General features: G+C 35.6%; 68 protein-coding genes, 1 tRNA gene, 3 pseudogenes and 1 riboswitch (2 of these 73 running past the window's edge). Of the genes and pseudogenes, 22 read left to right on the top strand and 50 right to left on the bottom strand.

The genetic code is table 11. The annotated features are described in order from the left end of the window. The 15 genes from PYW34_RS06045 to amaP (PYW34_RS05980) form a co-directional block, all read right to left on the bottom strand. Positions 1-250, bottom strand: partial view of an FtsW/RodA/SpoVE family cell cycle protein gene (locus PYW34_RS06045; protein WP_002295934.1) — the start only. The gene continues 914 nt to the left of window position 1, outside the view; only the first 250 of its 1164 coding nucleotides appear in the window; it begins with the start codon at positions 248-250; the stop codon falls past the left edge of the window. A gap of 124 nt (positions 251-374) precedes the next feature. Then, a riboswitch (M-box (ykoK) riboswitch) is annotated at positions 375-541 on the bottom strand. A 224-nt stretch (positions 542-765) separates the two neighbouring features. After that, the gene (locus PYW34_RS06040) at positions 766-972 is read right to left on the bottom strand and encodes a hypothetical protein (RefSeq protein WP_002287763.1); all 207 of its coding nucleotides are present in this window, start codon (positions 970-972) and stop codon (positions 766-768) included. A gap of 15 nt (positions 973-987) precedes the next feature. Continuing rightward, complete coding sequence (locus tag PYW34_RS06035) at positions 988-1602, bottom strand: flavin reductase family protein (protein ID WP_002287766.1); 615 nt, start codon at positions 1600-1602, stop codon at positions 988-990. A gap of 146 nt (positions 1603-1748) precedes the next feature. Further along, positions 1749-2432, bottom strand: coding sequence for an N-acetylmannosamine-6-phosphate 2-epimerase (locus PYW34_RS06030; RefSeq protein WP_002287767.1), 684 nt, complete (start codon positions 2430-2432; stop codon positions 1749-1751). A 108-nt stretch (positions 2433-2540) separates the two neighbouring features. After that, on the bottom strand, positions 2541-2999 hold the full coding sequence (locus tag PYW34_RS06025; RefSeq protein ID WP_002295936.1) for an ASCH domain-containing protein: 459 nt from the start codon (positions 2997-2999) through the stop codon (positions 2541-2543). Positions 3000-3082: 83 nt separating this feature from the next. Next, positions 3083-4846 (bottom strand): 1-deoxy-D-xylulose-5-phosphate synthase, encoded by a 1764-nt coding sequence (locus PYW34_RS06020; protein WP_002287770.1) that lies wholly within the window; start codon positions 4844-4846, stop codon positions 3083-3085. Between the two features lie 220 nt (positions 4847-5066). Then, positions 5067-6527 carry a hypothetical protein gene (locus PYW34_RS06015; protein ID WP_002295937.1) on the bottom strand — a complete coding sequence of 487 codons (1461 nt, stop codon included), beginning with the start codon at positions 6525-6527 and terminating at the stop codon, positions 5067-5069. A gap of 207 nt (positions 6528-6734) precedes the next feature. Continuing rightward, positions 6735-7661 (bottom strand): glutaminase A, encoded by a 927-nt coding sequence (glsA, locus tag PYW34_RS06010; RefSeq protein WP_002295938.1) that lies wholly within the window; start codon positions 7659-7661, stop codon positions 6735-6737. A gap of 22 nt (positions 7662-7683) precedes the next feature. Then, positions 7684-9111: an amino acid permease gene (locus PYW34_RS06005; RefSeq protein ID WP_002295940.1), complete on the bottom strand. Its 1428-nt coding sequence runs from the start codon at positions 9109-9111 to the stop codon at positions 7684-7686. 30 nt (positions 9112-9141) lie between these two features. Further along, positions 9142-10356, bottom strand: a complete 1215-nt coding sequence (locus tag PYW34_RS06000; protein WP_002296683.1) for an ammonium transporter — start codon at positions 10354-10356, stop codon at positions 9142-9144. 85 nt (positions 10357-10441) lie between these two features. After that, positions 10442-10669, bottom strand: coding sequence for a hypothetical protein (locus tag PYW34_RS13060; protein ID WP_002295943.1), 228 nt, complete (start codon positions 10667-10669; stop codon positions 10442-10444). 27 nt (positions 10670-10696) lie between these two features. Further along, the gene (locus PYW34_RS05995; RefSeq protein ID WP_002290686.1) at positions 10697-10939 is read right to left on the bottom strand and encodes a GlsB/YeaQ/YmgE family stress response membrane protein; all 243 of its coding nucleotides are present in this window, start codon (positions 10937-10939) and stop codon (positions 10697-10699) included. A gap of 31 nt (positions 10940-10970) precedes the next feature. Continuing rightward, complete coding sequence (locus PYW34_RS05990; RefSeq protein WP_002295944.1) at positions 10971-11528, bottom strand: Asp23/Gls24 family envelope stress response protein; 558 nt, start codon at positions 11526-11528, stop codon at positions 10971-10973. Between the two features lie 12 nt (positions 11529-11540). Next, entirely contained in the window at positions 11541-11729 is a 189-nt protein-coding gene (locus tag PYW34_RS05985; RefSeq protein WP_002295945.1) for a DUF2273 domain-containing protein, read from the bottom strand. Between the two features lie 12 nt (positions 11730-11741). Further along, on the bottom strand, positions 11742-12308 hold the full coding sequence (gene amaP, locus PYW34_RS05980; protein WP_002295947.1) for an alkaline shock response membrane anchor protein AmaP: 567 nt from the start codon (positions 12306-12308) through the stop codon (positions 11742-11744). Between the two features lie 416 nt (positions 12309-12724). Between amaP (PYW34_RS05980) and PYW34_RS05975 the strand changes: the two genes are divergently transcribed. The 4 genes from PYW34_RS05975 (at position 12725) to PYW34_RS05960 (ending at position 15254) form a co-directional block, all read left to right on the top strand. Continuing rightward, positions 12725-12898 carry a hypothetical protein gene (locus PYW34_RS05975; protein ID WP_002291299.1) on the top strand — a complete coding sequence of 58 codons (174 nt, stop codon included), beginning with the start codon at positions 12725-12727 and terminating at the stop codon, positions 12896-12898. Positions 12899-13537: 639 nt separating this feature from the next. Then, on the top strand, positions 13538-14011 hold the full coding sequence (locus tag PYW34_RS05970) for a DUF2975 domain-containing protein (protein WP_002295138.1): 474 nt from the start codon (positions 13538-13540) through the stop codon (positions 14009-14011). Between the two features lie 8 nt (positions 14012-14019). Continuing rightward, the gene (locus PYW34_RS05965) at positions 14020-14247 is read left to right on the top strand and encodes a helix-turn-helix domain-containing protein (protein WP_002295139.1); all 228 of its coding nucleotides are present in this window, start codon (positions 14020-14022) and stop codon (positions 14245-14247) included. Between the two features lie 635 nt (positions 14248-14882). Continuing rightward, a complete protein-coding gene (locus tag PYW34_RS05960) occupies positions 14883-15254 on the top strand; it encodes a hypothetical protein (protein ID WP_002295142.1) in 372 nt (123 codons plus the stop codon). A gap of 255 nt (positions 15255-15509) precedes the next feature. Here the strand turns inward: PYW34_RS05960 and PYW34_RS05955 are convergent, their stop codons facing one another. From PYW34_RS05955 to PYW34_RS05915, 9 genes are all read right to left on the bottom strand, one after another. Next, a complete protein-coding gene (locus PYW34_RS05955) occupies positions 15510-15752 on the bottom strand; it encodes a GlsB/YeaQ/YmgE family stress response membrane protein (RefSeq protein ID WP_002291278.1) in 243 nt (80 codons plus the stop codon). Between the two features lie 31 nt (positions 15753-15783). Then, positions 15784-16686 carry an Asp23/Gls24 family envelope stress response protein gene (locus PYW34_RS05950; protein WP_002296679.1) on the bottom strand — a complete coding sequence of 301 codons (903 nt, stop codon included), beginning with the start codon at positions 16684-16686 and terminating at the stop codon, positions 15784-15786. A 12-nt stretch (positions 16687-16698) separates the two neighbouring features. Continuing rightward, positions 16699-16887: a DUF2273 domain-containing protein gene (locus PYW34_RS05945; protein ID WP_002291274.1), complete on the bottom strand. Its 189-nt coding sequence runs from the start codon at positions 16885-16887 to the stop codon at positions 16699-16701. A gap of 13 nt (positions 16888-16900) precedes the next feature. Then, entirely contained in the window at positions 16901-17464 is a 564-nt protein-coding gene (gene amaP, locus PYW34_RS05940; RefSeq protein ID WP_002296677.1) for an alkaline shock response membrane anchor protein AmaP, read from the bottom strand. A gap of 37 nt (positions 17465-17501) precedes the next feature. Beyond that, the gene (locus PYW34_RS05935; RefSeq protein ID WP_002300977.1) at positions 17502-18395 is read right to left on the bottom strand and encodes an SDR family oxidoreductase; all 894 of its coding nucleotides are present in this window, start codon (positions 18393-18395) and stop codon (positions 17502-17504) included. A 77-nt stretch (positions 18396-18472) separates the two neighbouring features. Next, positions 18473-19396, bottom strand: a complete 924-nt coding sequence (locus PYW34_RS05930) for a magnesium transporter CorA family protein (RefSeq protein WP_002303839.1) — start codon at positions 19394-19396, stop codon at positions 18473-18475. A 48-nt stretch (positions 19397-19444) separates the two neighbouring features. Beyond that, positions 19445-19795, bottom strand: a complete 351-nt coding sequence (locus tag PYW34_RS05925) for an iron-sulfur cluster biosynthesis family protein (protein ID WP_002296672.1) — start codon at positions 19793-19795, stop codon at positions 19445-19447. A 32-nt stretch (positions 19796-19827) separates the two neighbouring features. Beyond that, positions 19828-20730 carry a glycosyltransferase family 8 protein gene (locus tag PYW34_RS05920; RefSeq protein ID WP_002296671.1) on the bottom strand — a complete coding sequence of 301 codons (903 nt, stop codon included), beginning with the start codon at positions 20728-20730 and terminating at the stop codon, positions 19828-19830. Next, entirely contained in the window at positions 20723-21580 is an 858-nt protein-coding gene (locus PYW34_RS05915; protein WP_002296670.1) for a glycosyltransferase family 8 protein, read from the bottom strand. Before PYW34_RS05915 ends, PYW34_RS05920 begins: the two co-directional genes overlap by 8 nt. Positions 21581-21913: 333 nt before the next feature. On the opposite strand from PYW34_RS05915, the gene PYW34_RS05910 reads away from it, so the two are divergent. Together PYW34_RS05910 and PYW34_RS05905 are read left to right on the top strand one after the other, a co-directional pair. Next, entirely contained in the window at positions 21914-22723 is an 810-nt protein-coding gene (locus tag PYW34_RS05910) for a Cof-type HAD-IIB family hydrolase (protein WP_002296669.1), read from the top strand. 39 nt (positions 22724-22762) lie between these two features. Continuing rightward, positions 22763-23260 (top strand): isochorismatase family cysteine hydrolase, encoded by a 498-nt coding sequence (locus PYW34_RS05905; protein ID WP_002296667.1) that lies wholly within the window; start codon positions 22763-22765, stop codon positions 23258-23260. A 384-nt stretch (positions 23261-23644) separates the two neighbouring features. Here the strand turns inward: PYW34_RS05905 and PYW34_RS05900 are convergent. Continuing rightward, positions 23645-23718: transfer RNA gene (locus PYW34_RS05900), tRNA-Ile, on the bottom strand. A gap of 186 nt (positions 23719-23904) precedes the next feature. Between PYW34_RS05900 and PYW34_RS05895 the strand changes: the two genes are divergently transcribed. The 4 genes from PYW34_RS05895 to PYW34_RS05880 all read left to right on the top strand — a co-directional run bounded on the left by PYW34_RS05895 (position 23905) and on the right by PYW34_RS05880 (position 25402). Continuing rightward, positions 23905-24228, top strand: coding sequence for a hypothetical protein (locus PYW34_RS05895; RefSeq protein ID WP_002321681.1), 324 nt, complete (start codon positions 23905-23907; stop codon positions 24226-24228). A gap of 163 nt (positions 24229-24391) precedes the next feature. After that, positions 24392-24646: a hypothetical protein gene (locus PYW34_RS05890; protein WP_002296665.1), complete on the top strand. Its 255-nt coding sequence runs from the start codon at positions 24392-24394 to the stop codon at positions 24644-24646. Between the two features lie 69 nt (positions 24647-24715). Beyond that, on the top strand, positions 24716-24961 hold the full coding sequence (locus tag PYW34_RS05885; RefSeq protein WP_002296663.1) for a helix-turn-helix domain-containing protein: 246 nt from the start codon (positions 24716-24718) through the stop codon (positions 24959-24961). Between the two features lie 75 nt (positions 24962-25036). Further along, a complete protein-coding gene (locus tag PYW34_RS05880; RefSeq protein ID WP_002296662.1) occupies positions 25037-25402 on the top strand; it encodes a TIGR02328 family protein in 366 nt (121 codons plus the stop codon). A 60-nt stretch (positions 25403-25462) separates the two neighbouring features. Here the strand turns inward: PYW34_RS05880 and PYW34_RS13055 are convergent, their stop codons facing one another. Both PYW34_RS13055 and PYW34_RS05875 read right to left on the bottom strand, forming a co-directional pair. Continuing rightward, a complete protein-coding gene (locus tag PYW34_RS13055; RefSeq protein ID WP_025477586.1) occupies positions 25463-26026 on the bottom strand; it encodes a hypothetical protein in 564 nt (187 codons plus the stop codon). Between the two features lie 567 nt (positions 26027-26593). Next, entirely contained in the window at positions 26594-26794 is a 201-nt protein-coding gene (locus PYW34_RS05875; RefSeq protein ID WP_002293303.1) for a cold-shock protein, read from the bottom strand. Between the two features lie 395 nt (positions 26795-27189). On the opposite strand from PYW34_RS05875, the gene PYW34_RS05870 reads away from it, so the two are divergent. Next, positions 27190-27339, top strand: coding sequence for a hypothetical protein (locus tag PYW34_RS05870; protein WP_002296658.1), 150 nt, complete (start codon positions 27190-27192; stop codon positions 27337-27339). Positions 27340-27545: 206 nt separating this feature from the next. On the opposite strand, the gene PYW34_RS05865 is transcribed toward PYW34_RS05870, so the two are convergent. The 10 genes from PYW34_RS05865 to gnd all read right to left on the bottom strand — a co-directional run bounded on the left by PYW34_RS05865 (position 27546) and on the right by gnd (position 36004). Then, the gene (locus tag PYW34_RS05865; RefSeq protein ID WP_002296656.1) at positions 27546-28259 is read right to left on the bottom strand and encodes an HAD family hydrolase; all 714 of its coding nucleotides are present in this window, start codon (positions 28257-28259) and stop codon (positions 27546-27548) included. Beyond that, the gene (gene uxuA, locus PYW34_RS05860) at positions 28252-29337 is read right to left on the bottom strand and encodes a mannonate dehydratase (protein WP_002296654.1); all 1086 of its coding nucleotides are present in this window, start codon (positions 29335-29337) and stop codon (positions 28252-28254) included. The genes PYW34_RS05865 and uxuA overlap by 8 nt, the downstream gene beginning before the upstream one ends. A 16-nt stretch (positions 29338-29353) precedes the next feature. Further along, complete coding sequence (locus tag PYW34_RS05855; RefSeq protein ID WP_002296653.1) at positions 29354-29797, bottom strand: PTS sugar transporter subunit IIA; 444 nt, start codon at positions 29795-29797, stop codon at positions 29354-29356. 33 nt (positions 29798-29830) lie between these two features. Next, complete coding sequence (locus tag PYW34_RS05850; protein ID WP_002321678.1) at positions 29831-30184, bottom strand: hypothetical protein; 354 nt, start codon at positions 30182-30184, stop codon at positions 29831-29833. Positions 30185-30733: 549 nt separating this feature from the next. Beyond that, a complete protein-coding gene (locus PYW34_RS05845) occupies positions 30734-31243 on the bottom strand; it encodes a PTS system mannose/fructose/N-acetylgalactosamine-transporter subunit IIB (RefSeq protein WP_002296648.1) in 510 nt (169 codons plus the stop codon). 21 nt (positions 31244-31264) lie between these two features. Next, positions 31265-32122 (bottom strand): PTS system mannose/fructose/sorbose family transporter subunit IID, encoded by an 858-nt coding sequence (locus PYW34_RS05840; RefSeq protein WP_002296647.1) that lies wholly within the window; start codon positions 32120-32122, stop codon positions 31265-31267. Positions 32123-32139: 17 nt separating this feature from the next. Continuing rightward, a complete protein-coding gene (locus PYW34_RS05835) occupies positions 32140-32973 on the bottom strand; it encodes a PTS mannose/fructose/sorbose/N-acetylgalactosamine transporter subunit IIC (protein WP_002296646.1) in 834 nt (277 codons plus the stop codon). 13 nt (positions 32974-32986) lie between these two features. Beyond that, the gene (locus PYW34_RS05830) at positions 32987-34090 is read right to left on the bottom strand and encodes an iron-containing alcohol dehydrogenase family protein (protein ID WP_002333019.1); all 1104 of its coding nucleotides are present in this window, start codon (positions 34088-34090) and stop codon (positions 32987-32989) included. Positions 34091-34098: 8 nt separating this feature from the next. Further along, positions 34099-35100, bottom strand: coding sequence for a D-isomer specific 2-hydroxyacid dehydrogenase family protein (locus tag PYW34_RS05825; protein WP_002296641.1), 1002 nt, complete (start codon positions 35098-35100; stop codon positions 34099-34101). A gap of 1 nt (position 35101) precedes the next feature. After that, the gene (gnd, locus tag PYW34_RS05820) at positions 35102-36004 is read right to left on the bottom strand and encodes a phosphogluconate dehydrogenase (NAD(+)-dependent, decarboxylating) (RefSeq protein ID WP_002296640.1); all 903 of its coding nucleotides are present in this window, start codon (positions 36002-36004) and stop codon (positions 35102-35104) included. Positions 36005-36169: 165 nt separating this feature from the next. Here gnd and PYW34_RS05815 point away from each other — a divergent pair, with 165 nt between their 5' ends. Both PYW34_RS05815 and PYW34_RS05810 read left to right on the top strand, forming a co-directional pair. Next, a complete protein-coding gene (locus PYW34_RS05815) occupies positions 36170-37018 on the top strand; it encodes a MurR/RpiR family transcriptional regulator (RefSeq protein ID WP_002296639.1) in 849 nt (282 codons plus the stop codon). Between the two features lie 645 nt (positions 37019-37663). Next, the gene (locus PYW34_RS05810) at positions 37664-37870 is read left to right on the top strand and encodes a DUF3955 domain-containing protein (RefSeq protein WP_002296638.1); all 207 of its coding nucleotides are present in this window, start codon (positions 37664-37666) and stop codon (positions 37868-37870) included. 201 nt (positions 37871-38071) lie between these two features. Here the strand turns inward: PYW34_RS05810 and PYW34_RS05805 are convergent, their stop codons facing one another. The 3 genes and pseudogenes from PYW34_RS05805 to PYW34_RS05795 all read right to left on the bottom strand — a co-directional run bounded on the left by PYW34_RS05805 (position 38072) and on the right by PYW34_RS05795 (position 41664). After that, positions 38072-39073 carry an alpha/beta hydrolase gene (locus PYW34_RS05805; protein WP_002322798.1) on the bottom strand — a complete coding sequence of 334 codons (1002 nt, stop codon included), beginning with the start codon at positions 39071-39073 and terminating at the stop codon, positions 38072-38074. 4 nt (positions 39074-39077) lie between these two features. Then, a pseudogene (locus PYW34_RS05800) lies at positions 39078-40990 on the bottom strand (alpha/beta fold hydrolase). Positions 40991-41157: 167 nt separating this feature from the next. Beyond that, positions 41158-41664, bottom strand: a complete 507-nt coding sequence (locus tag PYW34_RS05795) for a cysteine hydrolase family protein (protein WP_002298694.1) — start codon at positions 41662-41664, stop codon at positions 41158-41160. A gap of 1315 nt (positions 41665-42979) precedes the next feature. Between PYW34_RS05795 and PYW34_RS05790 the strand changes: the two genes are divergently transcribed. After that, the gene (locus tag PYW34_RS05790) at positions 42980-43180 is read left to right on the top strand and encodes a hypothetical protein (protein ID WP_002299261.1); all 201 of its coding nucleotides are present in this window, start codon (positions 42980-42982) and stop codon (positions 43178-43180) included. Between the two features lie 117 nt (positions 43181-43297). Here the strand turns inward: PYW34_RS05790 and PYW34_RS05785 are convergent, their stop codons facing one another. Beyond that, positions 43298-44137: a CPBP family intramembrane glutamic endopeptidase gene (locus PYW34_RS05785; RefSeq protein ID WP_002334207.1), complete on the bottom strand. Its 840-nt coding sequence runs from the start codon at positions 44135-44137 to the stop codon at positions 43298-43300. 184 nt (positions 44138-44321) lie between these two features. On the opposite strand from PYW34_RS05785, the pseudogene PYW34_RS05780 reads away from it, so the two are divergent. Then, a pseudogene (locus PYW34_RS05780) lies at positions 44322-45210 on the top strand (peptidyl-prolyl cis-trans isomerase). A 570-nt stretch (positions 45211-45780) separates the two neighbouring features. Here PYW34_RS05780 and PYW34_RS05775 read toward each other — a convergent pair. From PYW34_RS05775 to PYW34_RS05735, 9 genes and pseudogenes are all read right to left on the bottom strand, one after another. After that, positions 45781-46476, bottom strand: coding sequence for a fructose-6-phosphate aldolase (locus tag PYW34_RS05775; RefSeq protein WP_002323639.1), 696 nt, complete (start codon positions 46474-46476; stop codon positions 45781-45783). Next, complete coding sequence (locus tag PYW34_RS05770; protein WP_002319298.1) at positions 46460-46858, bottom strand: PTS glucitol/sorbitol transporter subunit IIA; 399 nt, start codon at positions 46856-46858, stop codon at positions 46460-46462. The genes PYW34_RS05775 and PYW34_RS05770 overlap by 17 nt, the downstream gene beginning before the upstream one ends. 17 nt (positions 46859-46875) lie before the next feature. Beyond that, positions 46876-47872 (bottom strand): annotated as a pseudogene (gene srlE, locus PYW34_RS05765) (PTS glucitol/sorbitol transporter subunit IIB). A 17-nt stretch (positions 47873-47889) separates the two neighbouring features. Further along, positions 47890-48444, bottom strand: a complete 555-nt coding sequence (srlA, locus tag PYW34_RS05760) for a PTS glucitol/sorbitol transporter subunit IIC (RefSeq protein ID WP_002319296.1) — start codon at positions 48442-48444, stop codon at positions 47890-47892. Then, complete coding sequence (locus PYW34_RS05755) at positions 48432-48923, bottom strand: transcriptional regulator GutM (RefSeq protein ID WP_002299268.1); 492 nt, start codon at positions 48921-48923, stop codon at positions 48432-48434. Before PYW34_RS05755 ends, srlA begins: the two co-directional genes overlap by 13 nt. Then, on the bottom strand, positions 48916-49266 hold the full coding sequence (locus tag PYW34_RS05750; RefSeq protein ID WP_229205521.1) for a PTS sugar transporter subunit IIA: 351 nt from the start codon (positions 49264-49266) through the stop codon (positions 48916-48918). The genes PYW34_RS05755 and PYW34_RS05750 overlap by 8 nt, the downstream gene beginning before the upstream one ends. Before the next feature lie 104 nt (positions 49267-49370). Further along, positions 49371-49592: a hypothetical protein gene (locus PYW34_RS05745; RefSeq protein WP_002319294.1), complete on the bottom strand. Its 222-nt coding sequence runs from the start codon at positions 49590-49592 to the stop codon at positions 49371-49373. 35 nt (positions 49593-49627) lie between these two features. Further along, positions 49628-50782 (bottom strand): BglG family transcription antiterminator, encoded by a 1155-nt coding sequence (locus tag PYW34_RS05740; protein ID WP_002322732.1) that lies wholly within the window; start codon positions 50780-50782, stop codon positions 49628-49630. Between the two features lie 18 nt (positions 50783-50800). Next, positions 50801-51601, bottom strand: a complete 801-nt coding sequence (locus tag PYW34_RS05735) for an SDR family oxidoreductase (protein WP_002299273.1) — start codon at positions 51599-51601, stop codon at positions 50801-50803. Positions 51602-51824: 223 nt separating this feature from the next. On the opposite strand from PYW34_RS05735, the gene PYW34_RS05730 reads away from it, so the two are divergent. From PYW34_RS05730 to PYW34_RS05700, 7 genes are all read left to right on the top strand, one after another. Continuing rightward, complete coding sequence (locus tag PYW34_RS05730) at positions 51825-52040, top strand: DUF378 domain-containing protein (RefSeq protein WP_002289418.1); 216 nt, start codon at positions 51825-51827, stop codon at positions 52038-52040. Positions 52041-52178: 138 nt separating this feature from the next. Continuing rightward, positions 52179-52664, top strand: a complete 486-nt coding sequence (locus PYW34_RS05725) for a hypothetical protein (RefSeq protein ID WP_002330164.1) — start codon at positions 52179-52181, stop codon at positions 52662-52664. 455 nt (positions 52665-53119) lie between these two features. Next, complete coding sequence (locus tag PYW34_RS05720) at positions 53120-53533, top strand: Hsp20/alpha crystallin family protein (protein ID WP_002299276.1); 414 nt, start codon at positions 53120-53122, stop codon at positions 53531-53533. Positions 53534-53669: 136 nt separating this feature from the next. Further along, positions 53670-53930: a hypothetical protein gene (locus PYW34_RS05715; RefSeq protein WP_025481096.1), complete on the top strand. Its 261-nt coding sequence runs from the start codon at positions 53670-53672 to the stop codon at positions 53928-53930. A 117-nt stretch (positions 53931-54047) separates the two neighbouring features. Then, positions 54048-54338, top strand: coding sequence for a hypothetical protein (locus PYW34_RS05710; protein ID WP_025478622.1), 291 nt, complete (start codon positions 54048-54050; stop codon positions 54336-54338). Between the two features lie 490 nt (positions 54339-54828). After that, positions 54829-55620 (top strand): TraX family protein, encoded by a 792-nt coding sequence (locus PYW34_RS05705; protein ID WP_002334528.1) that lies wholly within the window; start codon positions 54829-54831, stop codon positions 55618-55620. Positions 55621-55791: 171 nt separating this feature from the next. After that, positions 55792-55853 carry the start of a VOC family protein gene (locus tag PYW34_RS05700; protein WP_002323082.1) on the top strand. The gene runs 331 nt beyond the window's last position, so the window shows 62 of its 393 coding nt (coding positions 1-62); it begins with the start codon at positions 55792-55794; the stop codon falls past the right edge of the window.

The following is a 55853-nucleotide window of genomic DNA, read 5'->3' as shown; positions in this document are numbered from 1 at the left end:
TCGATAAGGCTAAACCGTATCCTGCTATTTTAGGGTGAAGTAAATAGTGTAGTTTGACTGAACGAGCTAAGAAGATCACGCTCCAACTCAAAAATATGAAAATTAGTTGACGCAATAATAGACTTTTTGTATTTTCATCGGCTTGCAATAAACGATAAGAACTGGCACTGTATACTTCTAAAAGACCGATCATGGACAAAGTCAAATAAGGACCCAAAATCCACCAATCGATCTTTTTTCTTTTTTTCACCGCATCTCCTCCTCACACAGCAATCCACTTGTCAGGTGAGGAGCGAGTTTGTCTCATCAAATAAGTCAGTCACAAAAATATAAAGAAAAGGTCAGAAACCTTTTCGAACAAGAATTCTGACCTAGCATCATCTCATCGTCCGAGTTTTAGCACTATACAACGTAAAGAAAACATTCTTAGCTATTGGAAAAAGCCTTAATCCGACAGTTTCTGTTTTACCCATTGGCGACTTTCGACGTTTCTGGGCAACAGCCTATGTTTGTATAGGAGCCTCACCTAACAAGGTTATTACTATATTCTATTTACGAGTTCATGATAGACTTTTCCTAATGATTAGGCAATGGAATTTGAAATGAAATAGTGAAATTTAACAATCTTTAATATTTTTTAGAAAAAAATAACAAATAAGTTGAAAGAATCCCGTTGCAAATTCTTTCAGTTGCACCAGGATTCTTTGATAATTTTTTAGTTTTATGTGTTTTTTTATATGTTTTTTCACTTTTCGGAATAAATATTTATTTGTTAAAGTAATTAAACAATCCGCTAATCGTTTGATCTGGCATTTCTATTTCCTTACCATCTAAAGTAACAGTAGTAACGACAAAATGGTCTTGCAATGGCGGAACTTCTAAGTACTGCCCTTGCAGAAAATCATTCACTGTTTCATATTCTTTTTTCATTTCTTTTGAATCTGTCGATGGTTTATAGCTTATTTTTAACATAACTAGTGCTCCTTTTTATTCGGGACGTGCAATCGTGAAAATTTCTCCTATTGCTGCATAATCATTTCCTGCCAAACGGCTTACAGCATTCAATTTTCTTGGATCGATCCTTCCTGTCTTATCATCATAGACTGTTTCATTTAAATGATATTTCTGTACTTCTAGCAAAAATAAATCAGCTGTTACTTTATTTTTATTCCGTATCTCGACATGTTCATATAAGGATGTTTCAAAACGAACTTTTGCTTCTGTCAATGCTGGTACTGAAATGATTACTGAATCAGTTAAAGTCAAGTCAGTCAGGTACAGTTCGCTTTCCTCATTAGGCAGATTGGCTGCTGTTTTATTTACTTCTTCTACGTTGTCCTCATCAAGGATATGGATAACAGCTTCTCTTGTCTCAAGAATATTCTTTGCTGTGTCTTTTACTGCATCTTGTTTTCTCTGGATCGCCAAGGATAAGATGGGTCGATTCGAACTGACGATATTGAAGTAACTGAAGGGTGCGATATTCACTATATCTTTTGCTGATTTAGTCGTTACTACTGCTACTGGTCTAGGGATGACTGAACCAATCAGCAACTTGTAATTTTCACGTTCTGTCAATTCTGAAGGACTCCGTTCAAACATGGTTTCGCCTTCTTTCTATAAAATTCGTTAAAAAGCAGATCTTGAAGACAAAATGAAAAGTAATGCTTTTTTCATCTTCTTAGAATCTGCTTTAAACTATCTATCAATTTTTCTTTTTTGTCAAGAATCTGTGCCGTGCGTGTTTTTTAGTTATTTGCTTTACTTGCGGCTTCGACATATCTTTTAGTGATCAATTGCGGACGGGTGATAATAGATCCAACTACGACTGAAAAAGCACCTAATTCATATGCTTTCTCTACTTGTTCAGGAGAGTCAGTATGTCCTTCCATAATTACTGGGATATCGACTTGTTCTATGATTTGATTCAATAAATCAAAATCAGGTGTCTGCGTCTTTCGTGAATATTCTGTATAGCCTGCTAAAGTCGTAGACAAAAGATCAAAACCATCTTCTTGCGCTTGAAGCGCTTCCTCAAAAGTCGAAATATCTGCCATAGCTAACCGACCGTGTTCGTGAATCATTTGGACAAGTTCAGCAGTTGTTTTTTCTGTCGGACGTTTACGAGAAGTTGCATCCAGTGCAATGATTTCTGCTTGCGTCTCCAAAAGTTCTTCCACTTCTTTTTCTGTCGCAGTAATAAACACTTCTGACCCATCGTAATCTCTTTTGATAATCCCTATTACCGGTAAATCAACGATTCGCTTGATTTCATTGATATCTTCTGTCGTATTTGCTCGAATACCAACTGCTCCGCCTTCTTTTGCAGCCAAAGCCATTCTCCCCATAATAAAAGAACTGTGTAGCGGCTCGTTTTCCAAAGCTTGACAAGAAACGACGACTCCGCCTTTGATTTGTTCCAGTGTATCCACAATATCTCCTCCAGTAATGTTATATAAAAATACAGCTTCATATAAAAATGTAACCCTTTTCTATTCAGGAGTCAATAATGAGCTATTTCTTTCAGCAGACCTTTCTTACTAAAAGAAAATTACTTCAAATTCTTCGTATACGACCAGCTTCTCTTCTGTAAATTCTATGTTCAACGCTTCTTTATAAGCATGTTTAAAAAACTCAGCATGGACTTTCCGCCAATAAGCTAATGTCCGATCCCCTTCTCCTTCTTTCCAAGCATGCTCTTTCGTGACTTCACTAAAAGGCAAGATGGTCACATTTATATTTTTGATGATACAAACTGGTTCATTTTTTCCATTCAGGACCACGTCTAATTGACCAACTTTTGGTAAAGGCTCATTCTCTTGTTTATACAGATCGTAACCACTTGATGTACCAGTCTTTATCTTTTTTACAACTAGTTCGCTCAACTCGTCTGCCATTTTTTCTGTATCCCCAAATGAAAAGAAACCTAATTTTTCTGATTGATAACTAGGATATTTTTCTTGGAACTTTTTGACATATTCTTCTACTTGCTGATACATAACATCCACCCCTTTGCTTTTTATAATGAAAAAACCATCCAGATACTAGTATAAACAATTATCTGGATGGTGAGCATAATGAATTATTGAATATTCAAGACACGCAGACTATCTTCAACGATTTGTTTTGGTGTTAAATGATAACGTTCATAAAGCTGCCCTACAGGAACGCTATCCGTGAATTCTTTCTCTGCACCAAAATTTAATACGTTCATTGAAGAATCACCATAATAACGACTGATATTTTCGCCAAATCCTCCTGACAAACTACCATCTTCTAATGTGATGACTAATTCGTGTGTTTCTTTTAATTTATCTAATGTTTCTACGTCATTTTCTGTGATCGTTCCTGGATTGATCAACGTTGCTTCGATTCCTTTTTTTCTAAAAGCTTTTACTGTTTCTTTTCCTAATTCAAGAAAACCGCCTAAAGCTAAAATTGCTACTTTTCCTCCATTATTTACTGTTTGATAGGCTGGAATACTATAATCATTTGCGATAGCTGTACCATGTTCTACACCATGTGTAGGAATTCGGATTGCTACAGGCTGCGCTGTTTGTTCGAACGCCCAATCTAGCATAGAGATCATATCCTCTTTTGTTGCTGGAGCAAGATATTTGATGTTCGGGATACTTGATAAGTAAGGAATGTCAAATGTTCCTTGGTGTGTTCGGTCACTAGCTGAGATCGTTCCGCCACCGACTAAAATAATCACTGGATTCTCGTTGATCGCTAAATCATGTGATAATTGATCATATGCCCGTTGCAAGAAAGTACTTGATTGGAAGACGACTGGACGTACTCCCTGAGAAGCCAAAGCAGAAGCGAAAGTGATAGAGTGCTGTTCAGCGATCCCCACGTCAAAATAATGATCTGGATGTTTTTCTTGGAATGTTTTCAGTCCAAAGGCGCCTGGTATCGCTGCATTGACTGCGGCAATAGGAGCTGTACTTGTTTGCATTTTCTTATCCAAATAATCCATGATGATCATATTAAATGTTTCTCCAGAAGTTACTTGCTTTGCCTCCCCGGTGGACAGATCAAATGGTACATGCCAATGATATTTCATTTTATTATCGATTGCCGGCTGATAACCGCGACCTTTTTCCGTATGGACGTGAAGTACAATCGGATGATCAATATCTTTTACTTCTTCAAATAAACGGATCACCGTTTCCAGATCGTTTCCATTATCCACGTAACGATAATCAAATCCCATTGCTTTAAATAGGTTATTGCTGCTTTTACCGTTGGTTTGACGAAGCTCAGCTAAGTTTTTATATAAACTGCCATGATTCTCATCAATAGACATCTCATTATCGTTTACTAATACGATTAGATTGGATTGTAAAACACCACCATTGTTCAATCCTTCAAAAGCTAAGCCACCACTTAGGGAGCCGTCACCGATAAATGCTACCACATTTCCTGATTCTTTCTTCAGATCTCTCGCTTTAGCTAAACCTGTTGCTAAGCTGATAGATGTAGATGTGTGCCCCACTGTAAAATAGTCATGTTTACTTTCATGTTGGTTGGAATATCCGCTCACTTCACGGTAATGTCCTTTTTCAAAACCATTTTTTCGACCAGTTAAAAGCTTATGACCATAAGACTGATGGGAAACATCCCAAACGATTTTATCCTTTGGTGAATCAAATACATAATGAAACGCAATCGTTAATTCTACTACACCTAGATTCGGACCAACGTGCCCACCTACATCGCTGTCCTTTTGCAAGATTTTTTGGCGCATCTCTTCTGCCAACTGTTTCATTTCCTCAACAGATAATTTTTTGACATCTGCGGGGCTATTGATTGCATCCAATACATGTAATACTGTACTCATAATACATTCTCTCCTCCGTACTATCTTCTTTTAATGAAAATAGATTTGTTACACTTTATCTATTCTACTACTTAGAGTTGACTCTAAGTCAATAGCATTTTAAAAAAATTTCAGAGAAAGCTTGTTATATAAGTAGATCTTCGCACGAATCAGGACTCAAATAAAAACCTTCTACAGACAATTAAAAAGCTTTGTAGAAGGTCTCCTAATTAAGGTCTCATCAAGAAATATGTTTTTTTAATAGGTGAAGTTCCTGAGCAATATGATACAAATGGATGTTTGCACCTTTTAATGAGATTGGATAGATCTTTGTCTTTTCAGTTTCTAATCCATTTTGATAGCTAGCAGCATCGCACAAAACCACTCTTTTTTTCGCACATAGACATTCATCAGGCAATTCTTCTAATGAACGAAATAAAATAGGATTTATTTCAGCGATGCCTTCTTCCGCATACAAATGAAATTGGGTTCGATAAAAAAATTGTTTGACTGAACTTTCTGAAACAACAAAAATTTCTATTTCCTGTCTCCCCGCTTGTTCACTGTTGATCAAAGAAAGACTTTTGACGAATTTTCGAATGAAATTTTCATTCCATCTTAGTTGGATTTGATTTTTCTTTTTCCACTCTTCCAATATTTCTACAATTTTTCCGTACAGAAGTTGTTCTTTTTCTGATAGAAGATAGATCCTTTCCGGTAAAAATACTTGTCCATCTGCCCACAACGTACGGACAAATTGTAAAAAGGATTGCTTGAAAATAAAATTTTCTGCATCGTCGATTTCAGCGATACTAATAATCTGTAAAATCAATTCATTCAGTGATAGGTCATTGAGAACAAAATTTTTATAAACAACTTCGAAATCTTTTCTTAACAGCTCCATGTTCTCATTGGTATAATTTCTACTGTTGAACAAAGAAAAAATATAATAGACATCTTCTTCTTGTAAGTCTAGAATTCCTTTTTGCTCTTCCAATCCTTGACAGACTAATTGAAATAACGGCTTCGTTTCTGCGCTTTTCTTATCTTCTTCTTTCAGTCCAAGGGGAAATGCCTTTCTTCCGATTGCGATCTCTATTCCTCGTATGATAAAGGACTTTTCATCTTCCGAATATCTTCTTTTAAAAAAATGAGTCTCTACATAATCAATCAACTCGTTACAAGCTTCTTCTACATACGGATTTTTATTTTCATAGCCTTCCCAATTGACATAACGTACTAAAGCTAGCAAGATGTTCCGCGAGTCAAATTCTGGGATAATGATTTCTTTATTTTTCAAATAATCATTTTCTTTAAAAAAATCCAATACGATTTTTTTGATTGTATATACTTTGCTCAAAGAAATAAATTCAAGATCAGCCAGTTCTGTACTCGTGAATATACCATTAAAATAATAACTTAAAAACTTTAAAAAATAAGATTGACCGTACAGAAACTGTGTGAGCTCAGAAAGAGCAATACCATGTTTGAATACGAGTTTATACTTATGCTTCTCTCTTACTTGTTCTTTTATACAATATTCTAGACACTCGGCTAGACTTTCTAGATCGTGAAGGATCGTTGGTGTAGTCACCCTTAGAGAAATAGCTGTTTGTTCGATGTCTATTTCTTGGAATTCAAATAATTGTTCACACAGATACACTTTTCTAAATATATTTCGCTCGATGTAATTTTCCAGCATTCCTGATACACGCCTCCAGTTTTTCTTATGATTTTATTTAATCATATCTGTAAATCGTATTTTTGTTTCCTTTTTATTTAGAAAAGCCCTTTCAAAAACCAATAAAAAAAGAAACTGGGACAAAAGTCAAACAAGCTCACAATTTCAGCCTCATTGTAGGTAGCTTTGAGCCGTTTGGACTTTTACCCCAGCCTCTTTCAAGAATGGTTATTCAAAGATGTCAGCGTCTAGTTCTTTGACTACATCTTTCAACAATTGGATACCAGCTGCGCTGTTACCAAATGGATCTAGTGCCGGGCTGAAGACACCTATGCCGTAACGATTTGGCACAGCTGCCATCAACCCGCCGCCTACACCGCTTTTTGCAGGTACACCAACATGGACGGAAAACTCTCCTGATTCATCATACAAACCAGCAGTTGTCATAATTGATTTGACGATTGTAGCACTTTCTTCAGTAATGATTTGTTTGCCATTCCAAGGAGCAATTCCTTTATTTGCCAGCACAGCAGCTAATTTTGCTATGCCTGTAGCGGTGACATTGAGGGAGCATTGTCTGAAATAAGCATCGAGTATCTCCGGTACGTCTCCTTCGATCATTTGATTACCTTTCATATAGTAAGCAAGAGAGCGATTGATATCACCTGTTCTTGATTCAGAATGATAGATTTCTTCATTCAATGTGATATTAGGATCATCACAGATCTCTTTCATAAATGACAAGATTCGCTCAAATTTTTCATCTGCATCTTTACCGGCAATCAACGAGGTTGTTGCAATCGCTCCTGCATTAACAAAAGGATTCATTGGATGTTTGCGATGATTGATTTCCATATTCATGATAGAATTGAAGGCAAAACCGGTTGGTTCCGTGTTGATTGTTTGAAAGACTTTTTCTATTCCGTTGTCTTTGATTGCTAATAACAATACGGGAACTTTTGACATGCTTTCGATGGCAAAGCGCACATCGGCGTCTCCTCCCTCAATCAGTTGTTTTGTATCCAAATCATAAATCGCCATACCTAATTGTTTGGGATCCACTTCAGCTAATGCTGGAATGTAATCCGCCACTTGTCCTGTTTGATAATAGTGGAAATTTTTTCCAATCAATTGTTCTAATTCTTTTACTTCCATTTGAATAACCAGCTTTCATTTTTTATTTTTCTGCATGCTGGAATTTATGACGGCATGCGTAGATCGTAAATGGAATAACTAAGACGATAAGATAAGAAACAATCAGAATCGTTTCATAAATCCCATGCTGTCCAGCTGCGATACTAGCAGGTGGAACAAATGAGATACAAAAAGCAAAAAGTGAAGTCAAAAGACCTAAACAAGCAACGATTACTTTTACAACTTTTCCGCCTGGAACCTGATAGGCTCTTTCAAGACTGTCATCTTTAAAAACCAGCTTCAAATAGCCCGCGAAAAACATAAAGTACAACATCAGGTAGATTACAACAGTCAATGACATCGCTGCAAGAAATGAAAGATTATTCCCCCCGCCGCTTAATGTAAAGACGGCTGCCCAGATTGTTGCAACGATCCCATTTGCGATCATCAAATGAGCAGGAACACCGTGTGTGTTTTCTTTTGCAAAATATTCAGGAAGTAATCCTTCTTCTGCTGCTACGTGAAGTGCTTTTGAAGGAGAGGTTACCCAAGAAGCAATTTCTCCGATGACACCTAAACAAACAAGAATCGCAAGAATTTTCGCAATCCATGCAAGATTTGGATCAATGTGTCTTAATAGGAATTCTAACGATTGAATCACCCCTGTATTAAGAGACAAACCATGTTGAGGTACTGTAGTAGCGACGGTCAATCCGCCAAAAGTATCTAAAATGATTGCCAGAATAACCAATACAAACATTGCTAATGGATAATCCTTTTTAGGGTTTTCCATTTCATTTGCATGACTGGCAGATGTTTCTACGCCCATATATGCTAAAATAAAGGAAACAAAAACAACCAGCGTAGGCAATTTCGAAAAATCAGGAATCAATGTTTTCATAGACAGTATCGTTTGTAGTGGAGCGCCTGAAGCGACATAATGGATCCCTAAGCCAAACAAGACTAATGCTGGCAACAAGATACCAGCTACAAAACCGATCCGAGCAATCAATGAAGTGTATTTGGTTCCTTTTAACTGTGAGAGTAAAATAGCCCAGAAAATAATCAATAGGATTGCCAATTTCAGATATTTATTGTTTTGTATAGCACCAATACCCGTTGCATAGGATAATGCACCAGTTAAGAAATACAGCATGGTCAAGTAGCCAACTGTTATCTCAAACCATTGGAAAAAGATTGCGGCAAAACCGAATCGTTTTCCCAATGTGCGACTGACCCAAGTATAGACACCGCCTTTTTCCCATCCTTTCACCGTTGCCATCTCTGCTGCGCACAATGCCACAGGGATAAACCATAGCAAACCGCCTAATAACAAGAAAAATACTAAGCTGAAGCCTGAGGTCGCGAATGTGGGATATTCATATAATGAAACGACCATTGAGATGGTCATAGCCAAAAAGCCAAAGAACGTTAATTTTTTTGCAGGAATTTTCGTTTTGCTTTGTTGCATGAATCTTCCTCTTTTCTATTTGAATTTGTTTCAATTGAGTTTGTTGCCAAAGAAGAAAAAGTCCAATCCTTCTTCTTGTTCTTCTTTTGTAGTAGTGATCGTTGTAAAGTGCATCGCCGATTTTAAAATCACTGTTGTCAGCACATAGGCATACACGGCAGTAATGATGACACCAATCACTTGAATCCCTAAGAAGTACCAGCTGCTTGGATTCGTTAGTAAATGGCTGTTAGATGCAAAGATCCCTATCAGAATCGTACCTGTGAATCCGCCCATGCCATGAACACCCCACACATCAAGTGCATCATCCCATTGTTTCTTTTTACGAAAATCAACAGCAGCATGACAGACGATACCCGCAATGATCCCAATCAGCATGGCACTTTTTGCTTCTACATAACCGGCACAAGGCGTAATGGCTGCCAATCCAGCAACGGATCCTGTTAGTACGTCGACAAAATCAAAGCCATTTCCTTTTACTTTTGCAATGATCAGCCAAGTAATCATCGCAAATGCAAGAGCGATGAATGTTGAACCAAATGCATTGACTGCTTGTTCATCTGCTCGAAGTGCACCACCGGAATTAAAACCGAACCAGCCAAACCAAAGCAGTCCTGTACCGATAGCAGCTGCCATAAGACTGCTATGCTGACTTCTTTCTCCTAAAGGAATCTTTCTTTGACCAAGTGTGAGGATACATGCTAAAGAGCCGAATCCAGCTGTCGTGTGGATGACTGCTCCACCAGCGAAATCTCTAAATCCCATCTGATCCAAAAATCCGCCACCCCATATCCAGTGGCAAACAGGGAAATAAATCAGCAGATTCCAAAAAATAACAAGTATAATATAGCCTTTTAAATTCAATCTCCCTGCAAAAGCTCCTGTCATCAAAGGAACGGTAATCACGATAAACATCAGTTGGTAAAGAAAGAACATTAAAAATGGAATCGTTGCACCATGAAACATGTTGGGGAAGCTTGTAACATGTCTCATCAAAAAGAAATCTGCCGGGTTTCCAATAACACCGCCGATATCCCGTCCAAAGGCCAATCCGAATCCACCAAATACCCACATAATCGTTGTTATCCCAACGGAGAGAAAAGATTGAGACATGATCGTTAGTATATTATTCTTCCGTGCTAATCCGCCGTAAAAAAAAGCTAGACCAGGAGTCATCAGGCAAACCATTGCTGTACATAAAATCATGAATGCTGTATCTCCTGTATTGATAGGTAATGTATTCATTTTTTTCGCCTCCTTTCTACGATTACGAGTATAAAAGAAGGTGTAGTTGTTTTTTTCTTCTGTTTTTTTGAATTAATACTTGCATTTATAAAAGACAGACAATTAATAAAAGCTTGATGTGTTGTGCTCTTTTTCGTTTTTCACACAAATAAAGACAAAAAATAAACGGTCTTCTTTTTATAGAAAACCGTTTATTTTCGTCTTTTTTTATTTTTAAAGATATTTTTTCATAAGGAATAAAGAATACTTCATATAAAATATATAAAAAAGAACCGCAGCGAGTGTCGCTACGGTTCTCAAATTTGTTCTTCATTTCAACATAAGTTTTTCTTCAATTTGCTTATAATTTACGTGCAAAGAATGAAACGACTAATACTAAAATGATTGCACCGATCAATGATGGAATGATAGCCATTCCTGCAATTGTTGGTCCCCAAGTTCCTAGTAAAGCTTGTCCAATTGCTGAACCTACTAAACCAGCAATGATGTTTGCGATGATCCCCATTGATGATCCTTTATTCGTGATTGCTCCTGCAATTGCTCCAATGATACCGCCGACGATTAATGCCCAAATAAATCCCATTTTAAATTCCTCCTAACTGACTTCTTACTTCTTATTGTACACGTGGTTCGTTATTTTCTTTGACTTTTTGTGCACCTTTGCCTACAGCAGATTTTGCTTTATCTGTTTGGCGTGAAGCAAATTGTCCTGTGGATTTTGCTGCTTCTGTTACTTTGTCTTGTACTGTTTCTTGATCTTTTTGGTATTCTTCTTGTGTTTTGATGTCTGCAACATTCACATTCACTTCGATAACATCTAAATGTGTCATATTGTTTACTTCAGTACTGATCAATTCTTTGATTTGGTTGTAAATATCTTCGATGTCTTTACCGTATTCTACGATCACATCTAGATCCACAGCTACTTGTTTCTTACCTACTTCTGTATTGATACCTGCTGTTACGTTATCTGTGTTGACTAATTTTTCAGCCATATTTGAGAAAAATCCGCCATCTAATGTCAATAGACCATCTACATCTTTCAATGCATAACCGATGATTTTTTGGATGACTTTGTCTTCATAAGTCAATTCACCATTCATCATGCGGTTTTCTCCTTTTTCATTTGCCAAAACTGATCCATTTGTTGTATTCATGTTTTTGTTTTCCATCTTTGTTTCCTCCTATGATTTAAAAAATTGATCAACTATTCCTGACTGTTTCAAATAAAAACCGATTCCTGCGCCAATTGCTGTCATGATTATGATCAACAATGTCTTGAAAAATCCAATCGTTAACCATAAAACAGCTAGCAGTAGTCCAAGACCCCCAAAGATAATAGGGAGCTTGTATGCTGAAAATAGTTCTTTCATTATTTGGCCCTCCTATTCCACTCGAGAGTGCTTGTAGTCTCTTGTATCTTCTTGTTCTTCATAACCGCTGTATGTGACTGCCACTTTGACCGTTTCTTTTGTTCCGAGTACTTTAGTTACTTCTTCTTCGATATCTTGCATCAATACACCTGTTTTCCCTACTAATGAAGAAGTTCGTTTCAAGTCTCCGTTGACATGGATATGGATTCGATTTTTCGTTGAACGTATCCGTACTTTAGGTGAATGAATGAACTCTTCTTCGTGTAAATGGGAACGTACCAACCCTTCGATCGCTTTTTTGTCGATTGTTAGTTTGCCATCTTCCCGTTTCATAACGAAAGTTCCTCTTGACTTTGGATAGAAAAGAACGACTAGCAAGATGATAATAGCAAGAACGGCAAATACTACAGCTGCCCAGAAAATATATTGTTGCATGTAGTAATTCGTTAAAGTAAAGAAGCGAAATCGTTCCAATTGTTCAGGCATAATATACGGCGCATTGATCAACGCAATCGCTAGAAATACTGAAAGTAGCAGTAAACTCATGATAACACCGATTATTTTTAACCCCTTATTCATTTTCCACCTCCTATAAACTTATTTTTACCCTGTAAATAACTCTACCGACAATCACAGTATAGATAGCGAACAGTTAGCATAGCATCAGTAAATAAAGCGCTACCAAACATTGCTGGATCATAACGGCGTTTTATTGCCAGTCTGATACTGAAATAACAATTGCTTACTTATTCTCTATTTACTTTTGATTGCTGGCTATACTTAAAGGATATTATTCAAGATTAAAAATTGCAAAGATTATGCTCAGTTATTATTACAAGATTCTATTTATTTATTAAATTTTTTCGGAGAATTAAAAAATACAATAAATAACTTTAGTTACTTTAATGCGTTCTTACTTTATTTTTATATTATCATTTTTCTTATTCACTTCTTTGGTTTATACTATTCTTATAAATAAAAACGAGGTATGTCCTATGATGAAAAGATTGTACTATTCATTGATCATAACGATTGGCTATTTGATTGTATCAAATCTAGGAAATATGGTATTTGGTATCAGTAAAGAATTCAGTTGGACTACTACATTATGGGAATCTCTATTCTTTTTCATCTTCGTATTTTTGTTACAAAATTATCGAAAAAAATAAACATGTGCCATCTATCTGTTGGCACATGTTTTAGGATTTATGGTACTTTTTATTCGGCAATCCATTTTATTTTTCTACTTCTTCTTAATACCTCTAACACTTTTGATTTATAAACTAATCCAATGCATCTACTTGCGCTTATTAAGCTATTTCAGCTAGATAGTACCACCCCATGCGTCAATGCTTGATTTTCCTTTTGTATAACATTGTATAAGCAATAAAGGACAAATAAGTGGTGATTACACCAAACCATTGAATAAGAAAAATTCTGATACGTAAATAAACATGAACTTGAAAAAATTAATGAATCGGTTAGCTACTACGTAGTTGTCTTTTTTCTCATACAGTTCTGTTAACTTACACTTCTCTTCGCTAGATAATAAAAAATCCTCCAACTGTATTGTCCAATATAATCCCAGGCATCTAAACTAGCATTATAGAAGAGACACACATAGAATCTAAAATAACTGGTTTTAAATGTTTCTTACAATCAAAAAAAGCTGTTAAATGCACTCCACACCTTCATACTCTATCATTTTTTATAAACGATATATTTTTATTGTTTTTCGATAAAAAATAGTTGTTTTACAATAATTATTCTGCTATATTTTAGCTATCAAAGATAAAAGAGGGATAAAAATGAAATTTAAAACATTGCTATTAAAATTTGTCGTTTTAGGTATAAGTGCCGTATTTATTTTGTTCGGCGTACTTTTTTATACTCAGATCGCTACAAGCGAAAAAGGATTCAATTTTGATTGGCAGACCACATTATTTGTTTCTGTCATTTACTTTGCCCTTCTCCTAGGGATCGTTATTGCTTATTTCTTATTGAAACTATTGAAAAAAATCGAAGATAACCAAGCTTTTTCCACTCAAAGCTTAAACATACTAAAAAAAATCGAACGAACCATTTTGTTTATTGGTTTCGCCTTTTTTGGCTTACTTCCTAAATTTATGAAAGTAGCGGATTTAGACGATGCTCCAGGTTTGATGTTGGTAGGAATCGCTGTCGTATTCATTCCTTTTGCAGTATACACATTAACAAGCGTGCTGGAAAAACTGCTTGAACATGCGATTTTACTTAAGACAGATCATGATTTGACAGTGTGAGGTGCGACATGGCAATTATCGTTAATTTAGATGTAGTATTAGCTCAAAAAAAAATGAGTGTGACTGAATTGAGTGAGAAAGTGGGCATTACGATGGCAAACATCTCTATTCTAAAAAATGGAAAAGCAAAAGCCATCCGTTTTTCCACTCTCGAAAAAATCTGCCAAGTTTTGGAGTGTCAACCAGGTGATTTGTTGACCTATAAAAATGACTCGAATACTATACCAGAAGAATAAAATAAAGTAGAACAAACAGTAAATAAAAAATAATCTGAATGATAGATGTGTGAGACTTTTAGAAGTTATTTACGTCTATTATTCAGATTTTTTATTTCGATTGAATACCGTTTTATCTATAAATAAGATATGTACTGACTCATACAAAGGGGGCCTTTTCTTCTCCATGTATTATCACTTTTCCTGATACAACTGGTTTCCTGTTACGTTGTAGTTGGATCTGCTTTTAGTATAATACTTTATTCATTCCACCAGACTGATAGCAGTTTGAGCAGTCTAAATAATCATGTAGTATTACAGGCCATTCTGTTTCATACCTTGAAGTGCTTAAAACTTCAGCTAATGGCCCATTGTGTTAACTCTTACTCCATTCTTTTTTAGTAAGCTCCCATATATACTGTAAAGCCTTCTATATATTATGTCATGTTGCTTTTTAACATTTACTATGTAGTTTTGATAAAATGATTTGAATAACAGTGATGGACAATTCTTTTTTATTTTTAACATTATTTTGATAATAATGATTATTTATTTAAAAATACATTAGATAACATTTGTTACGACACGAAAAAGCTTCACAAACAAATATCGTTATTTTAAAATGAGGGCGAACTCACACAATTAGGAGGAATAGTATGCCATTTATTGTTTACTTTTTTCTTTCATTACTCGTGATCTATATTCCATTACCAACATTTTTCCTGCTCGTCAATCGTCTAGCAGAGCAACATGATACGATTGCTGCTCTTACGAAACTTTGTTTACTTCTATTTGTTTGTCTAGATTACTTTACGAGCTATTATTGGCTAAAACAGACAAGAGTAAAAAAGAGATATTATTTCTTCCTTGTCTTTTTCAATCTCTTTGAGTTTCTGATCCATTGCTTTTTACTTCATCAGTATCATACGATCCATTTGTGGATCATCTGGGTTTTCAAAGTGGTCGTATTATTTTGTATGTTCACCTTTCCTATCTCAAGAAAATTTAGGGAGGCATTGTTTTATTAAAGAAGCTTCTCTGTATCAATAAAGACACATTTAAGGAAAAACTTTTAAAAATCTAATTGGGAATTTGCCCGCATAAATAAGAGGCTGTGACAAAAGTCTTGTCACAGCCTCTTATTCCGTATAAACAGTGTTCAAAAGCTTGCATCTTCGATAATATGCCCAACCAAATGAAAAATATGAGAAGCTATTTTTGTTTGGCTGTTCTTATTACTTGATGAAGAACAGCTTTTTCACGACCTCTTTTTAAAAGTCTTTTTACAGTTTTCGAGCAAAGAATGATACGATTAGTACTAAAATGATGGCACCAATCAATGATGGCACGATTGCCATTCCTGCAATACTTGGTCCCCAAGAACCTAATAATGCTTGACCAAGTGCTGATCCAACTAAACCTGCTACGACATTTGCAATAATCCCCATCGAAGAACCTTTATTCGTGATTGCTCCTGCAATTGCTCCGATAATTCCTCCGACGATAAGTGACCAAATAAATCCCATGTTTCGTTCCTCCTAATGTTTTACTTCCTTATTACTGAACCCGTGGTTCTGTATTTTCTTTTACTTTTTGTGCGCCGCTTCCAGCTGCTGATTTTACTTTATCTGTTTGATTCGAAGCAAATTCACCGGTTTTTTTCGCTGCGTCAGTTACTTTGTCTTGCACCGTTTCTTGATCTTTTTCAAATTCTTCTTTTGTTTTGATGTCCACTACGTTAGCGTTGACTTCGATCACTTCTAAATGTGTCATATTTTTTACTTCTTTGCCGATTACTTCTTGCATTTCTTCAAAGATTTTTTCGATATCTTTGCCATATTCCACAATGACATCCATATCAACTGCTACTTGTTTTTTACCGACTTCTGTTTCGATCCCAGCCGTTACATTATCTGTATTCACAAGTTTTCCTGCCACATTAGAGAAGAAACCACCGTTTGCAGATAATAAACCGTCTACTTGTTCAATTGCGATTCCGATGATTTTTTGCACAACTTTATCTTCATAATTCAGCTCACCGCGCATTGAATCTTCCTGTTCAGAATCATGCTTTCCTTGGTTATTTGTATGATCAGAACCAAGTTTTCCTTGTCCGTTTGTGTGGTCAGAACTAAGTTTTTCTTGTGCTTTCGCATGGTCAGAAGGATGTTTTTGCTCTTCCACAGGTTTAGAAGGATCGATTGCATCATGTTGTTCTGGAACTTTAGATTCTGGAGTTCCTGGATGATGAGGTGCATGCTTTTCTGCATCATGTTTCTTCTCTTCTACTCCTTGTTGAACGTTAGGGACTACTGGATCTGGATGTGCAGATACTGGTGCTGTTTTGTTCTTTTCATCGTTCACACCATTTGATTGGTTTGGTGTCGTTGGGTCTGGATGTGCAGACACTGGTTTTTGGTTGTTCATTTTATTGTTATTATTTTTGTTATTGTTATTCATGGATGTTTCCTCCTAAGATTTAAAATAGTGATCTAAGATTTTCGTTTGTTTCAGATAAAAACCGATAGCGACGCCGATCGCTGCCATGATCAAGATCAATAAGGTCTTGAAAAAGCCCACGGTGATCCATAAAACGGCTAATATCAATCCAAGTACCCCAAAGATGATAGGGAGCTTGTATGTCGAAAATAGTTCTTTCATTTTTGGTCCCCCCCTATTCTACTCGTTTGCGGTCATTGCTTCGTTTAGCTGGTTCTTCAAAGCCTGTGTATTTCACCGATACTTTCACTGGCTCTTTTGTTCCCAATATGTGTTGTACTTCATTTTCGATTTCTTTCATCAATGTTCCTGTTTTACCAATGAGTGCTGAAGTTCGTTTCAACTCCCCTTTTACATTGACGGCGATCTTGTTTTTCGTTGCTTTGACATTTACTTTTGGTGAATGGATGAATTCATCTTCATGCAAGTGAGAACGAACCATTCCTTCAATTGCTTTTTTATCCAACGTCAACTCCCCATCACCATGTTTCAGTAGAAAGTTTCCGATTGTTTTTGGATAAAACAGGAAAACAAGTAACGTGATAATTGTCAAAATAGCAAATGCAACGGCAAGCCAAAATACATATTGTTGCACGTATGAATTAGTGATGGAAAAGAATCGAAACTTCTCTAGCTGAAAAGGCAATGGATAGGTTGCACTTAATAGTATCGCAAACAAAAGCACAGATAGCAAAAGTAATGTTCCGATCACTCCGATCGTTTTTACACCTTTATTCATTTTCGCACCTCCTCATAGGGGTGAAACGATCAACTTCTTATAAGTTGATCGCTTCTCCACCAGTTACTCCGTAAATTTGGGCTGTAACATAACTTGCTTTATTCGATGCTAAGAAAACATAAACTGGTGCTAATTCTCCTGGCTGACCTGCACGTTCTAGTAAACTTTGCTGACCAAATTCAGGGATCGAATCAGAAGGTTGTCCTTCGTCTAGTTGTAATGGTGTCCAGATTGGACCAGGTGCTACACCATTTACACGGATTCCTTTAGGTGCAAGCTGTTTTGCTAAACCGATCGTAAAGTTAGCGATTGAAGCTTTTGTTGCTGCGTAATCTAATAAATGTTCGCTTGGATTGAATGCTTGAACAGAAGTTGTTGTTACGATTGCTCCTCCTGCTGGGATATGCGGAACAGCTTCTTTCACTAAAGCAAACATAGCGATGATGTTTATCATAAATGTGTCTTTGACTTGCTCAAGTGGTAACTCAGCAATAGACTGACAAGAAATTTGCTGTCCTGCGTTTAGTACCATCGTATCTAGCCCGCCAAGTTCACTCACGGCTTTATCTATGATTTCTTTAGGTGCTTGTTCGTCACGAAGATCAAAAGGTAGTAAGACAATCTTACGTCCTGCAACTTTCACGTATTTTGCTACTTCCTCTGCATCTTTTTCTTCTCCTGGGAAGAATTGAAGAGCGATATCTGCCCCTTCTCTAGCAAATGCAATCGCTGCTGCACGACCGATCCCTGAATCTCCACCAGTGATTAGTACACGGCGGTTTTCTAGTTGATTATTGCCTTCATAGGATTCTTCTCCACAATCAGGAACAGGAATCATATTCTGCTGTAAAGCTGGTGTATCCTGATCTTGTTTAGGAAATTTCTCCGTATGGTACAAGTTTCGCGGGTCGATTAATTTTGGTTCTGTCATTGCTGTATTCCTCCTAGTTTTTAAATTGTATTGCCAAAACAAATTTCTTTGTTTGATACCTGTTTTAAATAGATTCTTTAATTTGTATAATCTTTCCGGTATAAATGGTAACCTAAAACTACTGCTGCTATCAAAGAGCCAAAGACTACGAGTATAAAGCCTAGAGCAGAACTTTTACCCGGTAATCCTCCTGTATTCATTCCCCAAATCCCTGCGAACAACGCCGGAACGGAAATGATTAATGCAGCTGAATCTAGATATTTCATGATATGATTTAGATTATTGTCCATCATCCCGTTGAATAGATCACCAATACTCTCTAATAAATCTCGATAGATCTCGATCATTTTTTCTGTTTGTCGCTGTCTCAAATGGACATCATAGAGTAGCTGTTCATCGTCTAAACGTTTGATGAAAGTTTCAGAATTCCATAATTGATCCATTGTTTCCCGTTGATCTCTTAAGGTATGATCGATATATACGATGTCTCTTTCAAGATCTGCCTGTTTATACAGTTCTTCATTTTCCGTTGTTTTACGAGCTGCTTTATCCAAAGCGTCAATTCGCTTTTTCATCTCTCTTAGTTCTTTCACGTAATGGGTGTAAATATCTAATAATGTATACGTGATGATCTTTTCAAACGAGTTTAAATGATTTCCATGCTTTGTCAGCAGCCGATCCACAAATTCGGTTTTTCTATCGATACAAGTAATCAAGAGATTATCGGAAAGTACAAAAGATATTGGCGTTAATTTTTTTTCGATACGATTATCTGACTGATCTAGATTAATCACTACCAAAGAAAATGGATGCTCTAGTTTCGTCTCATAAAGGCGCTCCATCCGAGAAACTTCTTCCGGATATTCGGTTCCTACGAAAATATCATCAGGAAGCTCGAATTCTTCGATTGCTTGCTCAATCTCTTCGGGCTTTGCACTATCAAGTACGAGCCAATTATATTTTTTTTCATCTGTTTCTATTACATTCTTTTCTTCATCCACAAAGTAGTATCTCAATGTATACCTCCTTTTTGGACTTTCTCGAAACTATTAGCTGAAGAAGCAGTTCTTTAATTTGATATTATAATCGAGTACTGCGATTTCATTTTCTAATGAAAAGCTGTCAAGCTGTTTGTTGAAGTCCATGTTCAATCGTTTACCGAAATAATTTTGCTCTAATTTAGATGTATAGATGTCCAATAATGGATGCTCGATTTTAGTCGCATATTCTCCAAATTCCGAAACAAAAGGAATGATTTGAAAAAAGCTGCCTTTTGCAAAAGCACCTTTGTCCCTTAAAAATGGATCGGAATCATTGATAAGCGCGAGTGCGATTTTTGTATTTTCCCCAACCTTTTCAATTAACGTCTCTACTGCATTTTTAGACATTGTAATTTCCATTCCTACTCCCCCTCTTCAGTTGTTGTCTTCTATTATTTAACAACTACATCTGTTTTTGGTTGAACTTTTGCATATTTTGGATATTTAGGGAATTTAGCTACACAACGGAAAGCCGTCATCCCTGCATATTTTTCGTAATATTTCTTCGTTGGCCCTTCAAAATCCTTGCTCCACGGTTTCACATGTCCTGAAAAATGGATAATGTAAGGATTGTTGCGAGTTTCTTCGTATTCACGTTCACCTGCTGCTGTTGGATGTTTTTTTGCTTTTGCCATGATATAGCCTTGTGCATTCCAACGCGGATGAAGTGGTAACCAACGGTCATGTAAGATAGCATTTAATGCATCTTGGTCATGGAATCGTAATTTTTCTGGATTATGTTCGATGAAATCTAATACTTTTTGCGTAATATTTTCATCTAACCATTTTTTCACATTGATCAGCATCAAACCTGAGTTGAAATAACGCATTGATTTAGCTGAAATTTTCATTTTTTCCAGTCGTTGATGGAACCCAGCGTCTTCAACAGCTGCTACGATTGAATCACCGAAGTCAAGACGCCATAATTTAGAGATATCTTGTAAAGCGATCATGTCGCAATCCATATATAAGATACGTTCAACTTCTGTGCCGCGGAATAATTCCGGAATCGCAATACGATAATAAGCTGTTTCTGGAATACGATCGCTGATTACCACATTTGTAAAGAATTCTTTATTGATTTTCAAGAATTCCACATCTGAGTTCATTCGTGCGTTTTTCACTGAGAAGCGTAAAAGCTGTTTACTTTCAAAATCGATATCATCGTCAATCACATAGAACCGAACAAATTTAGACGGGTTGCAATTATCTAATACTGAGACAAATAATGCAGCTAAATGTGGTACGAATTTTGTGTTACAACTTGCGACTACTGCTATTTCTTTTTTATTCATTGATCTCGCCTACTTTCGTTAGAGTACTGTGTGCTAATTTTTTTAAGTATAAATTGGTATACGGATGATCTTTCAACGTATTCCAAGGTTTATCATGTCCTGTAAAGTGAACGATCGAAGGTTTTTCATTTCCTTCTTTATACTGACGTTCATATTTTTCATTTGGTGCTGGATGACGTTCAAAAATCAGCGAAGTCTGCATGTTCCATTTTGGATGAAGTTGTTCCCAATCTTCATAAAGTACAGCATTCAAAGCATCTTGGTCGTGATAGATGATTCGATCGCCATTTTCACTGAGGTAATGGATAGTTTTTTCTGTAATTTCTTTTTTATTCCATTGATCAATGTCAATCACCATCACTCCTGAATTGAAGTACAAGTCATCGGAATCGATTCCTAATCTTTCCAAAGCTTTCACTTGGCCTGGATCGATAATAGCGCCGATTGTTTTTCCATTTAACGGCTCATCATATAGTTTTACGATATCGTCTAGTACTAACACATCTGAATCTAAGTAAAGGACTTTCTTATAATCCTCTTTAGCTAATAAGTTTGGTAAAGAAATTCTTAAGTAAGCGGTAGTTGTGATATGGTCACTGACTAGGAAGTCTTCGTAGATATCTTTTTCCACTGTCAGGAATTGGATACTTGCATTACTTGAATATTTATTTACCGTTTCTTCCAATCCTTCTTTACTATATTCTGATAGACCATCGTCAATCACATAAAATTTTATGCGTCTTGTTTTATTGCAATTTTCTAATGCAGTTGCGATCATCACGCTCAAGTAAGGAGCATAATTTTCGTCTGAAGCAGTTACCACAGGAACTACGCCGTATCTCTTCTCCATCAAAATCACTCCTTTTTCTAATCTTTTTCTAACCTGTTCTACATCTAGAATATTCCTCATTTGGTTTTAAAGCAAAATATATGCTTTGTTTTCATTGAATATTTTAAAATTTTTTTATCACAAAACGCATTGGTAAGCGCTAACTATTCGTTTTTCATGGCTTTTTATTCAAAGGTATTGACCAAAAACTACTATATATAGCCACCTTTTTCTTAAGAATGTTTTTTGAAAAAATTCATAATGACAAAGCAAGTTAGTTTCATTTTTTTAAATTCTCATTTAATCTTAAGGTAACAGGAAAATAGATATGTAAAAAGAAAGTAGGAAGATAAAATGAAACTAGCAGCGATTGATTTAGACGGTACCTTGCTTGATCGAAATGGAAAGATACCAGAAGAAAATATCCAAGCACTTCGGAAATTTGATGAAAATGGCGGAATCGTAACCGTCGCTACCGGAAGGAACAGCATTTCTGCTAAAGATATTTTTTCCGAATTAGGAATCGGTGGCTATTTGATTTCTTCCAATGGTTCACTGATTGCTGAAATGAAGGATGGAAAAATGGCGAAAGTTCTCAGACGTTCAAAAATAGATAGCGATACACTGAGAAAAGCCTTCTTCTATGCTCAAGAAGCGAAAATATCCATCATTGCTAGCCGAGAAACCCAAGATGATCAGCTGACATTCGATGAATCAAATCTAGTCAAAGATGACCCTTATTATGAACATTTCAATTTACAGAACCATTCTTTTGATCAAATTTTAAATATGTTGGAAGATCCTTCTCTTAGCTATCTTAAATTAGCATTAACAGATAAGAGTGAAGAAAAACTACAGAAGCTACAAAGAGATCTGCAAGCAGATGGTATCCAATCAGTATTCTCTGATCCGCATTTCTTAGAAATCACGCCTACAGGTATCACTAAAGCTCATTCACTTGTTTTTCTGGCGGATTACCTTGGAATCGAATCGAGTGACATCATGGCTTTTGGCGATCAAGAAAACGACATTGCTATGTTGAATTACAGCGGGTTGAGTATTGCGATGGGGAATGCACAGCGACAAGTAAAAGAAATTGCAAACCAAGTAACACTGACGAATGAAGAAGCTGGTGTTGCTTATATTTTAAAAAACTTCTATTAAAAAGAATAAAATGACGATATGAATGTAGGAGGAAAGAAAATGTTAGTTATTATTGATATGCAAAATCATATTCTTGATCCAAACAGCGAATTTTATATTCCAGAGTCAGATCAATTGGCAGAACGTATTGCTCAAAGATTAGCTAAAGCACGCCAAAATAATGAATATATTCTCTTCACACGGGATATACCAGTTGAACTGAAGGACAAAGAAGAAGAACGAGAAGATTTGCAATTGATCCCTCTTCTTTCTCCACAAGAAAATGAACGAGTGATTAAAAAGTATTACTTTACGATTCCACCTGAAACTTTAGCTGAAATCCAGGAAACTTTATTTGAAAGCAAAGAAGAACAAAAAGAGATCGAAGTAGTCGGGATTGAAACAAACTTGTGTGTACTCTCTAATCTGATAGGCCTGCAGAGTGCTTTTCCTGAAGCAGACTTTTTTGTTGATCCAATGTTAGTCTCCAGTAGAAAACACGGAGAATCCGCTTTAGAGCTGTTGAAAGATTTCAACGTCTCTATCGTCGAATCATAAAAATATCTATCTTCATTTACGATATTTAACACACAATAAAAAAAGCACGCAGAACTGTTTTAGTCCTACGTGCTTTTTCTATCAAAGTAGATTGGCTTTTTTATGACACAGAGTGAAACGGCAGGCTCACGACCTCTTTCTTAAATGGTGTTCAATCAGCTGACCCTCGGTATTAGCTTAACAAACGGCAAAATATGAGGAACTATTTTTCCGTTTGTTAAGCTAATACTCAGGTCAAAACGCTGATTTCACAACCTCTTCCTTAAACGGTATTCAAAAGCTTGCATCTGCAGTAATAAGAACAGCCAAGTAAAAACATAAGAAGCTGTTTTTACTTGGCTGTTCTTATTACTTGATGCAGGGCAGCTTTTTCACAACCTCTTATGTACCTTGTAGGACTCGAACCTACGACCGGACGGTTATGAGCCGTCTGCTCTAACCAACTGAGCTAAAGGTACATCATAAATAAAATTTATTTTTGTTACTTTTCAACTATAGCACGAATGACAAACTCTCACAAGTTTCAAAATATAAGTAAAATAATATTGTTATTCTTATTTCTTTTACTTGTGTCATAACTATTTTGTTACTTTAATTTTTATTTGCTTATTTTAGAAAAAATGTTATTCTTTTATTTATTCTCAATGTTAGGAGTGATTATTTTGCCATTTATTGCGATTTTATTCGATTTAGTTGCGGCAGCAGCTTATTTTCTCCAATTAAATTATCAAACCTCAGGAATTCTGTTTATTGGAATGATTTTTCAAGGTGTGATTACCCTTTTGCTTCTTGTCATGATGCTCAGCTATAAAGGAAAAAGATATGCCCGTATTCAAACAAAAGTATTTGTTAAATATGTTTCCATTCGCTATGGGATCATCATTCTTTCCTTTTTAGTGAATGCGATCGTCCTCTTTTTATATGTATTGAATTACTTAGATATCAATCCATTGATTTTTTCTCGATAGATAAGACACATTCAGCGGAACAGTTCCTGCTTATCAGCAGAAAACTGTTCTGCTTTTTCATTTTTCATTGATCTATTCTTCTTTTATTTTCCTAGCATTTCATTTGTGATGTATGCAATAACATGTTATCTTTTATTATATGAATCGTTGAGGAGTCCGTTACATGATTACGTTGGTGAGAGTTTTGTTTTGGGTGCCTGCGGTCGCACTGGTCGCAAGTATTGTTTATCTTATGAATTGGAACAAAGAACGGTTTTATTTAGCTATTTTGACTCTTCCGGCTATCTACTTTATGTGGAAAGTTTTTAATTACAACTACTTTGAACCCGATAGTGTTTTTATAGAAGAATTATCAGGACTGGTTTTGTCTTTATTGATCGTCATTCTTTATTTGATACGTTTAAATAAAAAACATTGAGTACTATTGATTGCATGTGTAGCTTTCTATAGTCATTATAACTATTCTACTATAATGAAAGGTGATTAAATGAGTATCGAAGAAGCTATTTTACTGGATACTTTACGTTGTCGTCTGAATTTCTTAAGAACTGGCCGATCTTTATCTCAAGTAGCTGTTTCTAGCGCTTTAAGTATTCCTTTATTCAAATATCGTAAGTACGAAGAAGGAGAAGAAATTCCAAGCATCATTGAATTAATCTATATCGCTGACTTTTACGATATTTCCGTTGATTACCTAATTGGTCGCTCAGAAACAGCAAGCAAACTGAAGTGATTTTTTCCAGCCTTGGTGCTGGTTTTTTCATTTAACGTCTAAGGTTAACAATCTATATATAAAGGAGACATTTCTATGCGATTATGGCATGAAAAATTGATTTCAAAGCTTCCTCGTCAACAGCTTTTAGGACAACATCGGGAATGCTGTGCATTAAGAGGAAATGGCTGGGGAAAGAAACATGCTACTGTGGATTATGTTTTTCACTATTCTCCTTATAGATTATTCCAATATCATCAGCTTGTCATGGATGAAATGGAAAAACGTGGTTACAGCCCAGCACCAGAGTGGAAAAATCCTATGTATCGTGGCAAATCATGCGAAGCATTTTTTGATTTACCTACTGTAGAGCGCAACGTGCCGATTTATCCGGAACACGATGAAGTTTATCTAGCAGAATGTTTAGCAAATTTGGAGCAAAAAGGAATTTATCTTACCTAATATAACTAGAAAAGCCTTCTATCTCCTCTTACTTCATTAAAAAGCTTTAACCATCTTAGATCAAGCTAAAATGTCGTAAGTTTTAGGGTTATCTTCATCCTCACGTGCAAAACTAAAAGCGTACTCTAGTTTTGGTTCATCGCCAACTTCCCTAGACATAAATGAACATCTCCTGACGTGGTTTAAAAGTACCGCATCTTCGACGTCTGTATACGATGCACAGCACAGATTGCTTCTTTTGATCTTTCTTTTGATTTTTCTGTTGCTTCTTCCACACCTTCTTCGATTACTACATCGATGCTTACAATTGCTTCTGCCTAATATTCCCATGCATCGTCGATTTAAGCCTCTGTAGTCACTGTGATCGTTTCCACATTTTAACTCCTCTGTCGTGGCTTCAGTTGATTTTGTGATCAGTTCAGTTGCTAAGCCAGAGTCAGAACAACCTGCCATTGCTAGCGTTAATATTGATAGTAAAAATAGTTTTTTTATCATAAGGTTACCCCCCTGAAAATAGACTAAAATAATAACGCTTTCTTTTTTTGTTTTCAGACGAAAATTAATAATTTCTAAATATTCTTTAAAAAAGCTTATAACTATTATGCCTTTTTTAATATATAACACAGTTATTTTTAAAAATAAGAATGCTAAATCACTCTACAATAACGGCGAAAGCACAAAAAATAAAAAAATTATTACGTTATTAAAAAAACAGATGAAAGATCAGGTTTTATTAGATCTCATTCTTTCATCACTTGAAGGGATTTAATGAACTACTTTTTCCTCTTTGTCGTTTTTATATATTCGTATTCCTTCAAACAGTAGGATAGCCTCTTTCAATGCTTGATATTTGAACTGTCCGTTACTTAAAAATTTAGATGTGCCGCCCTCTTCCTAGAACATATTCTTTTTTACTTTTTCATTAATTGACAGACCAATCGAACGAAACTGTAAATTTCGATAGGATAATGATTGGTCAAACTCATTCATTTTCAAGACATCTCGATTCATATTCAAGATAGGAATCTTTTTATCAACATCACTTTATTCGTATTTTCCTCTACCATAAAAGCTTCACGCTCCACAAAATTGTTTTATACACTACTATTCAGCCCATTCAACGACCAATGAATTTTTTCGTACAAAAAAACCGTCTTTTCTTTCGAAAAGACGGTTAAAAGTCAATTTTTATTAAGCTTTAACAATGTTTGTTGCTTGAGGGCCACGTTGACCATCTTCAACATCGTAAGACACTGCTTGGCCTTCTTCTAAAGTTTTGAAGCCGTCACCTTGGATAGCTGAAAAATGTGCAAATACATCATTTCCATCTTCACCAGTGATAAAGCCAAAACCTTTGTCTGCGTTGAACCATTTTACTGTACCGTTATTCATAAATAAATTCCTCCTGATACGTATCAATGTACGTTTTTTCGTTGCAATAAATATTTGATAGGCAAAAGGAGTTTTATCTATGTAGATATATCGCTCAAATTACGTTTCAAAATAGATTACTCATTTAATATATCATGCTTTTTCTAATAACACAAGGATAATGCAATGAAATATAAAATTCATTGTCTTCTATTGTCTTCGAATCGAAGAAAAAGTTGAATAACCGCGATTGATTCACTTTTTGTTTTCTTGTTTATTTGCTTTTATCTGCAACTTTTGACTTTAAAATTTCTTAACTATGAAAACCTTTCAATTGGTGGTATACTTATAAATGGAATTTCGTTATCAACGCGTTCGTTGCCTTTCAGCAAGTATTTAAAGAAAGGAGAATGGCTATGACATTCTATAACAAAGATATACAATATCGAGTAACCTTGGATACAGATTTGAATCTATTTGTCGTTTTTGACAAAGAAAATACCAATCATGTAGCGACAGGTGTTACGATCGAACAAGCAGTGCAAGAATTAAAAAAATCTGCATAAGGAGTGGAAACCCTCATATGGACGATTCTCGTTCTTCTCTTTAAACGCATCTACTGGTAGATAACAGTAGATGCGTTTTGTGTTTGTTCTAAATTGTTCACTACAAATAAGGTAGATACTTCAAAATAAAAAATTACTTCTTTTTCATCTGTTCCCTCAGTCGTGCAGGACAATAAATAAAGAGGACTAGAAAATAGTCCTCTTTATTAGAGATACAACCCTTTACTTTCTAAAAATCGTTTTGCTTGATGCAGGTCATAAAATTCATAGTCTGCTTTATTGGATTCATATAAACTTACATCTACTTTCAACTTATGCTTCCCATTATGATCGGGCAACCCTATCAAATGATCTTTGATGAGAAAAGACAAAATGCCCGCTCGCCTTGCTGCTTCGATCCCTGCAATCGAGTCTTCAAATACAAGTGCTTCACTTGGAGGAATATTCATTTTTGAACAAGCTTTCAAAAAGATCTCTGGTTCCGGCTTTCCTTTTTTTACATCATCCCCTGAAATGATTTGATCAAACAAGGCATATAGATTTTCCATTTTTAAATACATTTCTACTTTTACCCGTGTATTAGACGAAGCCACGATTGTATGGATTCCTCTTTCTTTTGCAAAAGATAAAATTTCTTCTGCTCCTTTTTTCGTATATACTCTCTTATCTTCTTTCACGATTTTTTCTTTATATTGATTGATTGCTTCTCGCCATTTGATATATGGAACATCTTCTCCGTACAAAATGCCCATTTGTTCTCTTATCGCCATTTCTGTTTGGCCAGTTAGTAAATAATAGACTTCCTTACGCATTTCATAATCATACTTTTGTGCTGATTTTACATAAGCACGATAAGCTAAACGTCCAGTTTCTAATAAAAGGCCATCCATATCAAAGATGAAGAGCTTGATTTTATTCATAATGCTCTCCCAGTGGTTTTTCCTTACTTATCGCCTCATATAGACCTTGCATGTAAGTGAGTCCCATTGCACGATCATACAGGCCATATCCAGGCATAGCCACTTCACCCCACACGGTTCTACCATGATCAGGGCGTATAGGACCGTCGAACCCTTCTTGCACCAACGCTTTCATAATATGATACATATCAAGGGAGCCTTCTGTAGAGGGATGTGCCGTTTCTTTGAACTTTCTTTCTCCTAAAAACTCCACGTTTCTGAAGTGGACAAAATGGATGCGCGAACCTACCTCATGGATGATTTCAACTAAATCGTTTTCCGGATTTGCCCCTAAAGATCCTGTGCACAGCGTTAGTCCATTATATGGAGAATCTACTGCATTTAGAATTTTCTTCAAGTCGCCAAGATTTTTCGTCACTCTAGGAAAACCAAAAAGTTCCCATGGCGGATCATCTGGATGGATAGCCATTTTTACATCTGCTTTTTCGCACACTGGAATCACTTTTTCTAAAAAATAAGTCAGATTTTCAAATAATTCTTCTTCGGTCATTCCTTCATACAGTTTTTCCAGCTGAGCGAATTTTTTCAACCGTTCTTCTTCCCAACCCGGCAATTTGAATCCCTTTGACTGGCTGTGTATCAATTGATACATTTCTCCTGGCTCCATCTGATCGACGATTTTCTGATCGTATAAAAGAGAATAGCTTCCATCGTTGTTTTCATTAAACAAATCAGTTTTCGCCCATCCAAAAATTGGTTTGAAGCTATAACAAATCAATCGAACCCCACATCGAGACAAGTTTTTGATTGTTCGTATATAGTTATCAATATAGTAATCTCGTTCATCTGTCCCTGCCTTGATTGCATCGTGGATCGCTACACTTTCAATTCCAAGCAGTTCCAGTCCTTGGCTCTCAACAGATGCTTTCAACTCCTCAATTTCTGAAATCTCCCAAACATCTCCAGGCATTTTAGTCAGCAAAGTTCCAATTATCCCATTTATTCCCGGTATTTGGCGAACATATTTTAATGGGATCGAATCCCCTTTTTCACCATACCATCTAAATCCCCACTTCATCTTTTCAGCCTTCCTTCTAAAAATCGTCCTCATCTAATTTTTTTTCTTCCGCTGAAGCATGCCAAACAGTTAAATTATCTTTTCCTTGTTTGACAATTTGTTCCACCGCTTCTTCTATCGGTGTGTGAAGCATCTGATGATTGATTGCTTCTAACAACATTGGCAGATTCACGCCCCCTATGACATAAGTGGCTGCTTTCTTTTCTTCAGTCAGTTCATTGACTGCCAAGAGCGCTTGATTGTACGGACTTGCGCTAATTAGATCAACAAATACTAGCATGGGTTCTGCTGTGTTGATCATAGTTAATTTTTCTTTGACCTTCTCTCCGAATGTTTGGATGTCCTCCCCAGACTCTAAGCACATTGTTTCAATATGGCTCGATGTCCCGACAATTACTTCCGCCGCATCTTTCAGTCCTTCGCTCAACTTACCATGTGTAACGATCATGATTTCCAACATTAGTCTTCTCACTCCTTGTTTTGCACTTTTTACTTATCGAAAAAGAGCAATAATCTGATTGGCATTTTGCCAATTAAATGTTTTCCCTCGTAAATCTGTTTTGGTCAAATAGAAGAACTGCGCTTGCTTTTTTCTTGCACTAAAAATATAATTGACGTTTTTTTCTTTCAACTTATCAACTTGTTTCAGCCACTGTTCTTTATTTGAAAAATAATTTCCCGAAAACTGTAGCGGTGTATCTGCCCCAACAGAGTCTAGATAAAAAAGAATAGCCTCTTTTTTCATACCCGATCTCACGCTGTCTAAGCCCTTTTCTCCATAACAGCCTTCATCAACAAACGCATACGCTACACTCGGATCATCAATCGTACGGATCATTTCTAGCATCGTTAATATGGATGAAGTATTTCGAATAAAAGTTTGTCTGCTAGGCCATCCGCGAGCTGCTTTTCCCAATAAGAAAAAGTAGCTCCCAAATGCTAGTACAGTGATACCTGTTTGTACGGATAGCAGATCGAATACGTGATGAGGATTTTTGTTATATATCATCATTCCCCACCAACCTAAACTGAACAACAAAATGAAGGACAATAATATAGAGTAGATTGTTTTTTTCCTTTGGTCTTTCCAATCAAACATGAAATAACTTCCTAATGCATGAACGGGTGTATCGTAATAAGTACAGATAACTTTCTCTGCTTTTTCGATATCTCCAACATAAATATTTTTTGATCGGTAGGCTAGCGTATCGTAAGCAGTGACTGTCACATCTGTTCTCATACTGTAAATATCTGATACTAATGCTGAAAGAAAACGCTGTTTACTCTTTTTTGTACGGCGCTTACGGTAAATATAGCGATAACGAAATTCCCAATCACGAAACAGCTCGTTCTTCTTCATTTTTTCGCCCTCTTTATCTTTTTTCTAAGCATTTGTTTATGACAAATCAAACTTGTTCAATACATCTTTTAATCCTGTTTTAGGTGCAGATGGAGTGGCTTGAAAATAAATATTCTTTACGCCATATTGTTCATTCATTTCTTTCAATTTTTCAGCATCTGATTTATTTAAATAAACAGATTTCGTCACTAAAAGATCTGTATCAGGATTTTTTTGAGCAATCCCTCCAATATTCAATTCTTCCATGGGGATTCCGTGTTTTACTAAGTCGTAAATCGTTTGGACTGTTTTTGCGATCAAAATACAATTGTATTCTTTAAATTGATATTCATCCCAATAGAATTTAGCTTTCTCTGGTGTAATGACAATTGTTTTTTGTCCTGTACGGCTTCCTGCATTTTTGTAAAGATCTCTCATAAATTTATCTTTTGCTACAACTTCGTCTACAACAAAAATGGAATTCACTCCACTTTTTTGAGATAACGTTACCATTACTTGCCCATGGATCAAACGCTCATCCACACGCGCTAAATTGACTACACCCATCTTATTCACGTTCCCTTCTTTTTATAAAATACCGATTCCTGCTAGCACAATTAATATTCCAGTCAGCCATAATAATGCTTGTGTGACTTTCAATCCTTTTTTCGTATAGAACAAGTACACACCCATTACGACAGCTAAAGGTAATATCCCTGGCACGATTTGATCAAGAATTTCCTGGATAACAAACTCACGTCCGGATATCGCAAATTTCAATGAAGATTCTACTTTTACATAGTTTCCCGCAAGCACCCCCATCATAAACAACCCTAAAACTGATAGCATTTCAATCGCTGTCTGAACACCAGTGTTTTGCATTAGGCCTGTAGCATTACGGCCCATAGTGAAAGCTTGTCTTGCGAAAAATACCCCTAGTAAAACCTGATACAACCCAAAGCAGATAAAAGGAAAAAGTGCGCCTAAAGGACTTCCCTGTTGTGCCCAAGGTACCGCGATTGCGATAAAAATATATTGGACGGTTCCTGAATCGATTGCATCTCCGATTCCTGCTAGTGCCCCCATCAATCCCGCTTTCGTGTTATACATCAAGTCATCCTGCATCAAGATCTCTTTTTCTTCATACTCTTCTTCTGCTCTTTGCTGTTCCATAGAAGACATTAGGCCAGTAATCACACCGCCACCCCAGCTTAATTGAGTGTTGAAGAACAGTAACTGCCGTTTATATGCTGCTTTTAAAGAGTCTTCATCTTTATAAAGTTTTTTCAAGATTGGCATCATTCCGTATAGTAGTGATGGCGCCAAGTAACGTTCAAAAGAGTGAGGAATTTCGTTTGCAAAATGCCATCTCAGATAGGCTTTTGTTACATCTTTTTTCGTGATTTCTTCAGGAGCACCTGTTTGATTATCCATTATTTCAGCCATTTCCCATTCCTCCTAAATTAAAATCCGTCATCATAGTCATCTTCGTCATCAAAAGATGCTGAATTGTTATTGCTTGTGGCAGGCTGTACTTGTTTCCCTTTTTGCGACTGGACAAAGATCAAAGCGATAATAATCCCAAAAATGGCATAAGTAACCATCGTAATATCTAAAGATTTCAAAACAACACTCATAAAATAAGCAAGGAAGAAAAAGACCAGATAATCTTTTCGACCGATAACGTATACAGTTGTCGCGATACCGATTGCCGCTAACCCTCCACCTACTACTTCAAGAATGTGGATAACGACTGTTCCCTCTAAAGCTTTGATTACATCAGCGATCAATGGCGCCCCTAAATATAAAGCAATGAAAACAAGCGGAACGAATAATAAAAATGAGGCAACCGTTGGATAAAGAATAATTGATCGGGCCATAGCTTTTGTATTCAAATCTTCTACAGCTTTGTCTGTATATTTACCTAAAAAAGTATTGATGAAAAAACGAAACTGATACAAGTAACTTCCGAGCAATCCGACTGGCACCGCAACGGCAATCGCTGCTTCTGGCGACAGATCCCCTAATAATGCGACTGGTACTGCGATAGCTGCTGCAATAGATGGTTCAGCTGGCATTGATCCTCCTGGAGAAAAAACCCCCATATAAATCATTTGCAAAGCGGCTGTAACAATCATCGCTTGTGCAACTTCCCCCATGATCAACCCGACGACTAATCCAGTCATCAAAGGAGAAAAACGTAAGGTCAACGTGGCTCCTCCACCTAACCAGCGGGACATAACCGCGGCTACCCATAAAGCAATCAACAAACTTTGTACTACACTTAATGTTTCCATGTGTCCTCCTCCTTCAGATCTTTCTGATATAACCTTCCAGTTCCATCATTGACTGTATCAGTGATTTCTGTGTTACCTCTATAGGAATCAAATGCACTTTCTCTTTCGAATCAATAAATTCAGCCATTTTATCTATTATCTGTTTATCTTTCGGAAATAATCCCATTTGTTCTAGAGAAACCGGCAGTTCTAATTCCCGATACAAAGGATATAACTCGTCTATTTTTTCCCAGCGACCTTCTAGTGCCAGTTGATAGAAAATCCCATACGCTACTTTTTCTCCATGTAGAAAACGATGGCTTTCCGGAATATATTTACTGATAGCGTCATGCATAGCATGTGCTGCCGCATTTCTTGCGTATTTATCTCCTAATCCTCCAACTAAACCAGCAACAGCAAAGATAATCTCTGAAAGCTGTTTGAACTCCGATGTCAGTTTTCTTTGTGCCATATCTTGGATTGCTTTAGCAGAATGATTCAAAATCTCTTCTTTGCAGATCTTCGCAGTATCTTGTGCTAGCTTCAAAAATGATTCATCTTGCAAAAAATCTTGTTCTAAGATGAGCTCAGATTCATACCATTTTGCTAGTGTATCTGCTAACCCGGCAATGAAATATGGAACAGGGGAATCAATCACTAATTGGGGATCTGTTATAAAAAAAGCAGCTTGTCTGTAAAAGTGTTCTGTTTTCCCTTCTGCTTGTCCATTCTCCTTATACATGACAGCAAGAGGTGTCCATGGAGCACAATTACTAGCTAAAGTAGGGATGACGCCGAAATCGATTCTTGCAAGATTGGCACTATAACCCACTAGATCGGTCAGTTTTCCTCCGCCAACGCCAACTACGAAATCGATTTCATTTTTTTTGATGATTGTAGCTATTCGTCTGGCTTCAGCATAACTACATTCTCCAGAATAACGATGATAAAAAAATTGAATCGTTTCGTCATTCAAAAATACTAATTTAGGTAGCGCCTTTTTCCATGATACCGTTCCGTGGGTGACCAGTACTCTTTTCGCGCCGTATGATTTCAAGAGATCAGAAACTTTTGAAATACCACCTTCTTCATATAAATAAAATTGAGGGCCTGTTTTCACTTTTAAACCGTTCACCATTTTCTTCATCATCCTTTTATATAGTTGCTCTTTGTCTGGACAGAACGTTCAGGAAGAAGGTGCTGACTGATCTGTTCGACATCTCTGACACATTTTTCACCCATTGCTTCTAAACATTCCCTTGTGTAGGCCGATATATGTGGCGTAATCACTACTTGTTCAAACGCTAAATACGGATGATCTTGACGTCCCGGTTCTTCTTCTAAAACATCTGTGGCATATCCTGCGATCTTTCCGCTTTTCAGACCATTAATCATCGCTTCTTCATCAACTAGAGCGCCTCTTGCACTATTAGATAGATAAACATTTTCTTTCATCTGATCGACTTCTTTATCAGAAATCATGTGATAGTTCTCTTCTGTCAAATTCGCACATAAACAAATGATATCTGATTGTTCCAGTAATTCTTGAAGTTCTACTTTTTTTGCACCAAAGCTTTCGATGTATAAATCTGATTTGTAAGGATCATAAGCTAGAACATCACAGCGAAAACCGTTACGCAAAATTTCGATTACTCCGCTTCCGGTATTTCCTGCACCAATCACACCAACTGTTTTGTTAAACAGCGTCCTACCGACGAACTCCGCCCGATCTTCCCATCGATCGTCCTTGACTCTTGCTTGTGCTTGTGTCGTGCGTCGAAGCATGGACAACAAATTAGTTATATTATTTTCTGCTACAGCATTTCGTTCAACTAAAGCAGGTATGATAGATACGATTGTCTGGTGTTCTTTTGCTGCTTTTAAATCAATATTGTTGTAACCAATACCATGTCGGGAAATCAATAGCAGTTCATCTTTGTTTTCAAAAAAATCTCGTCGAAAAAATGGCGTAACACTTGCAATAATGATATTGAATCCTTTAAGTAACTCCGCTAGTTCTTTTCCTGGAATCTCTTGATCAACAGTAAAGAAATGAACGTCTCCAACTGACTTTAATCTTTCCAAGTGGTGTGGAAAGACTCTTCCGAAACTGCTGGAATTAACGATTGCTATATGATAATCTGGCATTTTACTCACCTTTTTCAACTATTTCATGTCCGCCAAACCCATTTCTTAGTGCTGAAACTACTTTTGCTGAAAAACTATCTTCTTCCTGTGAAAGATTCCTCATGAACAAACTAGTTGCAATTACTGGAACTGGAACAGCCATTTCTAGCGCTGTTTCAACCGTCCATTTTGCTTCACCTGATGCAGAAACGATTCCCCGATAATTACTTAAATTGGGATGTTCGTTTAACTGATCTTCCATGATTTCCATCAGCCAGCCGCGAATCACCGAACCATGATTCCAAACACGTGCGACTTGTTCCAAGTCAAAAGCATACTCACTTTTTTGTACAAGTTGGAATCCTTCACCGATTGCTTGCATCATTCCATATTCGATTCCATTATGGATCATTTTCAAGAAGTGTCCGCTTCCGGATGCACCAGCATACAGATATCCTCTTTCAATTGCTACATCTTTGAATAATTGTTCCACGGATAGAAAAGTTTCTTTATCTCCTCCAATCATTAAGCAGGCTTGATGTCGTGCTCCTTCGATTCCTCCAGAAGTCCCACAATCCAAGTAACCGATTTCATTTTTCTGAAACTCTTCTGCTCGACGGATTGAATCTTTATAATAAGAGTTTCCGCCTTCAATAATAATGTCTCCTGGTCCGAGTTTTGGAAAAAGTTTTCTTAACATGTTTTCGGTTATCTCTCCAGCAGGAAGCATTAACCAGATGATTTTTTTCTGCTCAAAAGTAGCTAGAAATTCAGAGATCTCTTGATAAGCAGGAATGTCATTTTCTCTTGCCTGACTAACAGCTGTACTTGAAATGTCGAGTCCTTGTACTTTGTGATGGTGCTCTTTTAAGTTTAAAGCTAAATTCAATCCCATTTTTCCCAAACCAATTACACCAATTTCCATGATAGCGCCTCCATTTCTTATACCCTCATTATACAAAAAAATATTTTTTTGTAAATAGATTTTACAAAAATATTTTTTGTTTGATTTTTTCCTACTCTCCTTGTATCTTTAACATTAATGAGAACGGAAAAAATGATAATCTTATTATGAAAAGGAGGAATTCTCATGAGCGTCTCCATAAGACTACAAATCAAAACAATGTACAACGACTTCAGCCCAAAAGAACAGGCTATCGCCGATTATATTTTAGAAAATCCAAGCAAAGTAAGTCATAGTCCTATTAGCAATTTAGCAAGTGAACTAGGTATTGCTGACTCTACTTTTTTTCAATTTACAAAAAAACTTGGTTATAATGGATTTAAAGATTTCAAAATGGCGATGTTGATCCAAGAAAATGATCTATCTGCTATTTCTATCCACGAAAATATTCAGAAAACAGATACTGAGCTCACTATGGCGCAAAAGGTGTTCGAGTCTAGTATTTCAACTTTAAATGACACAAAAAAGTTGTTACAACAAAAGGATCTAAAAAAAGCGGCTACTATTATCAATGAATCTAAACGTGTCTATTTTTTCGGTGTTGGCGGTTCAGAGATTGTAGCAACTGACGCTTATCATAAATTTTTGCGTTCCCCTATTGCAACTTCTCACAGCACGGATTACCATATTCAATTGATGGAAGCTTCTTTATTGACGGAAAAAGACTGTGCTGTTTTGATTTCTCACACAGGGCAATCAAAAGAAACAATCCATATTGCTGAAACCGTAAGAAAAACTGGAGCAAAAACAATCGTTATTACTAGCCAAGCTAATTCTTCCCTTGCTAAACTTGGCGATGTCGTTTTTATTTCTATTTCTGAAGAAACAGAATTCCGATCTGAAGCTTTAGCTTCCCGTATTTCTCAACTAAGCATTTTGGACTCTCTATATGTGATTTTGATGTTTTACAACGAAAAAGAATCACGTCGTTCTATCGCTAAAGTTCGACATACGATTTCTGAAATCAAAGAATAGCACCATAACATAAAAAGCGAAAAATCCATAAAACAAAAAAAGCCACTACCAAATATTTGGTAGTGGCTTTTTTGGTTCTGCAAGGGTGGTACAGAACATCAATAGTCGGTGGGTTAGAACGTATGTCATCGCATCTTTGGAGAAGGTTGTATTGGTATTATTCGAGTTACTTGTTAGATGCGATAACAAAGTTAGTATACAGTAGTAAAAAATTTATCTTTTCTTTTTTTTATTATTTTTGTTTCTTATTTTCTAAAAAATTAAAAAAATTTTTGGTAAATTAAGTATTTCCTTGATAACACTGGCTTTTGGCCTCATTTTAGGTTATCATTTGTAATTTTATTTCACAGTTGATATGATTGTTATGTAAAATAAAAAAGTTTAGGATACATCGAATTTTTGGGGAAATTCTTTTGGGGGTATCCTAAATCTTTTCTATTATATTCCCATATTTTCTATTATTGGTCTAGACGTATGATGGTAAACTTTGTAACTATCTGATTGCTGAATCATTAATTGCTTATCATTAGCCATCTTTGTTTCAAGTTCGCTGGATGATCATTTTATTCACATCCTAACAAACTTGTCACATTTATAGATTCTTAATCTATTTATCATACAATTATAAAAAAGGAGGTGCTGCTTATGAAAGCTATCCATATTTCTTTGCTTTTTTTCGCTAGTGCATTGATTTTATTTGCTATTCATCTTTGTTCCCAGCCTTATATCAATAACAACGGAATATTAGTGGAACCAGCATTCTTTTGCTTACCACTCGGCTTTTTGTCCCTTCTTGCCTCCGCAGGCTTCGGATTTGTTGCTTTTTTTAAACGATCAAAACAACAAATCTGACTTATAAAATTTACGTAAAAGAGATCGTGACAATAATCGTGTGATATTCCCAAATTTCGAATAAAAGGTGCCCCTTGCCATCTCTAACTCCTCAGTCACAAGTTACAATATTCATAAACCATGAAAAGCTTGTTTATTGAAATTGCTCCTTGTGACTTGGAGCTAAGTGACAGATTACAACCTCTTTTGCATCATAAGACTTTACTCCTTGAAAAACATTACTAACTTTTGATATGTTTCTTGCGCTTGTTTATTGCTGAAATCAAACTGATATTCATGGTTCAAAACAGCATTTTTCTCCGCATAATCTACTTTTGTGACTTTCACCCCCGCTTTCTCAAATACAGAAGTTACTTCTTCCATTTGTTTCGTAAACGTATTTGTATTTCCATCCGTTAAGAATGTGTTTTGCGTCCAACGATCCGCATGTCTGACCAAGGCTAAACTTTTGACCTTCTCTGATTGTTCAAAGTCCTTATTATCAAAGTAAGCCCATCCACATTTTTCATAAAGAAAGCTAGAGATTTTATCACTTACTTGAGTAAATGCAGAAGGATCCAACAGACCAGACAAAGAAATAAACTTCGTAATCTGCTTGTTCTCCAAAGTCGGATCAAGATGATCAGCTTTTTTAATTTCTTCATTTTGAAGTGCTAACAAATATTCTCCACTAATTTGTGCACCTGCCGAATCTCCACCAATCGAAATATTCGACCAATCTGCTTGATCTTTTATCTCTTTTTTAGCTGCTTGAATGGCTTCGTTCAATTGGATAACTGGTGTAGGATGTTTTGCTTCCGGTGATCGTTCATAATCTATATTTACGATGATTTGCTGCGTGTCTGAACATAGATATTCCAAATAATCACGACAATCATTTTTATCCCCTCCTACATATGCGCCTCCATGCATCCAGAAAAGAATCGGTGACTTTTTCTTTTCCACTTTCGGTGTGTAGATATCCATATTATTATTTTTGTATTTTGAAGGATAGGATATTTCTTTTTTTATATCGATTTGTTCGATTTTTTGCTGGAAATCATCTGGTCGGGCATATACTTGTTCTTTTTCACTTGTGTCAAATTGTTTTCTAACAAGCAAGCTAATCGGCTTTGGTGTGATTTGATTAATCAAAAATACAGTGACTAAAATAACTACGATGATAACTGGTACTGCAATCACTATTCGCTTGAACCATTTCATTCATTTACCCTCTCTTTCTTCGCCAAATCCATGTGATAATCGTGCTAACAGATAAAAATCCACCTGAATAAATGAGAAGCGAATGTTTCTTTTCTCCAGTTTTCGGCAACATTCTTTTTTTGCATCTGTCTTTTTTTGTACTTTCACTGTCATCTGAATCGGTTGCGTATCATCACTTGATTGATCCTCTCGAGGTTCATTCTTTCCCTTATTGTCTGCATTCTCTGTCGGATCTTGCTTTTTTGGTGGAGCTACTGGGATTTTTTTGTAATGGTAAATAATAGTTGGTATCGTCTCATTAAAAACCCCTTCAGTCGGTCCTTCAACATTTGCTAATTCGTATCCTTCGAATGTCTTTTGCTCTGTCATATAATTCTCTCCATAAGCTCCGTAAAGCTGGTTTTCGTCCTGGTCTTTGAGTAGACTTTTATTGTTTTCATCCACATACTTTACGTTTATCTGATCATGAAACACTACTTTCAAAAAGTCCGTTACATGTTTCGTGTAGGCAGCATGGTCAACTTCCTGTGCCTTTCCATGCCCTGCTCCTTCTACTAATAAAAGATCTTTATACCCTCCTGATAACTCATATAATTTTTGCGCGTTAGACACAGGTACTACATCATCTGCTGTTCCATGGATAATCAATTTAGGCAATGAATCTGACATTCCAATCGTAGGTAGAGCAGCTTTTGTATCCAAATGCATCTCCTGATCAAAATAGTATTGTTTCAAAAGGCCCATAAATAAATATTCATGCTCTTGATCCCCAATGATGTCTAACTGATTTTTTATGGCATCCGGTAGTGCGGGGACTACTGTCTGGTTGTACGTAAAACGTAGTTGTTCATCAATTGATGCAAATCCGCAATTTTCAATAATTCCTTTGACATTGACAGGAATATCTTTCGCTAATACAGACATCATCGTAGCTGCTCCCATCGAACCACCATAAAGTAAAATCTTTTGAGATGGCCGCTCTCGAACTTCTTGATTTATCCAGTAAAGGACGTCATCTGACTCATATTGTCCATAGGTCACATAATCGCCTCCGCTATTACCAGTCGCTCTGGAATCAACAAATAATAAATTATACCCGGCCTTATAAAAATCATCGTATTCTTCTGTAATGATCCCGTTATTCCAATTCCCTCGAAATCCGCCATGGATCATGACTGTTTTATCTGAACCTTGATCGACATAATATGCATATACATCCATCATTTTGCCATCTTGTTTGTTTAGTACAGTTTGATGAAGTTGTTTTGTATTTGGATAGAAGCCTGTTTTTTCTGTAGGCGTTGTCCCATCATCTGTACCTCCAAGCATCGACATCAACACACTGTTTTTTGCAAAAGCGATATCGTACAATAGATAAGTAGCAATCAGATGTTTGATAATCTCTTTATCTACACCATAATCATTAACAGCAAGCTCAGTGACTAATAACTCTATTAATTTTGACTTGATGTCTTCTGTTGGTCCATTAAGTATTTCTGTCATCTGTTTACCGAAGTAATTCAAATATTCTTTACCATTGAAATTTTCACCTTTACCGATATCATCATTTTCTGTACCATTCTCTTTGTCACTTACTTTAGCAGAAGAGGATTCGTCGTTTGACATTTTTGTAGCTGTTGCTTCTTCTGTTTGTTGGTTATCTGTGGTAGCGGTCGTTTCTTGATCTGTGCTAGTAACAGATGTCTCAGCCGTTGTTTCAGTATTTGTTTCTGTTTGTGAAGTACTCGATTTCGTTTCATTTCCAGCATCAGTAGTTTCTGTGGTTTCTACCTCCCGAGATTCCGATTCGGAAGAAATGCTCTCTCCATATACTGTCCATTGCGGGACGCTTGTACTTACAGCAAATAAGATGACCAACGCTCCCTTTAATACTTGTTTTGTTCTCAAGCTATTCACTCCTTTTTATGTTTCTAGGAGAATTGTATGTAAACGCAAACATTTTTTATACAAAAAATAAATGGTTTATCCCATAAAAATAGAACAGGATTATTTTCTCATTTTACGTAATAAAGCAGAATGGATAAACCAGTATCCATTCTGCTTTTTTTAAACGAAGAAACAACTTATTGCTCCAAAAATGTCAGAAATCGTTTATCCCAAATTTTCTCGTAAAAAGCGATTGTTTCCTTTGCTTTCATAAAAGGATTATCATAAGTTGTCGTTGCTCCTCTACACATCATAAGCTGGTATCCTAATCCATGAGCAAACTTCACAGTCGTATCTATACAATACTCTGCTTGTGCCCCACATAATTCGATCGAATGACAGTCCAATTCAGTTAATAAAACACTCAAATTAGTCTTATAAAATGAATTCGCATGGGTTTTTCTCACAAAATAACTGTGCTCAGGAATAGATAATTCCGACAATATCTCCCATGGTTTTGTTTGTGGCACTAATTGATCATCTTCGTGTTGAACGAAAATAACTGGCTTTCCAATCGTTTCGTATGTTTTGATTCTTTTATTCACTAATGCTGTCACTGTTTCTAATTCGTGTATCGGTGAAGAATCAAAACATACCCCTTTTTGTAAATCGATCACTACTATTGCGTCGGCTGTGTTTGACATACGTATGCCTTCTTTCTTTTTTCTAGTTCTTTCTTCTAATGATGTTTCGTTTACTACTATTTTCCATTTTATGGTTAGAAATCAAAAAAATATATTCCATTTTCTGATTTTTTTATTGGGGTTCCTTTGATAGCATTTCTTATCTCGTTCGTTCCTTTATACGTGACAACATTTTCTTATTTTACACCTATAAATGGCACTTTTCGACTATTTCTTCATGTTATTATTTCATAAATATTTAGCTATTGGAGGAATGTATCATGATTAAATTATATACAGGTTCTGGTTGCTCGTCTTCTAGACGCGCAAAACGTTGGCATGTTTAAAGAAAAACCATTTATAAAAGATATCTTGAAAAGATAGAGAAAACAAAAAACAACCACTTTCAGTTGACTACTGAGCAGTTGTTATCTTATGAAGTAAAAACTATTATACTATCATTCTATCACTAATTCTTTTCTTTATTCTCCATGTCTTTTTTTAAAGCTTTTATGTCGAGTTTTAATAAAATCAATCAATTACTTCTATACTAATAGATCAATGTCCACATCTTTTTGAACCAGTAGGTGCCTTACTACTTACTATGAAATTTCTCAAGTATTAAAAACATCAAAAACATATGCTCTGCTGCCTGTATCATAATAATTAAAATAGATACAACTAATTTTTGTTTCTTTCGTCTAAAGGATAATTTTTAGGCAATACATTCTGTTTACTAGCACGTCAAATGACACTAGCGATTATGAATTCAAAACAACTGTTTGTGATTTTTTCTCTTTTAAAACAAGTCACATGTTATATTAAATTCGTAAATACGTATATTACAATTTATTTTAAGAGGCGGACATCAAGAAAAAATATTATTAAAAAGTTTGCTATTATCAACCTTGTTACTAACTTTTGGATCAACAATTCTCCCAACTGGAATTGTTTTTGCTAGCGAACAAAATATCATCAAAAATACTAGTTATTCTAACGATGATAACTTGAATGTATCTATAGAAAAGACGAGAACGGTCGTCTTATGGTAGTAAAAATGGAAACAAAAGCTCGTGCTAATGTTGCAACGTGGGAAGCATGGCAATATCCTCATATTGCTTTAAGTACTGGTATAACAGCTGGAGCTATAAATACTGCCTACTCTAGCAGCTGATTGGACAAATTATGGCAATATCCCAGTAAATGCAGTCGCTCGACTATAAGACAAAAATTGTAATAGCTGGGTAGGATTTTACAAACGAACTGGCTATGACGGAGTGAGAAGAGCTGTGACCACTGATTATAAAATAGAGTAAATAATACAAAAGGAGAACCTATGAAAGCTAAAATAGATTTATTCTACGAAAAACATCCTTATCTTTCCCTTTTAATCAATTTGTTGTTAGGTAGTATTATCGGAATTTCTGTTGAATATTTACTAAATAAAGACTTTATAGGTTCTGGTTTCTATACGGTATTGTTTTTAAGTGTTCTTGAAGCTTTTTCAATTTACAGGAAATCCAAAAAAAATAAATAACTTCAAAGTCTCTTTTATTAGAAGGGACTTTTTTGTTGCTTATAGCAGGTACTAAAGTATACTCTGTTGATCTCCATATAACATTTTAAATATGGATAATCATTAATAACTATATAGTTATTGATAAACAGCAGTGTATTTCTTCATCCGCTTTGTTTTATATGCATAGAGTAACAAACCAACAATCAAGACTAACAAGAATAATGTAGTCGATATAGATGCTTCAGCCCCAAAGTTTCCCCCAGTAATTATTGTATTTTGCGATTGGATCAGAGTGGAGAAAAAACCTTGTTCTTGCGTTCCGCTGACTGGTATACCCAAAATAGCTCCTTGTGTCCAATTCCAAGTAATATGAGCACCAATAGCCGTAAATAAACTTCCTGTACTGTAGATAAGTGCACTGAAAAAGCAACCTGCTAAAAAGATATTGAAAACTGCCAGAAATGTCATGTTAGGATTCAATCCGTGCAAAAGAGCAAATAATGCAGCAGATCCAATCATTGCTATTAACGGACCAAATCTAAGCATCTGATGCTGAAAAAAGCCACGGAATAAAAGCTCTTCTGATGCCCCCACTGCAATAAATAAAATAAAACTCGTTATCAGCGGCACAATGTTTGCGTTTCCTGAATCTAACCGATACGCCCCCGTCAAATATAATGGACTAGTAATAAGCAGAAACACTCCAATTCCAACAACGAGACCTCCCGCTAAATACCCCCAGTCTTTTCCTCGAACAGAAACACCATAATCTTCTATTCTTTTTCCTTCGACCTTACTAGCAAGAAATAAAGCTAGTAAAAAAACAGCTAAATGTCCGACTGTACCGGCAATTGCTCCAATCCATTCACTATTTCCAATAAACATATCCGCAAGTGCATTATTGACAAGAATTCCTAAAACAAAACCAACTAAGACTATTAAAACAGATCCAATCAACCGAATAATCCTGAACATCTTTCATCCCTCCTTTATATTAAGTTTAACAACCCTTTTCTTTCTTGTCTCGTGAAAACTATGTAAATGTTCTCCATCATAGAGAGAATAGATTTTTACGAACTAAGAATATCTACAGCAACCTTACGAAAATGAAAGACTGTCTCCCTAATTCTTCTGTTAGACTGTTTTTAATAAGGAAAGGATGGGAAATTTTTTTGAAAAAATAACTACTAATTATGTGCCTTTCAGCATGTGCAATTTTACTATTCTCAGGTTGTAGCAAGTCCAATGAAACGATTGCAACGTTTAAAGGTGGAACACTTACAGTTCAGGATTTTTATGATAACCCAAAAGTTAAATCAAATAATCAAACACTATTAAAAAAAATGATTGTCTTCAAAGCATTTGATGATGTATACGGAAAAGAGATTTCTTCAAAGGAAGTAACAAAAGAATATAATGAACAAATCAAAAAACTCGGTCCAAACTACAAGGAACAATTAAAAGCAGTTGGCCAAACAGAAGAGACATATAAGAAACTCTTTAAACAGATGCTGGCTTTCCAATACGGTTTGAAAGCCAATGTAAAATTAACAGATAAAGATCTAGACACTGCTTGGAAAGAATTCTATCCAGAAGTTAGTACACAGATCATTCTATTTTCGACTAAAGAAGAAGCAGATAAAGCAAAAAAAGCAACAAATGAAGGGGAAAATTTCTCCAAGCTTGTTCAAGCTTATGGAAAAAATAAAACATTAAAGGAAACTGATGGAAAAATGAATTTTGATTCAACCAATCCAGAGATTCCTACTGAAGTAAAAAAAGCAGCATTTAAACTAAAAAACGGGGAAGTTTCTGATATCATTCCTGTAACAGATCCAACGACTTATCAGCAAAGCTATTATCTAGTAAAAATGGTAAAAAAACAGGATAAAGGTTCTAATAAAGGCAAATACAAATCTGAGCTAGAAAAAATTGCTACCGAAGCAAAAACTCTTGATACGGAATTCATGGATAAAACAATCCGTAAAGTGATGAAAAAAGACAATGTAACTATTAAAGATCCTTATGTAAAAAATATATTCAAATAAACAAATTTGACCCAATTGGGGATGTGGCAAAATTTGAGAAGTGATTTTTGGAAATTCCTTCTTATTTTTGAGGCAAACCACTTTTGCCACAACTTCATTGGGGTCTTTTTTTATTTGTTACAATCATGAGGATATAAATTTAAAAAAGTTTTTTATTTCTATCACATGAATCAATGCGCCATTAAGTAGATTCTTTCATGCTCCCCTATTTTTTCACTTGCCGTATCGCTTCAAAAACAACTATCATAAACTCAAACTCGACTGAAAAGTTATTTAAAAAAAGACTGAAAATATCCCTTCTGGACTTGTTCTTCTTATTCTGTTATACTAGAGAAACACGAAAGATATTTTTATGCGACACTTTTCATTTGTTTTTATGAAATTTATTCAAAACTGGCGTAACTTCAGAGTTACAAGGATGTATTAGAGGTTAGGGAATACATCGTTTAAATGAGAAATAAGTAATAGTTAGTAATAGTCACCCAAACTTTAAATTAATGAATATTGAATCGTCAGATAGCCTTCTCGAGTTTTCGAGAAGGCTATCGTTTATTTTATGGAGAAATTGATTCAGAAGTAATCAGCGACCTTTTTTAGTTCACCAATCGTTTCTGCTTGGAAAGTTTGCACCCAATCTTCTTGGAAGCCCCTCACTGCTTTATCAATCGAGGGCATCTCTAATACTTGATCTAGTAGCTCTTTACCTAACGTTATCGCATGAGCTCCAGATCGAATGGCTGTAGTGACTTGTTCACAATTTTTGAAACTAGCTGCTAATATTTTTGTTGGACTTTGCGTACGTTCGATCTCAGTCCGCAACGAATCAATCACTTTCATAGCATCAATGCCTTGATTTTGCATCCTGTTATAATAAGGTGCAATATAATCTGCTCCATTATTAATAGCTAAATACCCTTGTAATTCTGTGTAAATAGCTGTACCGGTAATCAAATAACCTTCTTTTTTCAACTTTTTGATCGCTTGAAGGCCTGCTTGATTCACCGGCACCTTGATAAACGTATCTTTTCCCAGTTCTTCTATGATAACTCGAGCATCCTCTATCATTTCTTCTTCCGTTCTTCCTATTGTCTGAATATGGATAGGAATCTGTCCGATTATTTTTTTGATTTCTTTCATATGCGAGAAGAAGTTTGACGCTCCTTCTTTTTTCAGAATAGTAGGATTTGTTGTTACGCCTGTTAAATTCAAAAACTGTTGACAAGAATAAATACTTTTTGTATTTGCTGTATCAAGCATGATTTCCATATAGCTTTCCCCCATTCTGATCCTCTTGATCGATTTTAATGATTGTCCCCTTTCTTAAATACGGCATTTCCTTATCTTCTACATACATTGTTCCTGGAAGTTCCGGCTCATGAGATCCATCAAATTTTATCGTGATATGTCCTAATTCATTCAAATTAGTTTGGACAACATCTCCTACTGCTGTGATTACATACATTTGTTTATCAAAGCAGAGCTTCATATCACAAGTTATTTCTTTTCTTACCTGATTCAATTCAATCTTATAACAATAATCTGTTAATGTTTCCGGTGCTTCATCTCCAAATAAAATCATTATTTTTTCTTTCCTGAATACTTCTGCTTCTATACCAACATCTGTTACAACCGTTTCAAAGATCGTCATCTCTGTTCCTCCTAAACTCAGCTATATAATCCAAAACTTGCTACCCAAGCAATGATAACTCGTGGGATGCCGTTAAGAAATCTTGAATAAAGAACTGATGGTACACCTACTTCTACTGTCTCAGCTTTTGCTTCTTCCAAACCTAGACCGACTGGAATAAAATCACATGCATTTTGAGTATTGATAGCAAATAGTGCCGGTAATGCTAATTGGGGAGGAATATTTCCTTTTCCAATCTCTACACCGATCAATGTTCCAATCACTTGGCTAATAACTGCCCCTTGACCAAGCAAAGGAGATAAAAATAGCAGTGAACAAATTAAAGCCAATGATTGTTAATCCAACTGCATTTCCTGCTAAAGGTGCCATAATGTTAGCAAATACATTACCGATCCCAGAACCTTGTATCACACCAATCAAAAGGGAAACGAAAGCCATAAAAGGGATCACTGTCCGGATCATCGTATCTACTGCTTCTCTTGCTGATTGATTGAATGTAGCAACTACTTTTCCCGCGCCCATTCCAATTTTTGCTATCCAGTTTTGCTGCTCTGCTTTTTGCTCGGTTATCTTTTTAGAAGTATCATATTTGTACTTTTTATCTGGAGATGTAGTATTTACTGTTTCTTTGTTATCACTAGTTTCCATTAGTGGCTGTATTTGTTCTAATCCTACTGCTGAAACATAAATATCTTCAGTGATATATTGTGCTAATGGGCCACTTTTTCCTGTGGGAACGATATTGATGGTTGGTATCCCTTTTTTAGGATAAATTCCACATCTAAGAGTCCCTCCACAGTCAACGATTGCAAGCGCGATTTCACTATCAGGTATTGATGTTTTGAATCCATTGATAGACTCCATACCTGTCAGTTCTTCTATTTTATCTACGATCATTGGCCTCTCACCTCCACCTGTGACATAGATGAACTTGTGTTTAACTTTTGTCGGCCTAATAATCAAAGGACCTCCATACCCGCCGTTTCCTTTTACGATCTTGATATCACTATACATTTAAAACACTCCTTTCTCTAATCAACTGAAAGCTCTACTTTTTTGCTAAGAACGATTCCTTGCTGTCTGCATACAAATCCAGTAGTAAAATCAGTTATCCAACCACCAATAAAGTTCATCAGCAGTCCCACAAGCAAGTATCGGATAGCCAGCTCCATCGAATTTAGCCCTAAGGTTTCGATCCCTTGAGCAATCCCAATCCATACAAACAATTCTCCAGGATTAATATGGGGGAATACACCATTGCTCGTATGACAAAATTGAGCTTGAGCAGCATAATAGCTTGGTTTGTAGTATTCTGGAAGGAAACGAGCCATTGTAAATGACATAGGATTTCCCAACATAAAAGCAGATAAGAACGGTAACACAAGGTAACGAGTAAGCGGATTTTTCGCTGATAATTTGGCTACTTTCGTTACTCGGTCTTCACCTAAAAAAGCAATCAGCGTATTCATTGCAACCATCAGCATCAAGACAACTGGTACGATTCCTGTCATCCAGCTTATGAATGTTTCTGCACCTGTTTGGAACAGCCTCATAAATCTCTCAGCAAATTTTGTTATGATATCCATCGTTTGTCACTCCTTTTTTCTTTGATCGTACTTTTCCATATCCGAAAATTATTGAGCATAGCAATAAAAGGCAATGTAGGTTGTTCACTTTTTTCATTTCCTGCCTCTATTCGTAAGTATACTTCTCTGGCATTTTCTAAAGCTGCTTGTGTCAAACGATCTTCCGCTCGAACTGAGGGATGGTAACGATCGATGTAATGGATATCTTCACCCGCATAGACAGGTAATGAATGAAATTTTGCCAAAGATGTAACCCCTTGCATTTTCCTGACTTCTAAAACTTGATCATGATCGTCTATAGCTAGCATAACAATCGTGCCTGAACGGATTTTCCCAGGTCGTTTACCAATCGCTACTTTTCCTTTTCTTCGCAGTTCGCTATATGTTTGATTGAAATGCTTTAGTTGCTTCCAACTGATAACTGCTTGCAGCACATAAGCTGAAGCTGCGAAAACTATGAATAGATACATATCATTCATGAAGTCTCTCTCCTTTACTTTTGATTAGTTTTAAAAATGATTCCTGTGTCGGTGCTAATTCAATAAACTCATCTATTCCCATTTTTATGAGTTCAAATAGGATATCGTATAGCTCAAATAATTCATTTTCAACTTCAGCCGTCATTTCTTCAGGTATGGCAAATAAAAAAATAACTCCATTTCCTCCTGTTTCTGCTAAACCTTGATCAGTTATTAGCCCTACTGATAAAACAATGTGTTGAGATAGCTGGTTGGTTGTGTGAGGAAAAGCAAATTCTTTGTTAACAAATGTGCTTTGCTGAGATTCTCTTTTCAAGATCCTTTTTTCAAATTCTTCATCCACATAATAGCCTCTGATCAAAGGAGCGACTAATTTGTTTAAATATTCTTGATACGTCTTTTTTTCTTTCCATATTTGATAGAAAAAAACAGTAGAATGAAACCCGACTAATCGCTTTTTTTTGCTTTTTGCCATTGTGCCCTTAACCAAGAGTCATCGAAAAGATTAGTCAAATGGATCACCGGTGTCTCTTCATTTACATTTTTTAACGGAATCGTTGTAAAAACAGCGAAATATTTGTTTAGATCTACTTTTTCATATTGTTCTTCTGAAACATGTGTTATTTGTATATCCGTCCCCAATATCCTTTTGATTTGTCTTTGGATCATTAATGCTGTTCCTTTTCCTGTCGTATGAACAATGGCTACTTTTTTAGAGGAAAAATGCTCTTTTGATATCGAAATGCTAACTCCAAATACAACGTTAGGTAGCTGATCTCTACTTTAGAGATCTTATGTTGCAAGATAGCTTCTAATGCTTGTATGCATTCGCTAGCGATTTGGTAAGAAAAAGGATACTTTTTTTCTATCTCACCATAAAATAAATCAGTCAATCGATAACGAAAAATTACCCGATTTATCAATAAAGAGAGGTGCTGTTTCATCTCTTGATATAAGAAGGACTCATCCAGATCAATGAGATCTAATCGTCGAATACGCATCATCATGGGGTCGAAATATAAGCGCAAATCAGAGTTAGCTTTTCTTATCATCGTTATACTTGTGTTGATGATGTTCAAAGGAAAACTGACAAAATCTTTTTCATATTGGCTCAAAGTTAGTTCATAGATTTCTTCCAACCGATTGATCAGTTCATTGAATTCTTGGATATATTCAAAACACCCACTGTAACGATTGATGGGCTTCTTCAACAGATAGTTACTAGAGATTCTATTCAAAGAAATACCGATAACTTTCGTCAAAAGGGTGATTTCTTGTTTACTAGCATTCGTCTTCTTCTGAAAATGTTTGATTGCTTGTTTTTCTTCTAGAACCTGTTCTGTTTTCGTCTCTGAAAAGTAGGGAGAAACAAAATAAAACAAAAGTAGTCGTAATTCTAGCTCATCTCCTATTATTCTTAGTCCTTTATTTGGTGTGCCTGTAATCTTTACATCAAAATCATTGATCATCTCTTTTAATGTCTTTAGATCCTTGACCACTGTTCCTCTGCTGACACCGACTTCTTCAGACAAATCATCCATACGTAAGAAATCCTCTGTTTCGATCAGCCTATTTAGTAAATAAGCGATTCTTTTGGATGCCGAATTGAAATCACTGGCTGTTTTCAATTTTCCTTGCATGATCTCATCAAAAAAATCAAAATCATAAATTTCAAGTTCAAAATGTTTGTTTTTTTGGATGATTTTTGCAATACCGGCAATTTCTTCATTCAACTCCCCAATATCTTTTTTTATGGTTTGATTACTGGTTTTGATTTCTTTTTGCACTTCCTGGATTGAAACTTTCTTGTGAGTGACTAGTAATTTCAATAATTGGTACCATCTGTTTACTAGCGTCACGTGCGTCCCCCCTATCCTTTATCCTCTTGTTTTACCTCCTGAAATATTAGTCGTGACTCCAGTGATATAACTTGATCTTTCTGAAAGATAATAGCAGACTAGATCCGCCACTTCTTGCAGCTTACCACTCCTTCCTAGAGGGATCGTACTTGTTCGACTGTAACCGTTTCTCAGCTGTTCGACGCTTATACCTCTCGTATAAGAAAGAGCTTCTTCATATTCTTGTGTTCTCAAACCGGTTTCTTCCAGTATCCCTGGTGCAACACCTACCACACGAACATTCCTCTTTCCTAACTCTTTTGCCCAAGAACGAGTAAAACTGTTCATCGCTGCTTTTGTAGCAGCATAACAGCTCTGTCCTTCTGATCCTTCCAATCCTGATTCAGAAGAAAGATTCACGATCACTCCTGATCCCTTTTGCACCAAGATTCTTCCAACTGCTTGGCTCATCAAATATACACTTTTTTGATTGACAGCGATCATCTTATCAAAAACTTGTTCTGATAATTCATACTTGCTTTTTGGATGATTTCTATCTATTAGAAGAGAAGGAATATTTATTCCTGCATTATTGACTAGACCATCGATCGTCTTGAAATGTTTCATTACTTTATATATCCCTTCTTCTATGTCCGTTTTAGAAGACACATCGACTTTTAAAGATAGTAGGTTTTCATGCTGTATACGGCATTCAGTTACATCAAAATTCGCTACTTGTGCATTCTGCTTCAACAAATTTTCGACGATACTTCTTCCAATTCCTGAGGAACCTCCAGTTACAATTACTACTTTTCCTGCAATATCCAACCAATCCGGCATATGTGATCCTCTCCTTCTTTTTTCTTACAAATCCAGTATAAAAGCTCACTAAAAAAAATTAAGACATGAAATTTACAGCTTCAGCTAAAAAATGTGTACTAATGGAAGAGCAAAAAAAATTTTCATCTTTTTGCATAGATTACTAAAATTCCTGAGCGTTATATAAGCAATGTTTCTCTTTTTGATATATAATTGTTTTATCATTTAAGGAAGGAGAATTCTAATGAAAACTTTAGATGCTATTGCATTAACTTTATTGATTGTGGGAGGGTTGAACTGGCTGTTGGTAGGCTTGTTCGAACTTGATTTAGTAGCTATGATTGCTGGTGGTTCAACAACTATTTTTGCGAAGATCATTTATATCGTCGTAGGTATTTGTGCGATCTACTGCTTGAAATTTTTCCCAATGATTACTAGAAAAGTTGATGAAAGATATTAGAAAGCTATAATTATTAAAAAAGTTATTATCTTCATAAACCTTCCCTTTATTGGGAAGGTTTTTTCATTTTAAACCATCTGCTTCTCTTTGTTTAAGTGATATACTGAATAAAGATAATCTATTTTAGGAGGAGCTATCATGCATAAAGGGATTTACGCAGGCTTGTTGGGAACTGTAATACTTTTTTCTGCCTGTGGATATAAAACAAAGAATTCTGTTAAAGAATCTTCAGCAGCCATTTCAACAACTGAGGTTGGTTCAACTAAAAGTACTTCTACTACTTCCATTACTAATACTTCTACTGGTAATGTAGATTCGCAACATAGCCAATCAAGTATTCAGTCGTCTAGCATTTCTTCAACATCTGAAATGCAAGAAAACACTGTACCTTCTCTTCCATTAGAAAACTCTGACAAAGCACTTCTATTTCTTATTGCCCACCGTTCCGAATTACAAAGTGACGATATTGTTATTAGCTTTTATCAAAAAATTGATCGAGATTATTTGTTCACAGCTTCCAGCAAACAAATCCGTTCCCAAGGGGGATCTGGAAGCGTTGGTTTTTATCGAGTGTCACCCGAAGGATCGATTACGATGACAGATGCAAATGGAACACCATTTTGATTAGATGATATTATACGGATTTACAGTACTAGCAAGTCATTATCGGTATCATTTTTTCTGAGAAAGTTATACGGAGTATAAATAAGCATTTGCATTAACCTAATAATTCGTTACAGCTTTTCTCTTATGAATATACTCACTTCTCTACTTGCTCTCTTGATAAATTTTTGGTATCTACTTCATTTTCGGTCAACTGAGTTAATGAAATTTATTGTCGGACGGTTTTCTAGATTCAATTTTTCTATATTTGGATAGAAGAATTTACTTTTTTTACCTTTTGACATATTTTCTTCTTATTATTTTAATGATCCCTTTTTCAAATTAGAAAGATAGCCTTTGTATCGTATTAGATGAAATATTCACAAAGCTAACCATTATACTTGCATTTTTTTCAAAATAGAGTTATTACATAAATAGGGATAAATAAAAAATACTTATTGAAAGGATGATTAAAAATGGCAAATGTACCTAGCATTCGCGACATGTTCCCTGATTTCAATGACGTGTTTAGTCCAGCATTCAATGATTTTTTAGGTGTTTCAAGTTATCCAAAAGTGGATTTAGTCGAAAATGAAAAAGAATACAAACTAACTGCTGATATGCCTGGCTGTGACAAAGAAGACACGACAGTTGAATATTCAGATAATACTTTGACGATCTCCGCCAATCATGAGTCCCATACAGAAGATAAAGAAGATGGCAACTATGTACGGAAAGAAAGACATTCGGTCTCTTACAAACGTTCATTCTATCTTCCTAATGTTGATGAAGAAAAAATCACTGGAACCTTTAAAAACGGTGTGCTGAAATTAGTATTACCTAAAACAGCTCATCAGCCAAAAGAAACAAAAAAAATTGAGTTAAATTAGAACTTATCGCCTCTCGATGGATGAGGGGCGATTTTTATATATTTGGATAAGAACGAGTATGTTTAAATTTTCAAAATGAGCAAAAAAATATTTTGTTTTTACGATAAAGATGTTATGATCTCTCTTGGTAAAAAATATGAGAGTTGATCATTTGATTGTCTTAAGTAAACTTTTGTTTTGGATACCATTTATCATAATGACCAGTGCTTTCTTTTACTTATTCAAAAGGCCTAATAAATACTTACTCTTATCTGCTTGTCCGATGATCTATTTTATCCATAAGATTAGAGGATTTTATTATTACGACTCTGGTATCTCATTGTTTTGCTACGAAATCGGCTTATTAGCTTCAGCCATCTTTTTCATATTTGTGTTAGAATATTTCAGAAAAAAATAAACTTCCAGTCAGTTTTGGCTGGAAGTTTTTTATTTGGTGCAGATCTTTTCAGCTGATATTCATACAAGTTGATCCATTTTTCTATTATTAAGTACATACCATTGTGACTCTTTGAATGTGGGGGAGAAAAAAATAAAAGGAGCTGGTATTTTGTTAGTTATGAGTAAAGCTTTGTTTTTACTTCCCTGCACGTTCATGTTTATTGTTTTATGTTATTTCAAAAGAAGAAAAAAATGGTGCTGGATCGATGTTCTACTATTCCTTCCCTTTTTCCGGCTTATTTATTTTCTTGAAGAAATATGGGATGATATGGCATGTGATTCTGCTTTTCTTTTTAGTCATTCATTGGGGATTATGATCTCTCTTATGATCTTTGCCATTGTGCTATTTTTTTTGAATAAAAAATAATGTATTAAAATGTATTAACTCGTTTATCCCAACTTCCAAAACATATTTTTGAAAGTTGGGTGTTATCTTTTTTGAAGTATAAAAAGATCTCAAATCAATCCACTTTACTTTCTTATTATGTTATTCATAGTAACAAAATCTCACCTACTTTATCTTATAACTTGATTTTTTGCATAAAAACTAAATAAAGAGTGCGGCATTTCGCACTTTTTTATTATAGATAAACGTTTAGACAAATTGGAGTACTTCTAGTTTCGTGATACATTGGCATAGAAATTACTTGCAGTTTTTAGGTTTACATAATTTAATTATAGTTACGCTCTATTTTATCTCCCATTCATTAATATTTCAAAGATGATTTCTCCATCTCGTTAATTATTATAGAAAATCATATGACAAAAGTGGTAGCTTTTTCGATTGTGATTCTTGCTCAACTTTATTAATAATACAACTGTCACTTGTTTCATTTATTTAATTAGGAGGGAAAAATTTGAATACTGTTAGCTTGAAAAAAGGATTTTCTACCTTTGATCTAAAAATTTTAGGGATTACGTTGATGTTTATCGATCACATTCATCAAATGTTTTATCCGTTTGGTGCTCCCGATTGGCTGGATTGGTTTGGTAGGCCAGTTGCTACTTTGTTCTTTTTTATAAGCGTTGCAGGCTTCTCACATACACATGATAAAAAGAAATATATGCAGCGACTTTATTTCTCAATGGTTCTTATGGCTTTCTTCACTTATTTTCTTGGTAATATCGTTCATTATGATGAAGTGGTATTGATAAATAATATTTTTAGAGATTTGTTTATTGGTACGGTCATGATGTATGCAATTGATCTTTTCACTGATGGAAAAAATACTGGAAGTTGGAAAAAGATTCTTACAAGTATTTTCTTGTTCATTTTACCAATCTTACTCTCACTATTTATTCCCTTGTTATTTTCCAGTCCAGTAATCGTTCAAAATAAAATTGTTTTTATGCTGATTACGTCATTTTTACCTGCACTGCTTTTAGCAGAAAATAATTTTATGGTTCTTTTGATTCCTTTACTTTATTTAGTAAGAAATCACCGTAGCATTCAATGTATTATTATCTCAATCGTTGCCGGCATATACTTCTTCTTGGGTACGACCCAGTGGATAATGATCTTTTCAGTCATCCCGATATTGTTATATAACGGACAAAAAGGAAAAGGAATGAAATATTTCTTCTATATCTTTTATCCGGCACATATTGCCCTATTATATTTGCTATCCGCGTTTTTATATAAATACTAGACTGATTATTAATGAAAGAAAAACTTGTCATAAACACTTAAAGAATCCCATGAAACTTATGCAGGAGAATTCACCATTTCGATTTAGTTCCTTTCCTTAGTCTTTTTTACCCATTCCATGTTACAATCGCTTTGCAATCGATCTCGCAAAAAGGAATCTGGAGGGAAAAAGATGAAGCAAATATTGCCGTTTTTGACGTATAATGGTCAAGCAGAAGAAGCAATCAATTGGTA

The sequence above is a fragment of the Enterococcus faecium genome, from assembly GCF_029023785.1.
GTDB classification, from domain to species: domain Bacteria; phylum Bacillota; class Bacilli; order Lactobacillales; family Enterococcaceae; genus Enterococcus_B; species Enterococcus_B faecium.
This window is presented reverse-complemented; position numbering and strand designations above follow the sequence as displayed.

Excerpts from the sequence above, each read along its gene's own strand:
- PYW34_RS06040 (WP_002287763.1), bottom strand. The coding sequence starts at position 972 with ATGTTAAAAATAAGCTATAAACCATCGACAGATTCAAAAGAAATGAAA.
- PYW34_RS06035 (WP_002287766.1), bottom strand. The coding sequence starts at position 1,602 with ATGTTTGAACGGAGTCCTTCAGAATTGACAGAACGTGAAAATTACAAG.
- PYW34_RS06025 (WP_002295936.1), bottom strand. The coding sequence starts at position 2,999 with ATGTATCAGCAAGTAGAAGAATATGTCAAAAAGTTCCAAGAAAAATAT.
- PYW34_RS06020 (WP_002287770.1), bottom strand. The coding sequence starts at position 4,846 with ATGAGTACAGTATTACATGTATTGGATGCAATCAATAGCCCCGCAGAT.
- PYW34_RS06015 (WP_002295937.1), bottom strand. The coding sequence starts at position 6,527 with ATGCTGGAAAATTACATCGAGCGAAATATATTTAGAAAAGTGTATCTG.
- glsA (WP_002295938.1), bottom strand. The coding sequence starts at position 7,661 with ATGGAAGTAAAAGAATTAGAACAATTGATTGGAAAAAATTTCCACTAT.
- PYW34_RS06005 (WP_002295940.1), bottom strand. The coding sequence starts at position 9,111 with ATGCAACAAAGCAAAACGAAAATTCCTGCAAAAAAATTAACGTTCTTT.
- PYW34_RS06000 (WP_002296683.1), bottom strand. The coding sequence starts at position 10,356 with ATGAATACATTACCTATCAATACAGGAGATACAGCATTCATGATTTTA.
- PYW34_RS13060 (WP_002295943.1), bottom strand. The coding sequence starts at position 10,669 with ATGAAGAACAAATTTGAGAACCGTAGCGACACTCGCTGCGGTTCTTTT.
- PYW34_RS05995 (WP_002290686.1), bottom strand. The coding sequence starts at position 10,939 with ATGGGATTTATTTGGGCATTAATCGTCGGCGGTATCATTGGAGCAATT.
- PYW34_RS05990 (WP_002295944.1), bottom strand. The coding sequence starts at position 11,528 with ATGGAAAACAAAAACATGAATACAACAAATGGATCAGTTTTGGCAAAT.
- PYW34_RS05985 (WP_002295945.1), bottom strand. The coding sequence starts at position 11,729 with ATGAAAGAACTATTTTCAGCATACAAGCTCCCTATTATCTTTGGGGGT.
- amaP (WP_002295947.1), bottom strand. The coding sequence starts at position 12,308 with ATGAATAAGGGGTTAAAAATAATCGGTGTTATCATGAGTTTACTGCTA.
- PYW34_RS05975 (WP_002291299.1), top strand. The coding sequence starts at position 12,725 with ATGATGAAAAGATTGTACTATTCATTGATCATAACGATTGGCTATTTG.
- PYW34_RS05970 (WP_002295138.1), top strand. The coding sequence starts at position 13,538 with ATGAAATTTAAAACATTGCTATTAAAATTTGTCGTTTTAGGTATAAGT.
- PYW34_RS05965 (WP_002295139.1), top strand. The coding sequence starts at position 14,020 with ATGGCAATTATCGTTAATTTAGATGTAGTATTAGCTCAAAAAAAAATG.
- PYW34_RS05960 (WP_002295142.1), top strand. The coding sequence starts at position 14,883 with ATGCCATTTATTGTTTACTTTTTTCTTTCATTACTCGTGATCTATATT.
- PYW34_RS05955 (WP_002291278.1), bottom strand. The coding sequence starts at position 15,752 with ATGGGATTTATTTGGTCACTTATCGTCGGAGGAATTATCGGAGCAATT.
- PYW34_RS05950 (WP_002296679.1), bottom strand. The coding sequence starts at position 16,686 with ATGAATAACAATAACAAAAATAATAACAATAAAATGAACAACCAAAAA.
- PYW34_RS05945 (WP_002291274.1), bottom strand. The coding sequence starts at position 16,887 with ATGAAAGAACTATTTTCGACATACAAGCTCCCTATCATCTTTGGGGTA.
- amaP (WP_002296677.1), bottom strand. The coding sequence starts at position 17,464 with ATGAATAAAGGTGTAAAAACGATCGGAGTGATCGGAACATTACTTTTG.
- PYW34_RS05935 (WP_002300977.1), bottom strand. The coding sequence starts at position 18,395 with ATGACAGAACCAAAATTAATCGACCCGCGAAACTTGTACCATACGGAG.
- PYW34_RS05925 (WP_002296672.1), bottom strand. The coding sequence starts at position 19,795 with ATGGAAATTACAATGTCTAAAAATGCAGTAGAGACGTTAATTGAAAAG.
- PYW34_RS05920 (WP_002296671.1), bottom strand. The coding sequence starts at position 20,730 with ATGAATAAAAAAGAAATAGCAGTAGTCGCAAGTTGTAACACAAAATTC.
- PYW34_RS05915 (WP_002296670.1), bottom strand. The coding sequence starts at position 21,580 with ATGGAGAAGAGATACGGCGTAGTTCCTGTGGTAACTGCTTCAGACGAA.
- PYW34_RS05910 (WP_002296669.1), top strand. The coding sequence starts at position 21,914 with ATGAAACTAGCAGCGATTGATTTAGACGGTACCTTGCTTGATCGAAAT.
- PYW34_RS05905 (WP_002296667.1), top strand. The coding sequence starts at position 22,763 with ATGTTAGTTATTATTGATATGCAAAATCATATTCTTGATCCAAACAGC.
- PYW34_RS05895 (WP_002321681.1), top strand. The coding sequence starts at position 23,905 with ATGTTAGGAGTGATTATTTTGCCATTTATTGCGATTTTATTCGATTTA.
- PYW34_RS05890 (WP_002296665.1), top strand. The coding sequence starts at position 24,392 with ATGATTACGTTGGTGAGAGTTTTGTTTTGGGTGCCTGCGGTCGCACTG.
- PYW34_RS05885 (WP_002296663.1), top strand. The coding sequence starts at position 24,716 with ATGAGTATCGAAGAAGCTATTTTACTGGATACTTTACGTTGTCGTCTG.
- PYW34_RS05880 (WP_002296662.1), top strand. The coding sequence starts at position 25,037 with ATGCGATTATGGCATGAAAAATTGATTTCAAAGCTTCCTCGTCAACAG.
- PYW34_RS05875 (WP_002293303.1), bottom strand. The coding sequence starts at position 26,794 with ATGAATAACGGTACAGTAAAATGGTTCAACGCAGACAAAGGTTTTGGC.
- PYW34_RS05870 (WP_002296658.1), top strand. The coding sequence starts at position 27,190 with ATGACATTCTATAACAAAGATATACAATATCGAGTAACCTTGGATACA.
- PYW34_RS05865 (WP_002296656.1), bottom strand. The coding sequence starts at position 28,259 with ATGAATAAAATCAAGCTCTTCATCTTTGATATGGATGGCCTTTTATTA.
- uxuA (WP_002296654.1), bottom strand. The coding sequence starts at position 29,337 with ATGAAGTGGGGATTTAGATGGTATGGTGAAAAAGGGGATTCGATCCCA.
- PYW34_RS05855 (WP_002296653.1), bottom strand. The coding sequence starts at position 29,797 with ATGTTGGAAATCATGATCGTTACACATGGTAAGTTGAGCGAAGGACTG.
- PYW34_RS05850 (WP_002321678.1), bottom strand. The coding sequence starts at position 30,184 with ATGCTAGAAATGATCCGTACGATTGATGATCCGAGTGTAGCGTATGCG.
- PYW34_RS05845 (WP_002296648.1), bottom strand. The coding sequence starts at position 31,243 with ATGGGTGTAGTCAATTTAGCGCGTGTGGATGAGCGTTTGATCCATGGG.
- PYW34_RS05840 (WP_002296647.1), bottom strand. The coding sequence starts at position 32,122 with ATGGCTGAAATAATGGATAATCAAACAGGTGCTCCTGAAGAAATCACG.
- PYW34_RS05835 (WP_002296646.1), bottom strand. The coding sequence starts at position 32,973 with ATGGAAACATTAAGTGTAGTACAAAGTTTGTTGATTGCTTTATGGGTA.
- PYW34_RS05830 (WP_002333019.1), bottom strand. The coding sequence starts at position 34,090 with ATGGTGAACGGTTTAAAAGTGAAAACAGGCCCTCAATTTTATTTATAT.
- PYW34_RS05825 (WP_002296641.1), bottom strand. The coding sequence starts at position 35,100 with ATGCCAGATTATCATATAGCAATCGTTAATTCCAGCAGTTTCGGAAGA.
- gnd (WP_002296640.1), bottom strand. The coding sequence starts at position 36,004 with ATGGAAATTGGTGTAATTGGTTTGGGAAAAATGGGATTGAATTTAGCT.
- PYW34_RS05815 (WP_002296639.1), top strand. The coding sequence starts at position 36,170 with ATGAGCGTCTCCATAAGACTACAAATCAAAACAATGTACAACGACTTC.
- PYW34_RS05810 (WP_002296638.1), top strand. The coding sequence starts at position 37,664 with ATGAAAGCTATCCATATTTCTTTGCTTTTTTTCGCTAGTGCATTGATT.
- PYW34_RS05805 (WP_002322798.1), bottom strand. The coding sequence starts at position 39,073 with ATGAAATGGTTCAAGCGAATAGTGATTGCAGTACCAGTTATCATCGTA.
- PYW34_RS05795 (WP_002298694.1), bottom strand. The coding sequence starts at position 41,664 with ATGTCAAACACAGCCGACGCAATAGTAGTGATCGATTTACAAAAAGGG.
- PYW34_RS05790 (WP_002299261.1), top strand. The coding sequence starts at position 42,980 with ATGAAAGCTAAAATAGATTTATTCTACGAAAAACATCCTTATCTTTCC.
- PYW34_RS05785 (WP_002334207.1), bottom strand. The coding sequence starts at position 44,137 with ATGTTCAGGATTATTCGGTTGATTGGATCTGTTTTAATAGTCTTAGTT.
- PYW34_RS05775 (WP_002323639.1), bottom strand. The coding sequence starts at position 46,476 with ATGGAAATCATGCTTGATACAGCAAATACAAAAAGTATTTATTCTTGT.
- PYW34_RS05770 (WP_002319298.1), bottom strand. The coding sequence starts at position 46,858 with ATGACGATCTTTGAAACGGTTGTAACAGATGTTGGTATAGAAGCAGAA.
- srlA (WP_002319296.1), bottom strand. The coding sequence starts at position 48,444 with ATGGATATCATAACAAAATTTGCTGAGAGATTTATGAGGCTGTTCCAA.
- PYW34_RS05755 (WP_002299268.1), bottom strand. The coding sequence starts at position 48,923 with ATGAATGATATGTATCTATTCATAGTTTTCGCAGCTTCAGCTTATGTG.
- PYW34_RS05745 (WP_002319294.1), bottom strand. The coding sequence starts at position 49,592 with ATGATCCAAAGACAAATCAAAAGGATATTGGGGACGGATATACAAATA.
- PYW34_RS05735 (WP_002299273.1), bottom strand. The coding sequence starts at position 51,601 with ATGCCGGATTGGTTGGATATTGCAGGAAAAGTAGTAATTGTAACTGGA.
- PYW34_RS05730 (WP_002289418.1), top strand. The coding sequence starts at position 51,825 with ATGAAAACTTTAGATGCTATTGCATTAACTTTATTGATTGTGGGAGGG.
- PYW34_RS05725 (WP_002330164.1), top strand. The coding sequence starts at position 52,179 with ATGCATAAAGGGATTTACGCAGGCTTGTTGGGAACTGTAATACTTTTT.
- PYW34_RS05720 (WP_002299276.1), top strand. The coding sequence starts at position 53,120 with ATGGCAAATGTACCTAGCATTCGCGACATGTTCCCTGATTTCAATGAC.
- PYW34_RS05715 (WP_025481096.1), top strand. The coding sequence starts at position 53,670 with ATGAGAGTTGATCATTTGATTGTCTTAAGTAAACTTTTGTTTTGGATA.